The organism is Myroides sp. NP-2 (assembly GCF_014145665.1).
GTDB lineage: Bacteria > Bacteroidota > Bacteroidia > Flavobacteriales > Flavobacteriaceae > Flavobacterium.
The window spans coordinates 1-57,671 of the sequence record NZ_JACHTD010000005.1; the positions used below are offsets into that span (position 1 = coordinate 1).

Genomic DNA, 57,671 nt, shown 5'->3' on the forward strand with positions numbered 1-57,671 from the left:
AGAAAATATTCAATCTATCAACCACAAGAACATTACAGATTTATATCCTCATAACTATAAAACATTAAACTCAAACGTTGTAGAAGAATAATTATATCTCACAAGATGTACTTGCTCGGGTGCATACGCTCCTTTTACAAATCCAGCAATAGGTAAATACATTTCTTCAATTTGATCCGCTTGGAATTCTACTTTTTTACCAGCAGCATCTTTCATTTTAATTGCTGTAATTTGACCTTTTTTTCTGGATACTCCAGTAACTGATCCCACCTTTTGGGTCCCATCTTTAAGAACAAGAGTAGAATTCTTTTTAGAACTAACACCGACGAATACTTCATCAAAAAGCATATCATCCATTATTTTTAACTGTTCTTTTGTGAATTTCACTTTGTCTTGCGCTTGCATTGGCGCATTCATCATTGTTGCAGTTGCTAAAAAGCTAAAAAGTATTAATTTTTTCATAAAATATAAATTTAACCAAAAGTAGCAATAATATAGAATCAATTGCTATTTCTAGTAAATATATATTGCATTAGGTATTGCCTAATCCCGATCGCGCGGATTTGCAATCCGTTCGCTAGATTTTTATTCGGGTCTTGTTCGAGTCATCTTCGAGTCAGCTTCGGTAAATCGAGGTTAAACCCCCGTAAACACGAATGTTTATCGAAGAAGACCCGAACAAAAGCAAAACAAAACCCAACAAACAACTCAATAACAGTTGTTTGCGTTGTTGGCAGAAGGAAAAACAAACCCATTTGTGCCTTTTTATTCCAATTATGGGAAGGGGATATTGTAAGTTAATTTAAAATGATGTAGGAATATAGTTTTAATCATGCAGAACGCGACTAGCAACAAAAGATAAAGAGCGGTTTACAACCTCGATTGCACCATAAGAGACGCCAGTATACGGCACTATTATATAAAAAAAAACTCCTCTAAAAGAGGAGTTTTACATCAATACCTTCGTATTATTTTTTATTTTGATCTTTCAAGCGTTGTTGTTCCTGCGCTTGTTCCATCATTTCTTGCATTTTGCGTTGCCATTTTCCTTGTGGACGCTTCTTGGTTTTGTTCTCTTCGATTGTAGCTAAGATCTTTTCGTCTTTTACAATGTGGTTTTTAATTACATACATAATTCCAATTGTAATCGAGTTAGAGATGAAGTAGTACAACGATAAACCTGATGCGTAGTTATTAAAGAAGAATAACATCATAATCGGAGATATGTAAATCATAATCTTCATGATTTTACTCATATCTGGCATCCCTTCTTGTGTTGGTTGTGCCATTTGTTGATCTCCCGTGGTCATCTTCATATAGAAGAAAATGGCAATTGACGCTAATAATGGGAATAAACTCACGTGATTACCATAGAATGGAATATTAAATGGCAATTGTAACACGGAGTCATAAGACGATAAATCGTCTGCCCATAAGAAGCTCTTTTGTCTCAAATCAAAGGAAGACGGGAAGAATTGAAACAAAGAATAGAAGATAGGAATCTGCAATAAGGCTGGAATACAACCTGCCATTGGATTCACTCCTGCTTTAGAATACAATTTCATTGTCTCTTGTTGCTTCTTCATTGGATCATTCTTGAACTTTTCATTCAATTCATTCACTTCTGGGCGAATCATTTTCATTTTCGCTTGAGAAACATAAGACTTATAAGTCAACGGTGAAGTAAATAAACGAACCAAAATTGTCAATACAATAATACCAATACCGTAAGGTAAGAAACTAGTCAATAAACCAAATACGGGAATAAACAAGAAACGGTTAATCCATCCAAAGATTCCCCATCCAAGAGGTACGATATTGTCTAGGTTACGGTCATATGATTTTAATATTTTGAAATCCGATGGACCAAAATACCAGTTCATATCATAGTTTAACTCTCCATTGCTATAGTTTAATGGAATAACACTAGCAAATTGTTTAGTAAATACGGTATCTACTTTTTCATCAGCCACTAAATTTTTAGTATTTAATGTAGCTGTTTCAAAATTCTTATCGGTCAATAAGGCAGAAGTAAAGAAGTGTTGCTTATAGGCGATATAAGAAACGTCTTTCAACTCTTTTGTATCATCTTTGCTAGACTCACTTAGGTTGTTGTCTTTTCCTTTTTCGTGTTCATAGTATAAACGAACATATCTATTTTCATACGCAATACTTTTTTCATTGCGATACGTTTTCATTTCCCAGTTTAATTCTGGCGTTTTAGATGCGTCAACAATTTTACTCAATCCTTGTGTACGGATAGAGAAATCAAGCATATAATCATTCGGTTTTAATACATAACGATACTCTAAAAACGCTGTTTCAGAAGCTTTTAAACGCATAGATAATACTTGATTATCCCCTTCTTTACTCAAAGTAGGTTCAAAATACAAGTCTTCTGTATTGAAAACACGATTATCATTCGTGTGTAATTGTAAATTAAATTTCGCGTTGTGATCTTTGATTAAAGCAACAATTTCGTTTGAATCTTTGCTAAAACGCTTGAAATCATTTACAACAACTTGAGATAATTTTCCACCTTTATTATCAACTTCAAGAGTAAGTAAATCTGATTTTAAAGTTGTAGTTCCTCCTTTAGCTGCTGGTAACATGGCACTATAAGCGAAAGGACCGAATGTAGCGCGAATTTGCTCTGTTTGTAAAGAATCTCCTACAGGTGCCTCTAGTGCTTTCTCAAACGTAGCGGCTTGTTCTTGTTTTACAATTTCTTTCTCTGCTAATTCAGTATCTTTTTTTATTGACTCTTGCTCTTTATTAATGTTGTTTAACATCAACCAAACAAGCAATCCGGCAATAATGACAAAGCCTATAATACTGTTACGATCTAATTTTTTTCCTTCCATTACTTAATTTGTAAGTGATAAAATTTGTTATATAAAAAGTCTATTGATTAGTTGGATTTGAAATCAATAGCTGCTTTTACAAAATGAACAAAAAGTGGGTGCGGTTTTGCTACCGTACTTTTATACTCTGGGTGGAATTGAACTCCAACGAAGAATGGATGAGTATCCAATTCTACAATTTCGATCAATCCTGTTTCTGGATTCCAACCTGAAGCCGTTAAGCCTGCTTTTTCGAAATCCTCTAAATATTGGTTGTTGAATTCATAGCGATGACGGTGGCGCTCATTGATCATGCTCTCTCCGTAAATATCAAATACTTTAGAACCTTCTTTCAACTTACAATCCCATCCTCCTAAACGCATCGTACCTCCTTTGTCCGTAATGTCTTTTTGGTCTTCCATAAAGGTAATTACAGGGAATTGTGTACTCTCGTTTACTTCGGTTGTATTCGCCATTTGATAGCCCAATACGTTTCTCGCATATTCAATCACCGCCATCTGCATTCCTAAACAAATTCCTAAAAATGGAATTTTGTTTTCTCTTGCAAATCGCACTGTTTCAATTTTCCCTTCAATTCCACGTGATCCAAATCCTGGTGCAACTAATATCGCATCTAAGTTTTTCAACTTATCTCCAACATTTGCAGCCGTAATTAGATCCGATTGTATCGTGATAATATTTACTTTAGCTTGATTTTGTGCTCCTCCGTGAACTAAGGCCTCTAAGATAGATTTATACGAATCTTGCAATTCTACGTACTTCCCTACTAATCCAATGTTAACCACGTGATTCGGGAATTTTAAACGGTGAATAAACTCATTCCATTTTACTAAATCTGGCGTTTGCTTCTCTGGTAAATCTAAGCGTTTTAACGCCACTTTATCTAATCCTTCTTGCAACATCAAGTTTGGCACGTCATAAATCGTTTCCGCATCAATAGATTGGATTACCGCCTCTGGTTTTACATTACAGAATTGCGCTAATTTTTGACGGATTTCTGAACTTAAGTTGTGCTCTGTTCTACAAACTAAGATATCAGCTTTGATTCCGCTTTCCATCAACGTTTTTACTGAATGTTGCGTCGGTTTTGTTTTCAACTCTCCCGCTGCTGCTAGGTAAGGAACTAAAGTTAGGTGAACCACAATTGCGTTATTGTCTCCTAATTCCCATAACAACTGACGTACAGATTCTATATAAGGCAGAGACTCAATATCTCCAACAGTACCTCCAATTTCAGTAATCACAATGTCATAATCACCTGTTTTACCAAGCAACTGCATACGATCCTTAATCTCATTGGTAATATGAGGAACGACTTGAACCGTTTTTCCTAAAAACTCTCCTCTTCGCTCTTTCTCGATAACAGACAAATACACACGTCCTGTTGTTACGTTGTTCGCTTGAGAAGTTGGTACATTCAAAAATCTTTCGTAATGCCCTAAATCCAAATCTGTTTCTGCACCGTCATCCGTTACGAAACACTCTCCATGCTCATACGGATTTAACGTTCCTGGATCCACGTTGATGTAAGGATCAAATTTTTGAATTGTCGTCGAATAACCTCTCGCCTGCAACAATTTTGCTAGCGATGCTGCTATAATTCCTTTTCCTAAGGATGACGTAACGCCCCCTGTCACGAAAATATACTTAGCTTGTCTCATTTATGTGTTTTTGTTGTGTTGTAAAGAATAAAACTTGGCAAAAGTACAACTTTTCAAACGATTCTTCTAATTTTAGAAGTCGTAAAATAACTTTAAAATTTACTCGTTTCTATATAAAGCGGTTAGCGAACAAAAGAGAAGATCTTCTGATAAAAGAAGTACGCAAATTACTTGTGTTCTATATTTTTAGTTTAAACTATTTCTCTTGCCTCCGCTCTATTCTTCATCTTCCTCAAGTTTATATTTGTTTTTGGCCTTGGATGAACCTATACTTCGCTTCGGTTTCCCATGACCGCTTTTACTTGTCTAATCGCTTATCGATAATACGGTTAAAATAGTCTTGAACAAAGGCTTTACACTTCATCTCAATTGCTTCCATCTCTTTGTTTTTCTGCTTGATTAAATTGTGTTCCAATCCCTTATCATCAATGGCATAAAAACCCGTTGCCTCTTTTCCGTTGAATCGAACGATATAGTTCCCCTCTTGATAGGTGTATTCATTTGCTCCATAATTAATTGTAAACGGCTGAACTACTGTATCATTCAACAAACTTCTCCCCCAACTTCTAAATGGTTTATCGTATCCAATCATATCCAATAAGGTGGGGTATATATCAATTTGCTGGGCCAATTCTTTGTTTACTCCTTTGTAGCGTTCATCTGCAGTATAGAACAAAATAGGCACTGCTGTACGATTGACTAGCTTGCGGTATTCATCGTAATCAATTTGATTGGTATGATCTGCAGTAATGACAAAAATAGTGTTCTCAAACCACGGTTCTTTGCTGCTTTCTTCAAAGAAACGCTTGAATGCATAGTCTGTATAACCTACTGTTTGGTGAATTTGCTGATTTCCTTTAGGGAATTTTCCTTCATACTCCGCAGGTACATGAAATGGTTCATGTGAGGAAACCGTGAATAAGGTCGCAAAGAAAGGACCTTTCTTTTCATTTAAGGTTTGACGCATGTATTGGAAAAAAGGTTCATCCCAAATTCCCCAAGTACCATCAAAATCCTCATCGTTATTGTATTCGGTTTTTCCATAATAATGATCGTAACCCAAGATATTTCCAAAGCCCAAGAATCCCATTGAACCATTAGGAGCTCCGTGAAAGAAAGAGGTATCATATCCCTTTGATTTGAGCGTAGAAACCAACGACTCTATTTTTTGTTTCGGAAATGGCGAAGACGTAAAGGCATCTTTAAATGACGGGATTCCCGCAATAACAGAAGACATCCCGTGAATCGACTTATATCCATTGGCAAATGCATTGGGAAAAATCAAACTGTGTTGGGCCAAAGAATCAATAAAAGGCGTATAACTTTGATAATTCGGAATATTCATGTCTTGATTAAAAGCACCAACATATTCTCTTGCATAGCTTTCTGTAATAAACAACACAATATTTGGCGTAGAAGGCGCTGTTGAGGAATACTGTTTACTTCCGCTAACATACTGATTCAACGTTGCTTCATCCATATACTCCACCTTTTTAAAACTCGTTTTACCAATGGTGCGCAAAATGGCAAAAGGCGTATTTAACACAATATCTGCATGTTCTGGCTTCTCTACATGACGATTGGCATCAATAATATTAAGCGGTCGAGTTGTTTTCTTTAAATCTCCGCGCACACCTGCAATAAATCCAACAGCAACGGCAACAAAGATAACAGCACTCGAAAGGAAGTAGTTCTTTTTCGTTGGCAATTCAAGGGGTCGGGTGAATTTTACGCGTTTGTACAGGTAAACCCACAAAACACAAAGACCAATGCACAAAGCAAATACATGCCAATAGTTGATCAAAAAGTTAAAAAACAACTGCCCTTTATTTGATTCGTGTTCTAAGCTATCAAAAACAGCTATCGTCGTACGTGCATAGATAAAGCGATAGTAGATAAAATCGATGAAATTGGTGGCATATGCCAATAAATTAGGGATAATATAGCTCCAAAATACTACTTTTTGATACCTTTTGCTTGTGCTTTTAAAAATAGGCACAATCGACAATAGGATAAATAAACCATTGACATAAAAAATGGCCATGCGATCAAATGTCAATCCGTGATAGGCTAACTTCAAAAACTGTCCGACCGAATCTACGGCAAGTAAATCACTATTGTAAAAATAGAATAAAACGCGTGCGATAAAGTAAAAAAAGAAGGCCAAAAATAGTCGGTACAATAACACCAATATTTCATTTAATCTAAAGCGATTTGAAAGCATGATAGGTTCCTCATTTAAAAATTGATGTACAAATTTAATTATTTCTAGGGCTTTCGCTATGAGATAAGGTAATTCTTTTTGTGTTTTAGCTGAAGATTTGGAAATTACGCCAAACGAAGGCAAGAATTGATTGACAGTGAACGGTTAAAACTAGTAGAAAACGCAGAAAACTAATATAAAAAACCGATTGTAAATACTGCATTTACAATCGGTTCTTTGTTTCATTACCCTGCCAGAAATCAGCCTAAAGTTTTAAATACAGTGTTATTTTCTCTTTATAAGGCTAAGTACAAAAGGGTTTTATTTTACATGCTTTGTAGACATTCTCTTTACTTCTACAAGCAATCGCTACTACTAGTGGCTATGCCCTCCTCCGCCTTCGTTCTTAATCAAATGGCTTTGCAAATAATATGCCCCTTGGGTTACGATGCTGTATGGGTTGGGCAAAGCTTCGAGAATATCAACTTGGGTATACCCCAACTCCTTTACTCCTGTTTTGACCTCCACGCGTTTGTAGTGAAAGTGCTCTTCGTGTTCTCCCGCCTCTTCAGCAATAAAGATAAACTCCCTTCCATCTGCTTTTACAATCGCTTGATTTGGCAGTGCCTTTACGGTATTTGCTCCTACGTCAATCAAAGCATTGACGTACAAACCAGGTATCAAATTATCGTGTACCTGATCGATGGAAGCATGTGCTATTACGGTTTTTGTACCTGGTTCAAACGCTTTTCCAATACTAAAAATCGTTGCAGTAACCTCGGATCGGTTGATATTCGTCAAGTTAAAAGACACTTTTTGTCCTTCGTGTACATAGGGAAGATCTTTTTCGTAAATCTTTAAATCCAAGTGGATTTTGGAATTGTCAACGAGGGTGAATAAGGTTTGACCATTGGTAATATTCGTTCCAATGCGAATGGGAATCGTTGCTACATTGCCCGTAATAGGCGCAACAATCTTTAAAGATCGTGCAGATCCCGTGCCCACCAAGGCCAATTGATTGGTCAGGGATTGGTACCTCGACTTCTCTATGTGTAATTCGGCCTTTGTTTTTTGATAGGTTTTTTCTGAATTGACATTTTCTGCACGAAGGGTTTCCTGCCTTTTGTACTCCAGCTGTAAATACTCCAAATTGTTTTTTGAAATCTGATAATCCTCTTGTAATTTGATGTACGCTGGACTATCTGCAACGGCTAATACTTGTCCTTTGCTTACTCTATCTCCAATATTGACCATAATCTGCGTAATTGTACCACTCAAAAAAGTGGTTACATCAGCTTGATTTTGTGGTGGTAACTCAGTTTGTCCGTTGACTTTAATCACATCGGATAGGTTTTTGTCCTCCAGTTGTCCCATAACAATTCCTGCTGCCTTCTTTTGAGCCGTAGTTAATTCCACCTCTTTACTGGCGTTTTCATCATCTGTATGGGGTTCTTCCTGTGCAACTTCGGAAGCTACCTTTTGATTTTTATCTTGACAGCCTACAAATGACAAGCTACCTAAGGTAAGCAAAGCGATATATATTCTTTTCATGTTTAATTCGAATTATTGGTTCACTAAATAATGAAGTGTATTGTGTCCTAAATTGTATTGCAATACCGCATCTAAATAATTAATCTGAATGTTCAGTGCTGTTTCCATTGACTGTATGTATTCTACATAGGAAATATCACCGTTGTTATAGGATTTATTAGCGTGATCCTGAATGATAGAGGCATTGCGCAATGCACTCTCCTGGTAATAGTCGATGACAGATTCCTGTGCGTTGATAATTTCCAATTGCTGTTGTACTGCTTCGGACAGTTGTTTTTGAAGGTATTCTTTTTCCAAACTCACCTGTTCAATACTGTAGTTCATCGCTTTTATCTTTTTTGATTGACTACCAAAAAAAAGGGGAATTGAGATTCCTAGGGTATAGCTAGGAATGCGCAACTCTCTTCCGTAATTTGTGCCATTGGCGCGCAATCCTGCTTCGGATTCTATCGCATAGCCCAAAGTAATATCGGGCAACAAGAGCGATCGTTCCATACTGCGCATTGCTTCTATGCGTTCAATCTCCTTTTTTGCTACTTGTAAACTGTTGTTTTCTTCTAAATCAAACACTTCCAACGGATTGTGCTTGTCGTATTTTAGCGCCTCCTCCATCAATTCAAAATCGACTTCCAAATTCAAATAGGCCTTAATTTTTGATTTTTCATTTTGTAAAAACGTTGCATTCTGCGTAAGCAATACACTGATTTCCTGTTCTTTCGCTTGTGCGACATTGCTTTCCATCAAAGTTGTTTCTCCTGTTTCATAGCGCAATTTGGCCGATTTTGAAAAGGCTTTTAGCAAGGTAAACTGCTGTTCCAACAACTTCTTTTTAGACTGTGCGTACAGGATATTTTCCCAGGTTTGTCGAATCTCATATTCAATGCCAATCGTTTTTCCTTGCATTTGCAGTTCTGCACTTTCGTAATCTTTATGCAACACTTGCTTCTTTTTGCTATAGGTAAACGGACTAAATGACTGACTCACCGTTAGGTTAACGTCTTTCTGTCCTTTGCCGTTCAAATAGCCAAATCCCATCGATACATCTGTTTTGGGAATGTCATAGGCGGTTTTAACGAGTTGCTCCTGACTTAAAACATGGGCCTTTGCTGCTTTTAGTCCTTGGTTATTTTCACGGGCTAACGTTAAAGCTTGTTCCAGTGAAATTTTCGTTTTCACCGTGTTTTGGGATGGGTTTTGAGCTTGCGCAAATCCAGCAGTCAAACCAAAGAAAAGCGTCAAAACAACACTTGTGTTAGACGTTCCTTTGCTTCGCTTTCCAAAACCTCTTTCTTCGTAATAGTAGATAATTGGCAACACGATTAAAGTCAATAATGTTGCGGTAATTAATCCTCCGATCACCACTGTTGCTAAGGGTTTTTGCACTTCTGCACCGGCACTAGTACTCAAAGCCATAGGTAAGAATCCCAAGGATGCAACAGAAGCGGTCAACAAAACGGGGCGCAAGCGAATTTTAGTCCCCTCTATAATGCGTTCATATAGTCCCATACCTTGTTCTTTTAATTGATTAAATTGACCGATTAGTACAATACCATTTAAAACGGCTACTCCAAATAGGGCGATAAATCCAACCCCAGCGGAGATACTAAACGGCATATCGCGCAACCACAAGGCTGCAACGCCTCCTATTGCGGAGAGCGGAATGGCTGTAAAAATGATTAGGGATTGCTTGACAGACTTAAACGTGAAATACAACAATACAAATATGAGCGCCAAAGCAATTGGGACAGCAATCATCAGGCGATTGGTTGCTTCTACTAAATTTTCAAATTGTCCACCATAGGTAATATAATAACCCTCCGGAAGTTCTAATCGCTCGTCCAAACGCGCCTGAATATCGTGTACTACACTTTTCACATCGCGTTCTTTTACGTTGAATCCCAACACGATGCGTCGTCGTCCGTCTTCACGGCTAATTTGCTGTGGACCATCTTCATAGTCGATCTCTGCAACCTGGCTCAACGGAATTTGCTGACCATCTGCCAAAGGAATAAAGAAGTTTTTTAAATTTTCAATATCCGATCGCGACTCTTGGTCTAAACGCACGACCAATTCAAATCGCTTTTCTCCTTCATACACCAAGCCGGTTGTTTCACCTGCGAATCCCGCGCGAATAATCTGACTGATATCGGCAATTTTCAATCCGTAAAGCGCCAATTTATCTTTGTCGTACTTAATGGAAATTTGTGGCAATCCCGTTACGCGTTCTAATTTTGGACTAGAAACCCCAGGTATGTCAGCAATGATCCCATTGATTTCGTCCCCAATACTCGCCAATCGATCCAAATCTTCTCCAAATACTTTGATCGCTACATCACTGCGAACACCCGTCATCAATTCGTTAAAACGCATTTGAATCGGCTGTGAAAATTCAGTCGTTACACCGGGAATCTCTTCCAAGGCAGCCTCCATTTTATCAATGAGCTCTTGCTTTGTTTTGGCCGAGGTCCACTCTTTTTTGTCTTTCAAGACAATAATCATATCCGCCGCTTCCATAGGCATGGGATCTGTTGGAATTTCAGCGCTTCCGATCTTAGAAATCACCATCTTTACCTCGGGGAATTGCTCCATTAAGATCTGTTCGGCCTTAGTGGTCGTTTCGATTTCTTGTGATAGGGAACTACCCGATGAAATAATAATATGCGTCGCTAAGTCTCCTTCGTCCAAGGTTGGAATAAACTCGCCTCCCATTTTGCTAAACACAACCAAAGCCAGGGCAAATAAACCAAAAGCAACCACTAAAACCAGGCGCTTCACTTGGAAGGCTTTTTCTAAAATAGGTTTGTATCCACTATACAATTTGTCGATTAATTTATCGCTAAAATTCGGCTTTACTTTTCCTGCTTCTTTCTTTAAAAACAAAGCTGAAGCCATAGGAACATAGGTCAACGACAGAATAAAAGCACCTAGAATTGCAAAGGACACCGTCATCGCCATGGGACCAAACATCTTACCTTCAATACCCGTTAGGGCTAAAATTGGCAAATACACAATCAGAATGATGATTTCTCCAAAAGAAGCACTTGTTCGTATTTTGGAAGCTGCAGTATACACTTCCGCATTCATTTCCTGCTGAGAGAGTTTTCTGTTTTTCCCCAAATGCAGTCGATGGACAATAGCCTCAACTATGATAACTGCACCATCGACGATTAAACCGAAATCTATTGCTCCCAAACTCATGAGGTTTCCACTAACGCCAAACAGCTTCATCAAACTAATGGCAAACAACAAAGACAAGGGAATCACCGAAGCCACAATCAACCCAGCACGCCAATTTCCCAAGAGTAAAACCAAAACAAACACAACGATCAACGCCCCTTCTACTAGGTTTGTTTTAATGGTATTTACGGTTTTATCAATGAGTTTGGTACGGTCTATAAACGATTCAATGGCAACGCCTTCAGGCAAAGTTTTTTCAATTTGCGTCATTTTTTCCTTGACTAATTTCACCACTTCCTGTGTGTTCGCGTCTTTTAGCATCATCACCATGCCACTCACATCCTCGCCTTTTCCGTCTTTGGTTACGGCTCCATAGCGAATGCTACTCCCAATTTTCACTTCCGCTACATCACGTATTAAAATTGGCGAACCATTTACCGTTTTAACTACGATTTTCTCAATGTCCTCCATCGACTGAACCATCCCTATACTGCGAATAAAATAAGCATAGGGCTTTTTGTCAATATAAGCACCCCCCGTATTCTCGTTATTTTGTTCTAAAGCGTCGAAAATTTCAAGAATGGAAGTATTCATACTTTTGAGTCGATCAGGCTGTACAGCCACCTCATATTGTTTCAAATGTCCCCCCAAAGTGTTGACTTCTGCGACACCTTTTACCCCAATGAGCTGAGGTTTGATAATCCAATCTTGAATGGTACGCAAATCCATACTGTTGTATTGAGCTTCATACCCCTCTTTGGGATAAACAACATATTGATATATTTCTCCCAAGCCCGTACTAACAGGAGCCAACTCAGGCGTTCCTACATTTTTGGGAATTACTTCCTCTGCGGCTTTCAGATTTTCGTTAATCTGATTTCTCGCCCAATAAATATCGGTATCTTCTGTAAAAACAACGGTAACTACGCTCAAGCCAAAGCGACTGATCGAGCGGAGTTCGGTAATATTAGGGATAGGTTTTACCGCTTGTTCAATGGGATAAGTAATAAACTGCTCTACCTCTTGCGTTGCCAAAGTAGGTGAGCTCGTAATAATTTGCACCTGATTATTCGTAATATCAGGCTGTGTATCCATAGGCAAATGCATCAAAGAATAACTTCCTACTGCGATGATTCCCAGCACAAAGAGTCCTATAATGAATTTGTTTCGGATACTAAATTGAATGATTTTATCTAGCATCTTGGTATAAATATAAAGGGTAATAAAAGTGTTAACCTCTAAGGAGGTTCACGTTCATTAATCGATAAATTTATACGAGCTTAGGCGGTTGCCAGATGTGATAAACGAGGCTTTCTACAAAAGGATAAGGGTGTATTGTTTTCGCTGTACGAATCGTTTGCACAGGAATATCAAGTACGTAAAGCGATAAGCTTATGTTCACTGATACAGCACAACATACACATGCACAAAACGGAGAACATGCATCAAGCGCATCGGAACTGTGATTTACTTCGGTCACATGATCTGCCACATTCTCCACTTGGGGCACAGATGAAACATATCTATCCGCACATGGATAGAACGAAATAACCAAAACGATTATCGCTAAAAGTAAAGATACTATGTAATTGTATTGTTTCATCCCTACAAAAATAGCAAGAGTTTTTTAATTATAATACATATTCCCGCCTCTTTGCAACAGGATTGCAATACAAAGTATGATAAAAATAAATTTGGCATCATCTTTGTACAATGTTAAATATAAAAATTATTTAAAATTACCGTAACACAGTTCAAAAAATAATTTATTTTTGACATTCTGAGGAAAACAATAATACCCAAAATAGCCCGCTAGAAATAGCAAAAACAACAAACAACAAATGAATTAGCCTTTTCTTTCCCAGGAAAAGGCTTTTCTCTTTTTCTCAATCAACTGATTAATCAAAAATATGAGTCAATTTTACATTTTCACCGGTGGTCCTGGCAGCGGGAAGTCGTCTGTGCTTGAAGCTCTTGCCTCAATGGGATACACCACAGTTCCTGAAGTGGGACGTGCTATCATCAAACAGCAAATGCAAGAAGGAGGGGAAGCACTTCCTTGGCTGAATAAACAGCTTTTTTTTGAACAAATGCTCCATCAATCACAGACTGATTACCACAAGCAATCGAAAGATGTGCTTACTTTCTTTGATCGCGGCTTACTCGATAGTATTGGTTATGCCACCCTAGAAGAACTCCTTATCTCTCCCCTCCACCTCGACCTAGCGCAAGCGACAATCTATGCTCCTCTGGTTTTTATTTTTCCTCCTTGGCAGGCAATTTATCAAAACGACACAGAGCGTAAGCAAGACTTTGAACTCGCTGTTCGAACTTATGAAACCATGCAACTTACCTACCAAAGATTTGGGTATCAACTCCTAGAGGTACCCTGCACTTCTGTCGAAAAAAGGGCAGAATTTATTGTAAATTCTCTCCATTTAAACCAATAGATGAACTACCTTTACGCATGAAATAACATAGGTTATTTTGTATTGTATGGAACTTGATATTATCTTCTATCTGTGTATAGTTGCTTTTTGTGCTGGCTTCATTGATGCTATTGCTGGCGGCGGTGGACTAATTCAAACGCCTCTAGGGCTTGCCTTACTGCCTGCACTTCCCGTATCTTCTGTTATTGGTACACTAAAAATACCCGCTTTTTCAGGAACGGCTATTGCTGTACTCCAATACCTCAAGCGAACCAAAATTCAATGGTCGTATTTTTTACTGCTAGCCATCCTATCTTGCGCAAGTGCCTTTTTCGGCTCTTATACGCTAACGATAGTAAACAACGACTTTATGAAGCCCCTACTGCTCATCATTCTCGTTCTACTCTGGGTGTTCACCTATTTTAAAAAAGACTTTACAAAGAAACATTTAACTGAAATAACGGCCAAAAAAAGATATACCTATGGCATCATCATCGCATTGCTTATTGGTTTTTACGATGGATTTATTGGTCCCGCAACGGGAACCTTCTTTATCATGGGATTCGTCTTCTTAATCGGGTTCGACTTTTTTAAAGCTTCTGCATACGCTAAACTCATCAATCTATTTACCAATTTAGGAAGCATTTGCCTATTCTTATTAAAAGGACAGATCATCTGGTCCGTGGCTCTTCCTATGGCCGTTTGCAACGGAATTGGTGGGTATTGCGGCGCCAAATTAGCCATCCTAAAGGGACAACAATGGGTGCGCTATGTGTTCTTATTTATTATGCTAATCGCAATAGGTAGATTTGGCTATGAAGTGATTGTTTGATTTTTTCGGCTTTCGGCTTTTGTTGTTTGCCTTTTGGGTAGATTAATCTTTTACAAAGCAAGATATCTTGTAATTAAAAATATTCTTTTTACTATGCTTTTATATTTTTACCTCATTTTGTAAGCAAATAAATATCTTTAGTTACACTTCTAGCATTTTGCCAAACATCTAATTATTCAAAGTAATAGGTATACATATGGGATATTAAAATAATTATCCTATCATAAAGCAAAACGCATTCTGTTACTTTAGCTACTAAATAGTGAAAAAAGTGGGTATATAATTCTTTCCTGATGAATATACAAAGTAGAGAAGGAAAATGAAAACTTGAATTAATCGATTTTTAATTTGTAAAAAGTATTTCATCGTTTCTCATACAAGTATATTTTTCTTACAAATTGTGGGCTCACCAAAAGCCAAACACCAAAACTACCTACCTAGATCTTCCTCAATCTTTTCTCTATCCTTAGCACTAATCCACAGCTGTCCAATTTTAGACATACGGATTCGCGTTAATACATCTTTTGTACGCCCGTAATGGTGAAACAACGCATAGAGTAAAATACCTATACCCAGTATATTTAAAAAGCCGAAAATAATTTTATTTGATGCGAGAATTGCATTGAGTTGTACGATGCTAAGGTTGAGATTTCCACCAGATTGAATCAGTAAAACATCATCCAAATACAAGGCGAGGTTATTCAAACTCTGCACTTGTAGTTTGTATTGCAACCACGTAAATAGCGAACTAAAAATCCCCAAAGAAATAAACGTACGCCACAACAATACGAAACCTATTAAACTCAACAAGCTAGGGATATCCAATTGATCTAGTGTGTAGTACCAAATCACAATAAACAAAATACTCATTCCCATACCCTTGAAAAACATCGGCAAGAGCCACAGCTCATAATTTAGTTCAGGCACCATAAAGAAATACATCATAACCGTATACAACATAAAGGAAGCAAACCCAACGAAAGTCAACATACGGATGGGAATGAGGCGATTGAACCATTGGTAAGCGATAATAGCACCAACGATTAGCCCGGGAATCATCATCATATTCAACGATGCGTTAGTCAACGCATTATAGCGCAATACCCCCATTGCAAATGTATTTTGTAAGTTGGTGGTTGCTAAATACATCCCCAAAAAGAATAGCATCACAATACCATGTCTCACATTGTTCTTTTTAAATGCCTTTAGAGACAAAAAGGGACGAGTCAACAGCTGTTGTCGAAAGAAAAAAACAAAAGCCAAGAGTACAAAAGACACTGTTGCGTATTGAATATGCAGAGAATTAAACCAATCTTGTTGTTTGCCAAAGGCCAAGATATACCCCAAAATCATAAAGGCACTGACATACAACAATACGCTTATCCAATCGATGTAAAACAAAGGCACTTTTCGCATAAAGCGCTGATTGTGTTGAAAGAGCAAACACAGTAGTGCAGTTAATAAGCACAAAGAGGCGTAAAGCAAATAGGCAAATTGCCAATTAGAATAGTAGGATATTTTGGTTATATAGTATCCTGCGATTTGGGTGACAATCAAAACGGCAGTATAGAAAATGCTGTAAAACCGGCCTCTATTGCCATCTTTTGATAAAATAAACATCAAAGGAAGTACAACTTCCATCATACCGAGCATTTTAAATAGGCCGATTAAAAAGGAAGCGCCAATAATTACTTGTGGCTGATGAGTAGTTCCCATCACCATATACAAAAGTGCAATTCCCGTTAAACTGCCCACTAAAATTTCTTTGGTTCGAAAACGAGCTTTGATGCGGACAATCAAGGGCATAACCGTTCCCATGCCTACTACACTCGCATAATTTGCCCATAAATAATACTCACTCATTGCCCCTGTACTCCCTACCAGAAAGGTAATATTGGGTGTATAAATGGCGCTTACACCAAAGAAAATCAGTGCAATTACCACAAGAAGCAATAACATAACAGGTTTGGGAACCCAGGAGTGAAATAAACCTTGATTATACATAAATTGGTGGTTGTACTACTTATTTTTGAGTTGGACGTTCATATTCATTCCCGCTTTTAAGCGGTTAATTTCTTCTTCTTTATTTGCTGGAGTAAACTCAATACGCACGGGAATGCGCTGTTGTACTTTAACGAAATTACCCGTTGAATTGTCTGTTGGCATGCTAGAATAACGATTGCCTGTTGCAGCTGAAATAGCTGTCACAACCCCTTCAAATTGCACTCCACGTACTGCGTCAGCTGTCATGGTTAAAATTGTTCCGATTTGGATATCGGGCATTTGCGATTCTAAGAAGTTCGCAGTTACCCATTTATCGTTGTCGCGTACGATAGTTGTAATTTGCTGACTTGGGTTGAGCAGTTGGCCGACGCTGATATATCGTCTGCCTATGGTTCCGTCATAAGGGGCGCGAATCACCGTATAAGACAAATTGAGTTGCGCCATATCTAACATCGCCTTGGTGCGTTTGATATCGGCCTCGTTTAACGCCAATCGCGTATCTATTTCTGACACAGACAATCGCGAGGTGGTTTGTTGCTTTTTTAAGGCTTCATAGGCCGCTTTCGCTGCTTCATACTCTGTACTCACCTGATCGTATTGTTGTTGGGTTACGGCCTCCGCATCAACTAAGTGTTGAAAGCGTTTTTTATTTTGCTCCGCATTCCACAAACGCGCTTGTGCTCCTTGTATATTCGAATCAAAAACACCAATCGAATTACTTGCCGTTTGTCTAGCGGATAGCGTAACTTCTTTGGCGGCAAGCGCACTTAAATACGCCGCCTCCGCTTGTTCTACTTGGGTGCGGATCTCACTGTCATCCAAAAGAACCAACGTATCCCCCTGTTTTACGCTTTGGTGTTCAATAAATCGAATTTCTTTAATATAAGCCGAAACACGAGTGTTAATCGGATTAATATACTCCTCTACTTGAGCTGATTCGGTATAATCCTTATCTCCAATGTGAAAGTATTTGGTTAATAGCCAATAAAAAGCAAAGGCAATAACCAAAAAGGTCAAGGTATTTAGCAAAATAATTTTTCGCTTTTTAGTGACTTCTTGCTTGTGATTAATGGTAATCGGACCACTTTTTTTCGGTTGTGTTTCCGTAGGTGCTGTAGTAGTATTGTCTGTTTGTTCCATGTGAATAGTCGTTCGTTTCTTACAACGTTCCCGTTGCTTTTACTAAACTGTAGTATTGATAAAGTACTTGTATCTGAGCGTTAGCATAGTTCAATTCTGCTTCGAGTTTGGCATTTGTAGCGTCTGTCATTTCCGCTTGAATCGCCAATTGGTTGTAGTATTTGGACTCAATAATGCGGTAATTTTCCTGGGCCAACTGCTGGCTTTTTTGTAGTAAACTCGCCTGCTGAATTGATTCTTCGTATTTAGTATAAGCGGCGTGTACGCTCATTTCAACTTGTTGCATCGCCCATACTTTGGTCTCTTCCGCCTTTTGTTTTTGCAAGCGTTCTAACTTGATCTTTTTAGGTGCTTTATACAAATTGTCCAAGCTGTAATTTAACGATACCCCAACCTGCCATGTATTGGTATACATATCTAAAACTGGGGTTGACGTCGTCATCGGTCTACTCATCGAATAGCCTCCCACTGCAGCTAGAGCAGGATATTGATCCGTTTTGGCTAGCTCAATTTTTTTATCGGCAACAACTACCGCTTGATCCGATAGTTTTAAGGTTGGATGTTGCGCATAAGCAACATTCAAATACTCCTCATACATTCCTAGCAGTTCTTTTTCTTCCATCCCTTCGGAAGGTAGAATTTTCGTTTGCGTATCTAATCCCAAGGCAATTGCTAAATTGTAGTTGACAATCGACAGCATATTGTTGACCACCAACAGCGCTTGATCGATGTTTTGCAACGCCAACTCGGCGCGAATGACTTCATTACGCGTCAACATTCCTTGGCTGTAAAACTGCTTGACATTTTCCAATCGAATCTGTCCCAGTTGTTTATTATTCTGATAGACTTGTTGCTGATTGATGAGCTTATAAAGGTCTAAATAGTTGGAAATCACTAAAAACTTAATGCTTTGTTGGTCGTTCATCCAATCCAACTCGGCCAATTGTTCACCAATTTTCGCAAGTTCAATGGATTTTTTAATCGCTCCCCCTTTGTATAGAAGTTCCGATGCCTGAATAGCATAAGAATTGCCAAAATGCGGTATGTCTGTTGTCGTTACTTTAGAGAAGTCTCTATCGAGAATTAAGGCATCCCCCAAATAAGCTGCTGTTGCAGAAACACCAATTGTCGGAAGTTGGGCTAGTTGGGCTATTTGGGTTTGTTGATTGGCAATATTTTTTTGTTGAGCACTGATTTTCAACTGTTGATGATTGGCTAATGCTAGCTCTATAGTTTCTTCTACTGTTAGTTTTTTGGGAAGTTGCTGTCCGTATCCCCAAGTAGTCGAAAGCAATAAACCGGCAAAACCACCAAAAATTGTGCGCCATTTACTTTTCATTCTTTCCTTTGTTTTAGGCTGACAAAGTTAAAAGCTATCGAAAGCAGGCACAATGATTGAAATTATCAATAAGATGTTCAAAAGTACTATTTCACACTATTAAACGAGGCTCTATATTGCGTTGGACTCATGTTTTGATGTTTTTTAAAGAAGTGAGTAAAGGCATATTGATCGCTAAAATGCAAGGTTGTCGCAATTTCTTTGAGCGAATTTGTTGATGTACTCAGCTGTGCTTTAGCCTCATTGAGAATAAATTCGCTAATAATTTGATTGGGCGTGCGCTGTGCTACTTCTTTTACAACGGCACTGAGATAACGGATAGAAATATGCATAGCATCCGCATAAAACTGAACACTTTTCTCTTGCAAATAGTGATCGGAAACCAAATGAAAGAAATCGTAGGCCAATTTTTCTTGCCGATTGAGTTGCTGTACTTGTTCTTCGTGCAAAGGAGTGACGATGCTAACCAAATGATACAACATGACGTTGAAATAGTTCTGGATAATCTGCTCTGCATAGGCAATCTCCTTGTAATGTTGGGTATAATAAGTCAACAATGCAAGGTTGTTCCAAAATACGGCAAACTCCTGTGCTGGAATAGTAAAAATACGTTTCAATTGATTTTTCAGGTCTTTGTAGACTTTTACACGATTGAGCTGAAAAGTACTGTGCTCTACAAAATCGCGATCATATCCCATCAGGCGAAATTGTGTATGAGGTTCAATCTCTAAAATCTCATAGACGTATTTGGTGTTGATTAAGAGAAAGGAAGCACTGCTCACTTCAATTTCTTGAATTTGTTCCTTCATGCGTACCCTTCCCTTGTATACAAATAATATAGAAGATCGCTTAGGACGATAGGGACGCCCTGGATAGGCCGTTTCAAATATGGTTTCCTCCGTATATATGCGAAGTGCCTCATAGTGTTCCGTCTCTTGTTCTTTTGTATCTGCCATCGTATTGCACATTGAGTGCACAAAGTACAAAATGATTCTATAGGTTGTTCGCTTTGTCCACTACAAAAATAAAAAGATCAAATACTTAGGCTTTAAAATCGCGTTTTCCATATGTATTTCAAATAATCATCCCTTTTTTCCCCTAAATAATTCGAAATAGGTACGTTTTTTGAGAAGTATAAAGTAGTGGTTTGCTTGGTCGACATACTCCGGGAAAAGGAAGAAATGTTAAAAAATCGAGATGTTGACCAAATGCAAACTGCTAGAGTTCTTTATACCCGCTTCAAGATCTCATTATTTTTACTACTATTTGTCATCAAAACACAGCTTAAAACCTGTGTTTACTAAATTGTTCTTCTATCTTTTTAGTGACAAATAGTAGTTTATTTTTGTAAGCTAACAGTAGAACTAGCTTGAACTTCTTTTCTGTTTTTTGTATCCATTTATCATGTCTCTTGTTATAGCCTATTTCTTGGGTGTGAAACAGCTTCAACTCTTGTGCTTGCTATTTTATCTAATTCTAAATAGCAAGTTCGAGACTAAGCGAACTAGTATTGCCACCTATTAAAGCACTATATTTGCATGCTTTTTTCTTTTTTGATAAACACAAGGTCAAAAAAGTAAGCGCCTCATCTAGAACATTCAATTATGGAAACAAAGTTAACGGTACCTTTTTCAAGGTATGAAAAGTTTGTCATCTTTATACTCGCTATTACTCAATTTACTGTCGTTTTAGACTTTATGGTCATGGCTCCTTTGGGAGATTTACTGCTAAAGAGTTTGGCTATGGATACGCAAGATTTTGGAATTGCGGTATCGGCATACGCTTTTAGTGCTGGAGCCTCGGGCTTATTAACTGCTGGATTCGCCGATAAATTTGATCGCAAGAAATTATTGATGTTCTTCTATATCGGTTTTATTGTTGGAACACTGTTCTGTGGATTGTCCTACTCTTATGAAACCTTAGTTGCTGCTCGCATCTTTACGGGCTTATTTGGCGGGGTAATAGGTTCCATCTCCATGGCAATTATCACGGATATTTTTAGCCTACAGCAACGTGGACGTGTGATGGGATTCATCCAAATGGGATTCGGAGCTAGCCAAGTATTGGGCATCCCCATCGGTCTTTACATCGCCAATAAATGGGTATGGGAAGCGCCTTTTTTCCTAATTGTCGCACTCTCAATTGGTATCGCTCTGCTTATTTTTCTTTACCTGCGTCCTGTTAATGCACATTTGGCACTACAACAAGAAAACAAACCACTGATTCACTTGTGGAATACCCTCAAAAACAAAGAATATCGCATCGGTTTTGTTGCAACTACTTTTTTATCCGTTGGTGGTTTTATGATGATGCCCTTCGGAACCATATTTGCCGTAAATAACTTAGGCGTACACCCCGATCAATTGCCGCTACTCTTTATGGTTTCCGGTGTTACCTCTCTCGTGTTTATGCCTTTTATTGGTAAACTAAGCGACAAAATGAATAAATACCTCCTTTTTAGCATTGCTTCTTTCTGGTTGATGCTCGTTTGTGTAGTTTATACTAATATGGCGCAAATTCCGCTTTGGTTAGTTATGCTGATCAACATTTTAATGATGTTTGGAATCATGAGTCGAATGGTACCTTCCTCTGCCCTAACAAGTGCGGTACCTGAAGGAAAAGATCGAGGTGCTTTTATGAGTATCAACTCCTCGATTCAGCAAATCTCAGGGGGAATCGCCGCTGCAGTAGCTGGTTTAATCGTTTACCAAGAACACAAAAATAGCCCACTCATGAACTACGACATCGTTGGTTATGTCGTAGTCGGGGTTTCTTGTTTGAGTATTGTGCTCATGTATCGCGTGAATCAATTGATTAAAACGAAGCGATAAACTACTAGCTATCAGCCGTTAACCACTCTTCTGCATCGTGATAACCGAACACACAAATTTCGGGATGGTTTACAACAAACGCTTTTAATCGTTCGAGGGTTAGAAGGCGTTGTGTATTGTCTGCGGCTCTTGCCTTGGTCAATTCGTGTATTGGATGCGCGTCATCTGTTAATTCTGCGCGCAGATAATAAGCATCCCCCACGTAAAAATAGGTTTGATCTTCCACAGTAAAAGCGATACCACAATGCCCCAATGTATGTCCAAATAAGGGAATCAAGGCAAGAGATAAGTCGGGATGTAGTGCTAGATTCCTCGCTTCAAACCCAAACCAAGTCGTCGTTGTAGGCCTATAAGTTTGAATCAGGGGGCGATGTTGCAAAACAAAGTTGAGATACCTCTCTTCTGGCTTGTAAAAACTTTCTAGTTCTTCTACTCCAACGTGAACTTTGGCTTGCGGAAAATCGAGTAATCCACTACTGTGATCACAATCTAAGTGCGACAATACAATATCAGTGACGTTCAAGGGATTTAGTCCGAGATGTTCCATTTGTTCTTTAGCAGATTGGATGGCATCGAACTTGAATCCCACTTGTTGAATCAGCAATTCATCAAAATGAAGATGAGGATGAGCTATATCACAGCTACTAATACCGGCATCTAATAAGATCAATTGGTCCTCAATTTCGATTAGGACGCAATGTCCAATGGCACGGTCTCCTGTTGGAGATAGAATTTCAACGCAATTTAAGTGATGTACTTTCATTTGTTCTCTAGTTAAATGAGCAACAAACTACGCCTATTTGTAGGACAAAAAATAGAACAAAAACGACACGATTTAGTGGGAGATAATTCGCAATCGACTACTGTTTAGTACTTCTCTTTCATTATACATCCACTGTTTATCCATAAATGCTTTAGGCGTATAGCCAGAATAGGATTTAAAAAAGCGTCCAAAATGAGCTTGATCAGCATACCCTAGCGCATAAGCCAGTTCAACAATTTTTATATCTGGTTGTTTTTGCAAGTGATAGGCTGCCTGTTGAAACTTGAGCAACTGTTTATAGGCTTCAAAACTCAAGCCTACATACGCTTTAAAATCACGTTGAAACTTGCGAGTAGAGACGCGGTAGATTTGAGCCACTTGCTGGCTAGAAGAATTGAAATACGCCTCAAAATTAGCGATTATCGGAATGACAGATGGAAGGTGCTCTCGACAGAGAAAAGCGCTGAAATAGGCATTAAAATAAGAAATAAAGGAGGTATAATCGGTAAGCTCTAGCAGGGGATCAATGCTTAAATCGAGAAAGAAGTCTTGCGCGTCCAAACAGCAGTCTGTTAGGGTGGAGGCATCCATTCCTGTCATTTGCTTCAAGGCATAAGGCTGAAATTGAATCCCAAAAAACAAAGTGTCCGCTGCACATGCATTCAAGCAGAATCCCTTAGATTTTTGTCCGTAGAGAAAACACAGCGGCAAAGCCTCAGTTCCTCTAAACAAACCTGAGGTTCCTTGTACATGTTGAAGGATTAAACCGGGATATCCGTCAGAAAAAATACGATAGTTTGGATGTTTGGCACAGGCTGCATCAGCATACCAATAACTTTTAATCAAAAAGCGCAGATGAGGAGGAGGATCAAACAGTTGTATATTCATCGCTACAGGAGTTAAACGATAAATTTAAGAAGATAATACAGCGCTAGAAACGTATTTTTCGAATATTTTTTTTGCTTTTTTCTTCGTCACCTCTTTTTTATAGGTATCGTGTTCAGAAAGATAGACTACAGGGGCCTTTTTACACATGCCTTGACATTTCATTTTACACAAGGCATAATCAGCTTCCATTCCGCTTTCTGCGAGCAGGTCTGCAAAGCAAGCTTTGGCTTCTTCATTGTAGCGGCAACATTTTTTTCCATCGCAAACGAAGATTGTTCGCTCTCCTTTCTTAACTTTACTCATCTGACCAACATTTGTTGCAAATATATGGTTATATTTATCTATTCTAAATAAATTTTTAGTTAAAAATGCGCCCAATAAAAGTAAGATACTACCTTTTCGGATTTGTTATATTCTTGATACTAAAAAACATACTAACAACGAATCCCCAATGGGTTGAGCAATACTATACACAGGGAGTTTATAGGTTTTACTTGCGTATCATCACGGCTTGCACCAACCTCTTCCCTTTTTCCGTAGGTGATGTACTCTACTTTGGTGTAGGGGTATTTCTCTTGTGGAAGATCCGTCAAATATGGAAGAAACACCCTCAGTTCAACAAGCGAATGCTCGCCTATGGGGGGTTAGTTGTCAAAAGTTGTTTGCTCTTTTACATGGCCTTTACCTTGTTATGGGGATTAAACAACTACAGTCTTCCTCTAAGCACACAACTCGACCTACAGCAAGGGTATTCCAAAGAAGAACTTCTGGATTTAACCCAGCAGTTGATAGGAGCGACAAATGATTTACAGCTGACCATTACCCGTGATACCCTCACCCCTGTTGTGATTCCTTTTGATAAAAAACAAATGCTAGCAGATGCCGAGCTTGGCATACAATCCTTGAGTAGATCTACCCAATGGTTTGCGTATGACAACCAAAAAGCCAAAGGATCTTTGTACAGCTTGCCTCTTACTTATATGGGGTTTTCAGGTTATGTCAATCCGTTTACGCTCGAAGCACAGGTCAATACCAAAATTCCCGCATCTACTTTTATCGTCACTTCTTCCCATGAAATTGCGCATCAAGTGGGGTATGCCAAAGAGAGTGAGGCTAATTTTATCGGTTTTCTGGCAGCAAAACAACAGCAAGACCTTCGCTATCAGTATTCGGCTCATATCTTTGCCCTGCGCTATTGCCTCAAAGCGCTTGAATCAGAACAAACAGAAGAAGAATTCAACGCCATATGGCAAAGTATACACCCTGGTGTACATACCAATTTAATGGAGAATACGCTGTTCTGGCAGTCGTACAAATCAACTACCGATGCCGTATTCAAATTCATCTACAGCAACTTTTTGAAAATCAATAATCAAAAAGAAGGCATACGCTCTTACAACAAATTCATTGATCTCTTGATACACTACAATAAAAAAGAGCCTATTTTCTAAACAGGCTCTTTTAATTTATTCATCTTTGCTTCTAAAGCTTTCTTCATTTCTTCTCTTATACGGACGTACGATTAAACGCGCTTGACGATCAAACATCAAATAGTTATACATCCAGTTCCAGAACACCAAGAATTTATTTCTAAATCCGATCAAAGACATCAAATGCACAAACATCCATACAAACCACGCAAAGAATCCACTGAAATGGAAGTTTGGTAAATCCACTACGGCTTTATTTCTACCAATGGTCGCCATAGATCCTTTATCGTTATACGCAAATTTCTTTAGTGGTTTTCCGTCTCTCAACTGAATTAAATTCGTCGCTAATAACTGTCCTTGTTGAATCGCAGGCTGTGCCATCATCGGATGTCCCATTGGCGATTTCTCTGTAATCATCGCTGCTACATCACCGATGGCAAAAATATCTGTAAATCCTTCTACTTGGTTGTATTCATTTACTTTTAATCGATTTCCTCTTTGAATCACATCAGCCTCAAATCCATCGATCACAGCTCCCATTACACCTGCTGTCCAAATCACTGTTTCGGCTTTAAATTCTCTTCCTGATTTGGTTACCACTGTCTTGCCGTCGAAATCTGTTACAATTTCATTGACCCAAACATTCACACCTAGTTTTTCTAAAAATTCTTGTGCTCGACTCGAAGACTTGTCTGACATGGCATCCAGCACTTTAGTCCCCCCTTGGATGACATTAATCTCCATTTGGCGGATATCTAAATCGGGATAGTCTTTGGGCAACACGTGTTTCTTCATCTCAGCTAAAGCACCTGCAAGCTCCACTCCTGTTGGTCCTGCCCCTACAATAACGAAATTCATCAACGCGCGTTTTTCCTTTTCATCATTAGTCAATAGCGCTTCTTCAAAGTTTTCCAACACCAAACTCCTGATATTCAACGATTGTGGAATCGTTTTCATCGCCATACTGTTTTGTTGAATGGCTTTGTTGCCGAAGAAATTGGTTTTAGATCCCGTTGCAATGACTAAATAATCAAAAAATATAGTTCCGATATCGGCAATAACTTTTTTGTTTTCCGTATCAATACGCTGTACTTGGGCAACGCGAAAGAAAATACCTTCATAATTCTGAACCACTTTTCGGATCGGAAACGCAATAGAACCCGACTCCAACCCTCCTGTAGCTACTTGATACAGCAACGGTTGAAACGTGTGATAATTGTGTTTGTCTAATAGTACGACCTGAAAATTTTTGTTCTTCAATTTTTTAGCTAATGCTAATCCACCAAATCCACCTCCAATAATTACTACTCTCGGGCGATTCGATGTAGGAATATTCATCATAACTACGCTATTTTATATGACAAATTTACGACTATTTATCAAGTTTTGCGTTTCCCATTGCCACTTCTTCAACAATCCGAATATTATATTTTATTATCTACACAAAAAATAAGGCTTATTCCTATTTAATCGACAAAAAAAGAGCATTAAATTATCGATTCAGAAAAATTAACGAGAATAAACGCCCTTTTTTACATTTAGGAAAAAAAGTGGTTTAAAGAAAAAATTAACACTCTCAGCCCTTTATTTTCCGCGCTTTTCATCCCATTCACTCCTAAGAATAGCCACAAAAAAAAACTGACCTCAAGGTCAGTTTTACTTCGTTTAAAAGTTGTTTCGAATGTTTCGAATCAACGGTTCAAGTCCATTTAATTTTAACTCGTATACCAAGGCCAATTGTTGCCCTAATTTTCCTTTTGGAAAGCCTTTGTTGTGATACCAAACCACGTAATATTCAGGCAAATCGATCAAGTACTTTCCTTCGTATTTACCAAAGGGCATTTTGGCCTTCGCCAATTCAATCAGCTCTTTTTGATTGTCAAGCATTACTTTTGCGTCCAATTAAAGGTTACCACTTTTTCGATTTCTGGATGTAAACTCAACAATACAGGACAATGCATCGCTACGCGTTCTAAGATAGTGCGTTGCTTGTCATCTGCCGTACTGACCATGGCGATATGCAAGGTAATCTTCTTGATTCGCCTTGGATCTGCTTGCATCTCCTTATGCACTTCAATGGTTGATCCTACAATATCTACGCCCATTTCATTGGCTTTAATCCCCATAATGGTCATGGCACAAGATCCTGCTGCATTGGTAACCATATCCGTCGGAGAAAAAGCTTGCCCCTTTCCGTGGTTGTCCACCGGTGCATCCGTGATGATTTGCTCTCCTGATTGTAGGTGGATGGATACTGTTCGCAAATCGCCTAAATACTCTATTTTTGATAACATTATTCTACTACTTTTACGGTTAAATCATCATTGTATTGTAAGATATATACGCCTTTATTGCGCACTGTTCCCTCTGGGTTTTTGCTGTAAACGAATTTGTTTTCAATTTCTGTAGACTTCATTCCAATAGAACCTGCAAATCCATCGCGTTGGAACATACGCAAAATAACGTCTAAGGTAACGTCATACCCGCGAATAGCAAAGCGATTAGGCATAGTGTTATTCTGTGCTTTGTACGCTCGTGCAAAGGTGGTGTCTAAACTTGTTTCGCTATCTCTAGTAACTGAAGGGAAAGTATAGTGCAAAGCCACTAGGGTTTCTATTTTAATTTCGCTATAGTCGAAGACCTCACTCTTCTCAAAAGAAGCGACCTGAATATCGAATTTATCTGTTTTATTTTTCAACTTATCCGTCAGTAAAAGAGCAGATTCAATACTGTTTGAATCCAGGATAAACGCATTGTTCTTTCCAGCGATTAGCGTTTTGTCAATATCTTTCAACTCTTTTGCGTCAATCACCTTAATATCGGGATAATAGCGCTGCATAAAGCGTTTTGTAGAGGTTTTTTTCTCATCGACAATAACCGTTACTTTGCTGTTATTGTTGATGAGGTGATCCAAAAGTGCCTGTTTCAACACATCGCCATAAGGCATGGTTTGCACCAATTGAGAAGATGGATTCGCTTTTTCATTCGACAAAGGAGAAACCAACACAATATCGCTATTAGGCAATGCTTTTACGGCATCATCTACATTGCTTTGGAAGAATGGACCAATGATTACTTCCGTTTGACTGAAATCCTCTCCTCTCAGGAGGCGTTGAACATCGGAGCTATTTTTGGTTTCATTGGAATCATACACTTTTACAGTAAGCGGTAATCCCATACTCGCTGCTTTGTCAATCGCCAATTTTGCGCCTAGATAAAAATCCATCGTCATATTCAAGAAACCATCAGTCTTCATGCGTTCATTTAGATTATCTCCTAGGCGAGCGGTATTAAAAGGCAATAAAAGCACGAGTTCTTTTGCCGTAGAACGATTCACACTAGCGCTCAAATCGACAAAGGTTCCACTAGGTTCTACATCCCATTTGGTTGTTGATACAGGCGTAGAAGTAGACGTTAATTCCTTGCCTACTTTTAATTCCATGCCAATTTGCAATCCTGTCTTTCTCAATTCAGGATTCATTTCTACCAATTCTTCTACCGATAGGTTGTATTCCTTAGCAATGCTGAAAAGCGTTTGCTTCGGCTCAATGACAATGGTTTGATAGGATACACTCGTTGATGTTTCCGATGTAGTAGGCTTTGTTTCCGCTGTTGTTGTAGTCGTTGTTGAAGCTGTTGCCTTCCCTGTCGTCGGCACTTTTAGGCGCTGTCCGCTTTTTAGCCCATCGCTCAATTCTGGATTTAACTCCATAATTTTTTGCACGCTGGTTTGATATTCTACAGCCAGACTGTACAACGTTTGTCGGGGTTCAATTTCAATTTCTTTATATCCTACTTTGGCTTTATCTAAAGGAGTATCTGCTTTTGTAGCTGGCAACATCACCGTAACATTGGCTGATTGATCAGTTGCTGCAGTGGTTGCAGAAGGAGAAACAAAAAGTTGACTTCCCGCTTTTAATCCATTTCGCTCCAATTCGGCATTCCATTGATACAAGTCTTGTACGCTAACGTTGTACAAACGACTGATGCCAAATACTGTTTCTTTGGGTTGAACGACATGTGTTTTTCTCTTAGAATCGACAACTTGTTGGGTATTCTTTACCGATGTATCTGTATTAGTAGCAGTTTTTGCTTGCGTACTACTAACAGGAACACGAATAAAATCACCTTCTTTGATTCCCGTTTTTGCCTCGGGATTCAACCGCAAAATTTCACTAACCGAAATTTTGTTTTCACGGGCAATTTTGCTAATTGTCTCCCCTTTACTCACGCGATAATTGGTGTAATTTTGCTCTTGAGCGATTGCTATTCCACTGGTAAAAATAAACGCTGTTGCAGCTATAACAAGTTTCTTTTTCATCTTAGTAATTTTATAAAAGCGAATAAGTCGCTATACAAATATACAGCGACTTATTTATTTTTCTAATTTTTATTCCCACTCAATTGTTGCAGGTGGTTTAGAACTGATATCATATACCACTCTATTTACCCCTTTCACTTTGTTGATGATCTTATTTGAAATCTCCATCAAGAACTCATACGGTAAGTGTACCCAGTCTGCGGTCATTCCATCTGTAGAAGCTACTGCGCGCAAAGCCACTACTTTTTCATAGGTTCTTTCATCTCCCATTACTCCTACTGAATTCACAGGCAATAGGATTGCACCTGCTTGCCAAACCGAATTGTATAAGCCGTGTTCTTTTAATCCGTTGATAAAGATTGCGTCTACTTCTTGAAGTAAGCTCACTTTTTCTGGAGTGATATCTCCTAAAATACGGATCGCTAAACCAGGACCTGGGAATGGATGACGTCCTAATAACTCCGGATCAATACCCAAAGAAGCACCTACGCGACGTACTTCATCTTTGAACAACATACGCAAAGGCTCCACGATTTTCAACTTCATAAAATCAGGTAATCCTCCAACGTTGTGGTGTGATTTGATCGTTGCTGAAGGGCCTTTTACTGAAATTGATTCAATTACATCTGGATAGATTGTTCCTTGACCTAAGAAGGTAGCGTCTTTAATTAATTTAGACTCATCGTCAAAAACTTCGATAAACACACGCCCAATGGTTTTGCGCTTTGTTTCTGGATCATCTTGACCAGCCAAAGCATCCATAAAACGTTGAGAAGCATCCACTCCTTTCACGTTTAATCCCATTCCTTCGTATTGCTTTAATACGTTTGCAAATTCGTTTTTACGCAACAACCCATTGTTTACGAAAATACAGTGTAAGTTATCTCCAATTGCTTTGCTCAATAAAACAGCTGCAACGGTAGAATCAACACCACCAGAAAGCGCTAAAACTACTTTTTCACTTCCTACTTTTGCACGTAAATCAGCAATTGTTTCATCTACAAAAGAAGCAGGTGTAAAATCTTGTTTTACGCCAGCGATGTCTACTAAAAAGTTTTTTAATAATTGTGCTCCATCCGTTGAATGGTACACTTCTGGGTGAAATTGGATTGCATAGGTTTGCTCCCCTTCAATTTTATAGGCTGCATTGGTCACATCTGCCGTGCTCGCTAATAAAACAGCATTTGTAGGTAAAGCTTTGATCGTATCACTGTGGCTCATCCATACTTGACTGTTTTGTGGAATATCTTTTAAGAAAGGATCCGCTGCAATAAAAGCAAGATTCGCTCTTCCATATTCACGCGTATCAGACGGCGCTACTTCTCCTCCAAAGAAATGAGCTAGATACTGAGCACCATAACATACCGCTAATAAAGGCAATTTACCTTTGATTTGCGTTAAGTCTGGATGCAGCGCTTCTTCTGAACGAACAGAATAAGGACTTCCTGATAAAATTACTGCGTTATACGCTGATAAATCCTCGGGTATACCGTTATAAGGTAGGATCTCGCAGAATATATTTAATTCTCGAACCCTTCTCGCAATTAACTGTGTGTATTGCGAACCAAAATCTAAAATAAGTACATTGTGTTGCATATGCAAAAATAGATATTTCACACAGACTACAAAAAAGTTTTCTCTCATTTTTTTCACTACAATAAAGCCAATGCATTCTGCGAATAAAATAGGAAAATTTAATATTTTCACAGTTTACCCTATATAATACCTAAAAAACAATAAAAAAGCATTTTAGGCGGTACAAAATCACTTGATCTTTACTTATATTTGCGCTATAGGTATACCCGTTATCCCTTGTAACAGAAAGATAAAAATTAAATTTTTCAATATGGAGTTTGGAATTTACGAGACTTTGATGCTAGCTTGTTTGGTCCTTTTACTAGGACATTTTATTGTATCAAAAGTAAAATGGTTACAAAAATACAATATTCCAGAACCCGTAGTTGGTGGATTCCTTGTCGCACTAATTACTTGGGGTTCGCATTCTTTTTTGCAAATGGATTTTCACTTTAACGAGGCCATTCAGCAAAGCATGATGCTTGTTTTCTTTTCGTCGATTGGATTGAACGCTGATTTTTCAAAATTACTGCAAGGTGGAAAATCCTTGATTATATTCTTAATTATTGCGGCTTTATTCATTGTATGCCAAAACTCTCTAGGTGTTATCCTAGCAAAAATACTCAACCTTGATTTGCGCTTTGGCTTGATTGCTGGATCGATTACTTTAACTGGAGGTCATGGAACAGCAGGTGCTTGGGCAGATGATTTTGCCGTTAGTGGTAATCCGCTGTTAGGGGCTAAAGAAATTGGGATGGCTTGTGCCACATTCGGATTAATTTTCGGAGGTTCTATTGGAGGTCCACTAGCTTATCGCTTGCTCAAAAAAAACAACTACAAAGAGATTGATCCTGAAACAATTGAAAAACAAGAAGAAGAACAAGATATTACTAAATCTAAGAACTTCTCTCCTATCAGCTATACAACTATGATGCACACCGTTACAATGGTTGCCATCTGTTTAGTTATAGGACAATGGTTAGCTGATTGGAATGGGCAATATGCATTTAAACTTCCAACCTTTGTTTGGTGTCTGTTTGTCGGACTCATTATCCGAAATAGTTTGACTCATATCTTCAAGTACAAAGTACACAGCAGAAATATCGATGTTGTAGGAAATACAGGTCTATCCATCTTCCTAGCTTGTGCATTGATGTCGCTAAAGTTGTGGTTAATTGTAGACCTAGCTCTCCCTATTTTACTGATTCTACTGATTCAAGTCGTCTTGATGCTTTTCTTTGCAGCATATGTCACTTATCGCTGGATGGGTAAAGATTACGATGCGATCGTCCTGAGTGCTGGACATTGTGGTTTTGGACTGGGAGCTACCGCAACAGCTGTAGCTAATATTCAGGCTGTAACAAATCGATTCGGCCCGTCCTACAAGGCTTTCTTAATTATTCCGCTAGTAGGTGCTTTCTTTATCGATATCATTAATGCGTTGATTTTAAATGTGTTCTTGACTTTTATATCTTAATTATTGATGTGACGATAAGACGATGAGTGATTGAACAAGACCATTTTGCAAACCGAGCAAACATCAATTGAACAAAAGACATATATAAATTAAGTGCAATAAACCGCTCAAAAAATAAAAAACTATGATACAACGAATCATCGCTATTATCGTTATTCTATTGGGAATCTATATGATTTTCCTAGGGATTAAAGCAGATATGCAACCTCCTCTTATTACGGGAATCGGATTTATTCTTATTGGATTTTTATTATTAACCAAAAAGTAAGAAGAGGGTTAATGAGTTTGGAGTGAAAGCAACCTCAAACAAAGCGCGTGAAAGACATAGGACAAAAAATAACGAACAAAAAAACCAACCTCAAAAAGGTTGGTTTTTTTTAGTTTGTATGTTTGTAAATAAGTTTTGTATTGGAAAGGTTATTGATTACCTTTTGCGTAATCCGCTAAGAATTGAGCTAATCCGTTATCTGTTAAAGGGTGTTTCAACAAACCTAAAATTGCAGATAAAGGTCCAGTCATTACATCAGCGCCGATTTTCGCACAATTAACAATATGCATCGTATGACGAACTGAAGCAGCTAAAATTTGTGTTTCATATCCGTAGTTGTCATAAATTTGGCGAATTTCTTCAATTAGCACTAGCCCATCTGTTGAAATATCATCTAATCTACCAATAAAAGGAGAAACATAAGTAGCACCTGCTTTGGCAGCTAACAACGCTTGTCCAGCAGAAAACACTAAAGTAACATTTGTTCTAATACCTTTTGATGAGAAGTATTTACACGCTTTTACTCCTTCTTTCGTCATTGGTAATTTTACGACGATTTGAGGGTGTAAAGCAGCAAGCTCCTCTCCTTCTTTAATCATTCCCTCGTAGTCAATCGCAATCACCTCAGCGCTCACATCACCTTCTACGATATCGCAAATAGCTTTGTAGTGGTTTAAGATGTTTGCTGCACCTGTAATGCCTTCTTTAGCCATTAGCGAAGGATTCGTAGTCACTCCGTCTAATACTCCTAATGCTTCAGCTTCCTTAATTTGATCTAAGTTAGCCGTGTCAATAAAAAACTTCATAAATTTAAACTTAAAATTCTTGTTATGTTGTGTGTCAAAAATACAATATTAATTTGCGTTTACGGCATTCCGTCTCTTTTTTTTAGCCTTTAATTTTGTAGTGATTCATCAGGAGTTTTTCATATCGCTTTCCTGGGAGAATTTTTTTCAAAAACAGTGAAAATTTCTGCATTGGAGCACCTACGACATAGCGTACTTTGGGTTTAGGGGTTTGAATAATCTTGTAAATTGCTTGTGCCATTTCGATAGGATCCCCTCCCTCGTCAACGTGTTCATTCATCATATCCAAGGACATTTTGTAGATTTCTTCATAGGGTGAATTTTCAATTACAGGGGCGTGATAACGACCCGCAGCAATATTGGTAGCAAAATCTCCTGGCGCAACATTGGTTACCTCAACCCCAAATGGCTTTACTTCCATACGCAAGGATTCGGTTATTAGCTCCAAAGCACCTTTTGAAGAAGAATAGTACCCGCGAAACGGCAAGCCCATATAACCCGCAATTGAAGTAACATTGATGATTAAGCCTTTTCTTTGCTTGCGCATCGTTGGTAAAACAGCTTTTATCACTGCAATTGGGCCAAATACATTGGTTTGAAAGTTATTGACAATTTCTGAAGTAGGCACTTCCTCAATGGCCCCCGTAATTCCCACACCGGCATTGTTGATCAGAATATCAATACGACCTTCTTTAGCCACCACCGTTTGAATTGCTTGGGCAATACTCGCTTCATCCCTCACGTCTAATTGTACCAAGGGAAACACAGAAGCAGCTACTCGCTCTGGATTTCTACTGCTTCCATATACTTTAAATCCTTTTTCATGCAGAAAAGTCCCTACTGATTTTCCTATTCCCGATGATCCTCCTGTAATAAAAACTACTTTAGTCATGTTTTCGCTTTGTTTTCAACAAATATAACACAACTACCAATAAAGACAACCGTCCGCCTAGGTTTAAACCGCTAGTGCATTAAAAAACACTGCTGTCTAACAGAAAATTATTAGTATTTTTGGTCCATCTGTACAACTTTTAGTTCTTAAAATAGACCTCACATGAAAAGAAAGATAATACTATCAACCATCAGTATAGTTGCTTTGGGTTTACTGCAATGCCAATCTCCACAAGCCTTGGTCAATCAAGGCCCATCACCTGAAAAAGCGCTGTATTTCAACCGCATTTCTTCTGATTCTATTCAAAAAAGCATGATGGTTTTGACGGCAGATAGTTTAGAAGGCCGCCGAACGGGAGAGCCGGGTCAAAAGAAAGCAGCCCATTTCCTCGCTCAGTACTATAAACAACTGGGAATTGCCATGCCACCTCAGGCGACGAGTTACTTCCAACCTATTCCGGCTTCTTTCATGAGAAATTGGCAAATGCGCTTAAAAGATAGCGAAAATGTATGGGCCTATATCGAAGGCAGCGAAAAACCAGAAGAAGTATTGGTCATTTCTGCCCATTTTGATCATATGGGAATACTGTTAAACAAAATATACTACGGGGCTGATGATAACGGTTCTGGGACTTCTGCGGTCATGGAGATCGCTCGTGTGTTTCAGTCTTTAGTGCAAGAGGGAATTAGACCAAAACGCTCTGTGTTGTTTTTACATTTAACCGGTGAGGAATTTGGACTATTTGGTTCTAAATATTACACAGCGAACCCCATACTTCCTCTGAATCAAACGATTGCCAATTTAAATATTGACATGATTGGCAGACGAAGTGAAGAACATCCCACTACAGCAGACTATATCTTTTTAGTGGGCTCGGACAAGTTGAGTCAGGACCTACACGATATAACAGAAGAGGCGAATAGCGAATCAGTTAACCTTGTTTTAGACTACACCTTTAACGATGATAATGATCCTCAACGCATCTATTACCGTTCGGATCACTATAGTTTTGCTCAGCACAATATTCCTGCTGTATTCTTCTATAACGGGACACATGACGACTATCATTTGCCTTCGGATACATACGACAAAATAGATTTCCCTATTTTGACTAAGAGAACACAATTTATTTTTGAAACCGCTTGGAAATTAGTCAATGCAGAACAGCGACCACAACTCAAAAAATAGCAGTAGAATAAAATGGGCAAAGACGATAGATATTACCCTCTTTGCCCTATGTTTTATCAATTTATTCTTGTGGATCATGCGAGCGTCTTATGTCACCGGTTCCTATACAGGAGTATGGACCACATGGGTTTACCATCACTTGTACACCCCTATGTACTATGGACTTTACATCCTACCCATTGCTTTGGGAATCAGTCAGATCAACCGCAAACTAGCGGTAGATTCATTCGCTTTTTTATCGCTTAAGTCACTGGTTATTACGTATTTTATTATTTTTATTCTGATTTAAAACGCTCAAGCTTAAACAGTACTACTTCGAGATATATCGAGGATCAATATACTCGGTCAACCAAACGCCATTTGCTGAACAATAGAAGAGCAATCCATCCGCTTGCATTTTTCCTGCAAGTATAGTTAGAACCACTACTTTGCCATGACGAGAGCCAACGGCAATCGCTGGTTCTTTATCTGCACTAAGGTGTACATGTTGACGATTCATTTTCTTAATTCCTTCTCCTTTGATGGCAGGCAAAAATCGATCTGCTGTTCCATGATACAAATACATGGGGGGAACTTGGGGTGTAAATTCGAGATCTACCGCAATCGAATGACCTTGATTGGCTCGTATTTTAGTACCATCCTCACTTAGGGTATATCTTTTTTTGTTGTTAGTTTCTACAATTTCATCCAATTCATCCCTTGTAAATACAAGGCGATGTTTGGCACATTTTTGTATCAATTCACCTACATCTGCCCATCCATTCGCATCCAATTGAATACCAATTTTACTAGGTTCGTGTCTTAGTATAAGCGATAAGAACTTTCCAATGCTCTTTTTTCTTTCTTCTTTCATTTAGTTTACTAGATCTGCTATTGTAAGATTTTTTTCTTTTAAGCGATGATTTAAATTTATCATAATGTAATTATCCTCATCTCTGTCTTTGTACTGGTGATATACCGTTTGATAGGCCTGTGTCAATCGGTCATCTTCTACCCCGCTTAAGGCTTGCAAAGCATACAGAACAACCTGATCTTCTTCATCCTGAAGGGCTGCAATAAAAGCAGTTGCGTATTGTTGTTTGTCTGTTGCTTTTCCTAGCGAATAAACCGCCTGACTGCGGATGCCACTCAATGGTGAATAAAGCCCAGGTAAAAGTAAAGTTGGAAAATCGGCTGTTGCTTTTTGGGCGATATAAGTAAAGAAGCGATACGTTTCTTCTTCATCTATCTTATTTTTATAGGCTTCTAAAACGGGTAACCAAGCGGCTTCGTCCGCACCATACCAATGAATGCGTTGCAAGACAAACAAGAGATTTATTTCCACCTCCCTTTCCAAAAACGGAATTGACTCTGGATAGTCAGCTTTGGATAAAACGGAAATCAATTGGTGACGTACAGCCGTTGTCTTCGCCTGAGGTATTGCCTCTTTAAGGGCTTGAACAAGCTGCTTGTCTATGTTTTTCTTGTTGATTAACCCCTCCAAATACGTTAGCTGCTCCTCTTCTTCTGTGCATGTTTGATACGCATTCCATAAAAATTCGGCTGTACCTCCTCTATTGTAAGCAAACCAACCGGCGTTTTCGGCAAGTAAATCACCCGAAATAATTTCATCTAACCAGCGTTCGTACCAATCTAAGAAGTGAGTTTCGAAGGCAAATTGAGGTTTATAATCCTCATTGATATACAGCAGCCTTCCGCGGTGTTCACCATTCAAAACTAAACATGTTGTGATAGCACAACCTTGCGTACCGAGGGGGAGCAATCCACCAAACAAAGGTCCTACAATGGCGTCATAGGCTTCGTCTGATAAGTTATCCTCGTACATTTCACTGGTTCGTGATTTCCATTCCTCATCTGTCATCCTAGGATGCAACAAACAAGGATAAGAGAGGTATCGCTTTCCATCACCAATAGGCAAGTCTTCTACCCCCTCTCCAAAAGGATAGATCCCATAGTAAGGTCCTGCAGCACTGCCCATATAGGCTTCTTCTTGTGTATTGCCATTGCCAATTTGAGTAAGGAAGGCAACATAAGCTTCTGGCAATTCAACGCCATACTGCTTTTCAAAAGCTGTTATCTCTTGATGGCTGATACACCCTCCTATTTGATATTCATGTGAATCTGCACCAAACACCTCCCGTTCCTTGTCATAGGATTCAATTGTGGCTAATTTTTCTTTTATTCTATTTACTTGTATATCCAATGGTGTGTATTGTTTTATTGTTTCTCTTTTTTTCTTTCCTCCATAGACCAATATCCTACAATTAATTGTTGGTGAAATTCAATGTCTATAGTCTTTTTGTTTGGGTTATTCAACAGTAAACAATCCCAAGGATGTAGCTGAAAGGATTGGCTATTCACGACCACTTCAGCTTCTTGGAGTGCAAATAGAAACACAAAGGGTTGTTCCGTTTGAAAAGGTTGATATCGAACTTCGACTACCTCATCGACAATCCGTTCATTCAACATGAGATTGAAATCTGTTCCTTGTGTAAAGGAAGTTATAGATGCTGTGGATGGAAAAGTAAAGAGCTGGTGTTTTGTATAGGTTTGATCTTTTCCCTCTTGTGTTAGCTGGAGATTGCCATCTAGCATTGCCAAATAGCGACGATAGCCTTTAAATTGGGTAAACACAGACGGAATAGCTTCGATGGTTGCACTGCTAATGCGAAAATCAAACGCTCGATCGGCATATACTGCCCCTGGGGGATATATAGCGTATTCACGGGTTTCTCCCCCAGACCAACGACTTACGGCTACATTTTCTTTTCGGATTACATCAATTTTCATAGGTAAAATGTCCTTAGCATTAAATGCTAAAATTACTACCTTTTTTTGGCTTAGGAACTCCCTAATTCTAGTTGATTTTTAATTAGGTTGTAATACGCTCCTCTTTTTGTCACTAGGGTTTGATGATTCCCCTCTTCGATACATTGCCCCTGTTTTAGTACGATGATATGATCGGCTTGTTTAACAGTGGACAAACGATGGGCTATGATTAATACAGTTTTTCCTTTAAAAAAAGCTTGTAAATTGTCGTGAATTACCTTCTCATTTTCAGCGTCTAAAGCGGAAGTTGCTTCATCAAAAAAGAGATAGGGTGGATTTTTATAGACCGCACGTGCAATTAGAATCCGTTGTTTTTGTCCACCTGAAATACCATTCCCTGCTGCTCCAATTTTGGTATTGTATCCCAGGGGCAAAGTATTAATAAATGATTCAATATTAGCTATTTGAGCAGCATAAGACAACTTCACCTCGTTTATCACTGTATCACTTGTAGCTATATTTCGCGCAATGGTATCTGAAAAAATATAACCGTCTTGCATGACCACACCACAATTTTCTCTGATACTTTTTGGTGATAAGGCTGTACTCACCTCATTATTGTAATAGAGGGAGCCCTCACATGGGTCATAAAATCGCAAGAGGAGTTTCATTAGGGTTGTTTTACCACTTCCACTTGCCCCTACGATGGCAGTTACTTTTCCTTGAGGAAAAAATAACGTAATATCCTTCAATATATATGGAGATTGAGGTCCTTCATACTGAAAAGAAAGGTTTTTTAAAAATATGCCATGTTTCTCTTCCTTTCTCTCTTTTGCTTTTGGTATACTTAGTGGTTTTAATCCTTCTTGTTCTTCTATCGGATGTTGCTGCACTTCATTTAGTCGCGTTAAACTCAATTTCGCATCTTGAAGGGATCGAAAAAAGGAAATCAGTTGATTGATGGGGCTATTCAGTTGACCGATGATATAAGAAACGCTGAGTAAAGATCCTAAAGACATTGTCTGATGAACCACTAAATATGCAGCAAGAAAAGTTACAACAATATTCTTTAACTGATTGATAAATTCAAAACCAGATAGTTGTACTTGATCTACTTTTAAAATTCGTTTATTGATAACAAAAAGTTTTTGTTGTATTTCTTCCCATTCGATTCGCTTACTTTCCTCTAATTGGTTTAATTTCATTTCTGAAACTCCATTAATAATTTCATAAATTGCTTCTTGATTCTCGCTGCGTTGTTCAAAACGAAAATAATCGAGTATTTTTCTCTTTCGCATCCAATACAAAGACCAACCAATCGAGACTGCAGTAAACGCAATATATAGGATTACTATTTGAACATCGTAATACCATAATACTCCAAAGAAAACAGAAAAGGTAAACATGGAAAAAACAGTCAATAAACTATCTGACGTCAGAAATTGTTCAATTCTCTCATGATCTTGAATGCGATGATTAAAATCCCCCATCAATTTGGTATCAAAAAACTTAATAGGCAATTGCAATAATTTCTTTAAAAAATTGGAAATAATTTGGATGTTTATTTTGGTTCCCATGATCAACATAATCCAATTTCTTCCTATACTAAATACAATATTGCCCAAAAAAAAGGCTAGCTGAGCCATCAACACATACGTGATTACGGATAAGTTCGCTTTGTTGACTCCTTCATCAATAAGTTTTTGGGTCAGTATGGGAAAAACTAAGGTAGTTAATGTACCTAAAAAAAGTAAGGTAAATAACTGTAGTACTTGCTTGCGATAAGGGTTCAAATACTGCCAAACATAGGCAAGTGTTTGTTTCTCTTGTTTTGAAACTTTTTGTTCCTGAAATCTTTCCGTTGGATGAATAAACAAAGCAATTCCCTTTTCACCTTCTGCCAACCAAGCTTGTTTAAATTTGTCAACTGACAGGGAAATCAACCCATAACCTGGATCTGCAATTTTATATTTTTTCTGGTTGGAGAATAAAGTAGTTGAAATTTTATAAAGAACAACAAAGTGATTTTGATTCCAATGTAAAATACAAGGTAAAAGGGCTTGCTCCAAGTGATTTATATCGATTTTCACCGCCTTGGTTTCCAACCCTATTTTATCCGCTGCCATGCTAATACCCAATAAAGAAACACCTTCTCTGCTAATAAAACACTGTTCTCGTATATATTGAATATTCACTTTCTTTCCATAATGCCCAGCAATCATGGCTAAACAGGCTGGACCGCAATCCATTTGATCGTGTTGAGGGGTGAAGTTCATGGGTTATATTTTGTTAACGCTATTTTCATTTTATAGTAATCAGCTAACAATCCATAAAGAACCAATTCATGCATTCTTTGATTTGCACTAATTATTCTATTAATATGCATATGGATAAAACTAAAAATTAGCTTTTTTCGCTCACTCATATTTAAATCCTTAATATCTTGTTTATGGTTTGACAGAAAAGTATTATTATTTTCATCTATAATGTTGAAATAATTACTATAATCACTAAATACAATTTCGTCATTCAAAAAATCTACAATTTGTATCTTGTATTTACGATATTTCATATCTATTTGTCTTTTTGTTGTTTTCTTTAATTTAAATTCCTTTTGAAATACTTTGTCAAATAACACATAATTCCTTGTTTTTCTAGAAGTGAGAATTCAAATAGGTCTAAATATCTGTCAATACATCTTAATGAAAACAACCATAATAAATTTCCTATATTATCTTCTTTAGTCTTAGATATTAACTGCAGTATTAATCTACTATCGTAGTAAAAAAAACTTTCAGCCAAATCAATTGATTCCCAATTATATCGTTCCAATTCTCTCTCATAAGTTGACAAGTCAATTTTCCATATTTGGTTACTATCTAAAAAATTTTTTATGAAAAAATTAAACCTATCTATGACTTGTTGAATATTATTACTAAACTTTTCATTTAACTCAAATCGAATTCTAATATGAAAATCAGTATCTCTATATTTTAAAAAAAACCATTTTTTGATTATTTTTTTTTGACACAAATCATCAACTAAAGGAGAAATACTTTTAACTAACACTTCTTCTGCAATTCGCACACTGACATAAATTTTATAATATAACCAAGACGAGCCAGGAACGAAACCTGATACTCTACTAACTTTATCAATTTTACGCTTAAGATGATACATAGTTTCTTTGTAATCTAAATTAACAAATGGAATAACAAGTTCATTATCATATTGCTCATTATCTAGATCATATAGACACTCAACTAATGTAATTACTGAAGTCTTCTTTAAATCTTCTAATATTAGATTTAAAAGGTTACTATTTTCAATATCAATTAATAATTTATTATCCCCTTTTTGCAAATATACATATCTAGGTATTTTCTTTTGTTTCAAATAATTATAGACTAATTTTAAATGATTAGACTTTTCATTTTTTAAAAATAAATCATCCTTATAAATATACCATGTTGCCAAAGACAACACGATTTCTTTACCAAAAATAATTCTTGGTCTATAATCAAAAAATTTAGTATTTAACTTTCCTAAATTCAAAGACAAACCTTTAGAATTATTTTGGTATTGTAAATCACATAAAAACTGATAAACAGGCAATGAATTATAATGATAATTATGTACAGAAGTATGAAATACATTTATTTCCTTGTTCAAAGTTTTACTTCTTAATACAATTTGATTGTCTCTAACTGATATGTATATGTCGTCCAATGATATTTTTTTTATATTCTTGGTTGATTTAGTCAAGAGAGTTAACTCATGTAACCGATTGACCTTTCGCATAATAATGTTAGCACTATCTTCCCCTGGTACATGCAATAATTCTACTTGAATTACATTTTCACTCTCGTTTTCAATGTCTACAACTTTAGCAACATGTTTAGCAATCTCAAGATCTGTATGAGAAAATCTCGAAAGCAAGTTTAGACAACTAGCCCCTCCAACACTATCTATAATGATATGCTTAGAAGTTTTATTAATCATTACTGAAAAAGTCTTAGAAAGTAAAGTGTCTTTTGGGTCTAGAAAAGATAAATCCTCTTCATTAAGATCTATTTCATTTATTGTTGATTTCTGAAATTTTCTCATCCAAAATAAATGAACTTTTTTATCGAAATAAATTTTTTCAATTTTATCTTCTTCTTTATTCCAGTCCAAATCATCTATTAATTCCGAATAATAATTATTCTCAACTCTATCTTGTAAATACCCGATTCCCAATTCATTATCTAAAGCCACCAATAGCGGAATTTCTTTATCTTCATATCGACGCAAAAAAGAAGCTTTAAATTCTCCTAGTAGACTAATTTCATTATCTTCTTCCTCTAAATTTCGAGAAAAAAGATTTAAAATCTCTATTGCTTTTTTAATTTTACAAATGTCACTATCTGTTAAAATTTCAATTTTATTTGTTTTCTTGGTAACTACATTTACTAATCTAGTAAACTTATACGGAACATTTATTTCGTTTAGTAAATAACAAATTTTCTTATATTCATCAGTGCTATTGCCTACTTTTTTATCAATATTTGATAACAATACATTTATTTTTTTCAGTTGGTTAAAATATATATTCAACTCATTACAACTCTCAAATTGATTCAAATTACTATCATAAAAATAAATTATTTGACTCAATGCATCCTCACCATTATTTAAACAAATTTCCAAGTTACTTACTAAAATCTGAGCATCAATTAAACTATTAATATAAGACAAAGCCTCGTTTTCACTAATTCCTTCTACATACCTATAAAGAATATAAGTAATTTCTTCAATAGATAATTCTTGTTTAATATACTCAAATAATTTATCCAAAATTTCAGAATACTCTACAGAAACTAGTACATAACTTCTATCTTCTTTATCAGATAGAATCTCAATATATCTATAAGATTGCCCTACTTTATAAATTGTATCATTAAGAGAGTACTTACAATTCCTTCTAATAACAGTATTAGCATTGAGGTATCGAATAATAGCAAATACACTATACAACCCCAATGAAGTATAACGCTGAATATCAATTAATTCATTTTCATTTTTTGAACTATTATTAGCTATTTGTGTTGTTGAATAATTCGAAAATAGACCAAAAGGAGTACTTCTCGTAGAAATTCTAATATAATTTTCAGAATAGAAATATTAATCTTCCTTCTTTTGACATTTCCAATAGGATACTTTTCAATTGACGTTTCCCATTCAGAATATAATTCCATTGAAGCAATAAATAATGCTTCTTTAAATATTTGATCATTCCATAAAGTACTAATAAACTCGTCCAAGTTATTTTCATTATTCGGAATCATCTTAAACTTATCAAAAGAGTACAAAGGAGATCTTACAAAAAAGAAATTTATGTATTTCAATTTATTCATAATTCGTTTCTTTTAATAGATTAAAAACTTTACTTATCTTTTTAATATTATTAACTTTTTCTTCATTACTAGGTGCAGTATCGTAAATAATAAACTCGCTAATTTCGAACTCATTCAAATAGTTAACCAATCTACTGTAAAGTGAATCAGGAGTACATGGTATCACAATAAAACTTTGACTTCCATCGTTCTTACTAAAATCATCCATGATTTCATGCCATTCACTTAGAGCCTCTTCCATAGTATTTTTTAAGATTATCGCTAAGGAAATTGCTATTTCTGGATAATAATTATGTCTTTTAAAAAAAGCAGATCTAAAATTTATAATATCTTCCTTATTAAAAGGCAAATTATCAATGTCTTGATTGAAATTATGAAAAATAGAAATGCAATAATTAGTCTTATATTGCACTGCATCCACATAATTTTTGAAAGATGTAGTTAAATACCACAATTCAGGTTTCAAGCCAGCATATGGAGGAATTAGAATATTAAAATTATTCAGATTAAACTCTTCATTTTCAATCAAATCAGATATTCGAGCTAAATTTTCTCTAAAAAATAGAATACTATTATTAGTGTTTAAATTTCTATTTATCATATAATTTGTTTCCATACTTTCTGCAACTCCCTTAGATAATCCTAAGCTAATTCGTCCATTAAACAAATTATTTAATAATTTATAATTTGTAACAACTACATAAGGTGAGTGTAAACTAATTGCAGTTCCCGCAGAACCAATTCTAATATCATCAGTCATTCCTGCTAATAATCCAATCAAAACATCTGGTACCGTAAAAGGATGACTTTTAAAATGATAATAATGATGCTCTGCTAACCAAAATCTATAAAACCCAAGTTTTTCGGCTATGACTACATATTCAATTATTTCCTCTATACTAGTCAATGCATCAACATTTTCTCTGTAGCCTAAGTCTATAAGTCCAAGTCTAATTCTCTTCATTTTCTATAATATTTTATTTAAGGACATCTCAAAGTTCATAATTCAAAAAACTTAAATAATCTTCTGTTTCATGGTTACACATAAGAGCTATCCCCACCCCTATAAGGCCTTGTGAAAAACTTAATTGTACGTAGTTATCCTTAAAATAATATGAATTAAATCCCAACCATGTTTTTTCGCTATGATAAAATTTTAAAGTTTCTTCAAACCAGTAGTTACGCGCAATTAAAAACTTTGGTAGTTTAACCTCATTATAAATAAGAGAGAAAAAGGAATACAGACCAGAGGTACCATATAAAAGACTTGCATCAACAATTTTATTCCTATTTTTAATGTTATACCTCAGTAAATTTTCCAAAACCTGCATCCCATGTGTTTTAAAACCATTATCATTGAAAATATTTCCTGCTTTAATTAAAACATATGCTATTCCTGCATCCCCATAATTTAAATTATTATATCCTAAGTCTCCCTCTTCATGAGCATTAATAGGAAATAAGTTTATCGATTTATTATTTCTTTGTGACATTAGAAATAATAAACTCCTATCTATGATCTTTTTACATTGTTTTCTATTAATTCCAATTAAGTATAAATTGATTAAAAATGAAATAACTCCTGTTACACCATGCACCAATCCCAATTCTACAGTTGGTCTTTCAGCATCTCTGAAACAAAACTCCCAATAGGTAAATTTTCCTTTATAAATTGCCTGATTCCTAATTTCATTTAAAATCATAAATAAAATTGAGTTACGTCTTTTACTAAATTTTCTATTTATAAAATAATTCCCTGCTTTTAATAAGCCTACTACATTATCCAGATTGTTTTCTTTTATTTTATCTCTAACAAAGCACATAATGTAATCATCTAAAATGGATAAATTATTTTCTAAATCATGATTATTAATAATACCTTTTTTATTTAGAAATATTAAGTATAGCCCAAATTCAATTATTTCAATATGTGAAGCATAACTAATATAGTTTCCCTCTATTTGTACGATAGCTTTTTCTAAATAAAGTATAATCCTATCAAAAGAGTTTGAATCCTTAGCATACTTATAGTGATAATAATAAAACAGTGACAATCCTAATAATCCCAGAGAGACACCTATATATTTAATATCTAAAACATGATCTAAAATCTCTCGTTCTATTTCACTTACTATACGGTCAACTATATCCTTTTGCAACATACTAATACATGGAGTGGTTAACACATTGTGTTGGTTAACCACTCCTTTTTTTAAAAAATTAATTTCCTGGTTTCTGTGTTTTGTTACACGAATTCGTAGCCGTGTCCTTACACGATGCAAATGCTGCTGCTCTACCACCTTTTATACCACTCATCTGCTCTTCCTGCAACTTGCTAATCATTTCTTTCTTAATTAGAAGTACCTTTGTTAACTTAATTGTTTTCATATCTTGTATTTTTTAAATTATTAAGTTATCTTTTAAAGTCATAAAACTTTTTATTGGACTCTACTTGCAAGTATTTTTCTAGATTCTATTTTGTTCTGCTTCATTTCCAAAATCTCGTTTGGTTGTTTTGAGTAAACTATTCCCAAATTTGTAGTTTAGAGAAAATCGAAAACTTCTTGAATCTTCATAGTTTCTATTTGTTGTTTTCACTTGATTAAAATATCCTGTTGCCAACACTCGTTCACCGCTAAAAATATCATTGCCTTGAATACTGATTGTCATATTTTTATCCAATAACAAAAATTTGATTCCCACACTTAAACTTGAACTAGAAGAGATGGAATACAAATCAGAAATTCCCGGAAAAGAAAACCAATAGTTCAAACTAAAAAGGATTGTATTTGACTTATTTAATACAAAATTATTCACAGTAGAAAAAGTTGTATTAAACCCTGTTTTGCTTTCCTCCGCATTGTCAACCAATGACTTTGCCTTACTATAATTGCTGTCTAAAGTCAAAATACTATTCCACCAATTCCATTTATTAAAAGAATAAGACTCCGAAATTCCAACAGAAAACAGATCATAATAATTCATTGGCCGATAGTGTTCACTTGTTGAAGCAACATCAATAATCTTTAGTTGTCCAAAACCATTCGTTGTCTTTGTTACATAAAATGTATGAATCCAACTTTGATTTTGAGAATAAGACAGTTCTATATTATCTGAATAGGAAGGATTTAAAAAAGGATTTCCTTCGCCATAGGAATAAGGATTACTGAAAATTTTAAAAGGATTCAGCTCTTCGTAATTTGGGCGATTAATCCGCTTACTATAATTTAATGATAGTGCACCACTTTCTTTAAGTTTATAAATAAGATACACCGTTGGAAAGAATCTCACATATTGATCTCTATTCAGATGATTGGATTCCCTTGATTTTCCAATAGTTTGTGTTACTTCCATTCTCAAACCTGCTTGTAGTTGCCATTGATCATTTAATTTTGTATTTCCAGAGAAATAAAGAGCCTGATTATTTTCTATAAGGGAAAAAAAATTCGTTTCCAAAGAATCATAAATGAGTGTCTCTTTATTCTCATTACTCAATTTAATTTGATTATCTGTCGCAGTTTGATATATTTTACCACCAAAACTTAAATGGGTCCAAGAAAAAGGTAGTTCAATGTCAAATTTTAAACTATAATTTTTAATACCTATAGTATTCGTATTAAAACCTGAGAATTTAGTTCCACATGTGAACGGCATGGTCTCCTTACCTTTGTATACTCTTAATTCATTGCTTTCATAATTGAAATAGTCTAAATCAATAGACATTTTAGTTCCGCTTGCATCGAACTGATATAGGTTATGCCAATTCAAAGAATTAATACTTGGTTTACTCTTCCAATCAGAATCTGACTGAATTTGTCCTTGTACAATATCGCTATCCATGTATTCTATGTTAGTCAATGATCTTTGATTAATCCTTATATTATCAATGACCCCCATGTATTGAATTCCACTAGACCATCGTGTATTAATAGCATAATCAATTGCCATACGGATATTGAGGTATTCATTATCAATGTCTCTAGGAGCTTTCTTATTCCACATTTCAGTCGGATATGAAAAAGAACTCATATCTAACATCCGTTTTCGAAGTTTACCACTATTTACAGACGATTGTAATGACCATTTATTTTTATTATAATTGAATCCTCCTAAAATAGATATACTTGTATGTGTATTCTGTAGGTAAGAGGATCCCATCAGTGCATTCCAACTATCTCTTTTAGTCTTTTTTAACTGAATATTTATCAATCCACTATTACCTTGAGAAGCGTATTTAGCTGGCGGCGTTCCTATCACTTCAATACTCTTAATATTATCTGCAGGTATAGTTCGTAAATAATTAATCAAATCATCTTCTGAAAGTTCAATCATTTTGTCATCTATCATAATAGCCATAGCGCTTTTTCCAATCATTGTCACCTTGTCGTTCTGAATTCGCACACTCGGCGTTATTCTCAAAGCATCTAAAGCATCACCCCCACTTGCTGAAACTGAATTTTCAACGTTAAACACCAAGCGATCCACCTTGCGTTCTATCAGCTTCTTCTTGGCTTGAATCAAAATACTATCCAACAGAACCGTTTGATCTATTGTAATCTTTCCCATATCTACATCCTGAGTAAGTTGAATATCACGACTGTACTTTTGTACACCAAATTCAGCTAAGCCTAAAACATAAGAACCCTTAGCGGCTTCTAAAGTAAAATATCCCAGACTATCTGTATACGTATGAGGCATTGTAGATTGCCAATCATTGTGGAGATAAACATCCATAAATTCAACGGGTTGACTTTGGGCATTAACCACTTGTCCCTGCACTCGAAACGACTGTCCATAACTCCCATGACAACAAAACACCAAGCACAGAAGAAGATAAGAAGATATGTTATACATAATAGAAATATTTTTGTTCTTCATAGATAATAATCAAACAACAATTAACTGATTACCAATCACTTAATTAATACATCTAAAATACATAAGAGGTTTTATTCAGTCGCTACCCTCACGGGTAGTTTTTTGAAAGAGACGAAAAAATTACACCTAGGGTTAGTTTTGAACTTGTTTTAGTATCATTTAGCGCAAAAGTATTTGCGCTAGAATATGAAAATGTGTACACTTTAAGTCCAACAGCTTCTTTACTAATTGGTTTAGTTTCATCATTATAGAAAAAAAATAGTTAGATCCTCTTTCAACATTTGCACTTAATTCGCTCTACTCCTTTCCTCTTCATTACTTATTTGTTGTTGGTTTAACTTTATATTTTTGTTCCCAAACGAATAAGACACTGAGAATCGGACATACTGTGTGTCATAATATTGTTTGAAAGTTTGAAATACATTTTGAGTAGTATTCGAAAGTAACATGCGATCTGTACCCAAAATATTATTGGCATTTACTACACACTGTAGTTTTTTATCGAATAGCAAAAGCTTAATCCCTGCTGATACATTAGCATTAGCACTCATTCGATTTCCCGCATATTTGGAGGCAAAATCTTGTTCATAACTAATTTCAGCGGTTAGTGTTTTGGCAGCATTGAGGGTCAAACTACTCGTACTCATAAAATAAGCACCCCAACCGCTATACTTCGGTTTTAGGTATATGGTATGTATATTTGTTTCCGTGTAAAAAGTATTGAACTCCAATGTAGTGGTCCACCAGGGGAATACATCTATACTGGTATAAAGGTTTAGGTTGGCAATATGAGCGGAATAGTAATTTAGGCGAACGAATTTCTGAAAATTGTGCTCCTCATTGTGAATGGTTAATTGACCAAATCCATTGGTTGTATGGGTATAAGACAAAGTCGTAGAGAGTTTTTTGTTATAAGAATGAGACAATTCGACATTCGTATTGAACGCTGGCTGTAAAAAAGGATTTCCTTCTTCATAAGACGTCGTATTGAGATACCATCGAGCGGGATTCAAATTTCCATAAGGAGGACGTGTTATTCGCTTGCTATATTTCAACGTAACATCATGATTACTGCTTAGTTGATAGAAAACATACACGGTGGGGAATAATTTGCTATATTTATTCCTATGGGTCTGATTCATACTAAACGAATCGCCTTTATTTTGAGTCGCCTCAGCGCGTAACCCTACCTTTACTTGCCATTTTTCTCCCCATGATTTAGTACCCGAAAAATAGAGTGCTTGTGTATTTTCTCGATACATAAATTGATCTTCTTGCTGATTGAGAGGCTGTAGATCCTCAGCCAGGCTAATAGCAAGAGTGCTATTCGTTTTAGTCAAACTCAGTTTTGCGCCAAATTCTAAGGTTGCCCAAGTATAGGGAAGTTCAAAATCAAGTTGCGTCGCCCAATTTTCAATCCGTTGTGTACTGTTATTGTTTAACAAAGTTGTACTAACTAACTCATCATCCCCCTTTCGTTTTTCAGCTGTTTGTTTGCTCTCTTTATCAAAAGAATACACGAAATAATCGGCATCTAAGGTATACTTTTTACCCAACGTATCTATTTGAGTAACCAAAGATGCCGAAAAAGCATGATTGTTATTCTTATTTGATGTTTGACTAACGGAGGGCAATCTGTTTAGTAAACTCCCATTTTCTTGTTGGTAAATCAACGTATTTCCCTCTTCATCGACTTCTGGTGTTGCGCTATTCCCCATATATTGCACACTTATTTTTCGCTTATCACTGATGGCATATCCCATATTAACTATACTTGACAAACCATTGTAGTGTACTCGATTATAAACTGTATTCTTCCAATAAGCCGTTGGATAGTAATACTGTATGTCATTGGTGTAAATTGTCTTATTTTGTAGCTTGGAAACATCGACTAAAAAGCTCCATTTTCCTTTTTGATAGTTGAAATTATTTCCAAAAGAAAACAAAGGATAGGTTCCTTGGGTATACGACGTTCTACTTGTGTTACTCCAGCTGTCCAACGTTGATTTTTTCAACTTTATATTAATCAATCCTCCTTCCCCTTCTGCACTATATTTGGCAGGAGGAACTGTTAGTACTTCAATACTTTTAATATTATCACTAGCAATTCCTTTTAAAAATTGGATTAACTCCTCGCCAGAAAGAGCAATAGTCTTGTCATCCACCAATATCGTTACATTTGATTTACCAGCTAAAGCTATATTATCGTTCTGAATTCGCACACTCGGCGTTATTCTCAAAGCATCTAAAGCATCCCCACCACTTGCTGAAACCGAATTTTCAACGTTAAACACCAAGTGATCCACCTTGCGTTCTATCAGCTTTTTCTTGGCTTGAATCAAAATACTATCCAACAGAACCGTTTGATCTATTGTAATCTTTCCCATATCTACATCCTGAGTAAGTTGAATATCACGACTGTACTTTTGTACACCAAATTCAGCTAAGCCTAAAACATAAGAACCCTTAGCTGCTTCTAAAGTAAAATATCCCAGACTATCTGTATACGTATGAGGCATTGTAGATTGCCAATCATTGTGGAGATAAACATCCATAAATTCAACAGGTTGACTTTGGGCATTAACCACTTGTCCCTGCACTCGAAACGACTGTCCATAACTCCCGTGACAACAAAACACCAAGCACAGAAGAAGATAAGAAGATATGTTATACATAATAGAAATATTTTTGTTCTTCACAGATAATAATCAAACAACAATTAGCTGATTACCAATCATTTAATTAACACATCTAAAATACATAAGAGGTTTTATTCAGTCGCTACCCTCACGGGTAGTTTTTTGAAAGAGACAAAAAAATACGCATAGGGTTAGTTTTCGCCTTTCAATATTCGAATAGTGATTACCCATTGCTTATAACAATGAAACAACCTGTTTATAGAATCCCACATTACTATTATTTTTAAACCCAAAATCCTTTTTATGAGCAATCAACATGACCACACAGAGAAGCGACAAGAAGGTCTAGACCTCCCTTCTATTGAGATTATACAAGCGTTAACTAGCATGACCTATAAAAGCATCTACATTTTAAATCACGAGAAAAGAAAATTTGAGTATATATCCGACAACCCTATTTTTTTAGCCGGGCATAGTGTTCAAGAAGTACACGCCATGGGGTTTGATTTTTACACACGATGTGTGCCTGAAAAAGAACAGGAGTTGTTAGGTCAAGTATGCAAAGTGGGTTTTGCCTTTTTTAATACACTGTCGGCTGAATACAAAAAAGACTATACGTTGTCGTGTGACTTTCACCTTATACATCAACACATTCCAAACCTATTGATCAGACAGGAAATTACTCCTTTGCAGCTAAGCTCGACAGGAAGATTGTCTAAGTCCATTTGTATGGCCTCGCTTTCTACGGCACAAGAAGCAGGAAATATAGCCGTTTATACGAAAACGCGTACACATTGTTGGAAGTTTAATGCACAACAACAGTGTTGGGAACTTGAGAAAAGCCCCTGCTTTACTCCTAAGGAGCTAAGTGTATTATATGCTTCTATTCAAGGGTTTACGGTTCAAGAAATAGCTGATTTGCTCTATCTTGCTCCAGATACAATTAAATTTCACCGCAGAAAGATTATGGAGAAATGTCAAGTCAATACCCTAGCACAGGCTATTCGCTATGTGATTGTAAACAAACTGCTGTAGTCCTCCTTCCTTCCACTATTAACAAAGGATTGCTTTGGGTCTTGCCACCTACAAAACACAAACGGCGTTCGCGTTTTGTACGACAGCAGACTGCGCTTAAAAAAAGCGTTTGATTACGTGGAAAATTTGGAGGACTTCTTCGAGGGGATATTCCATAACCCCATAGTTGACATTGCGACTTGACAATTGCAACAACCCTGTATTCTCACTGTAATTCGTAATATCTTTATGTAAAATATGATCCTTTGTCACTAGGATAAATCCATACTTCGTTGGCTTAAATCCCCCTTGCCACAAATCTTTATTGATCTCTCTAGCGAGTACTTCTGCTCCATCTGGAGTGTCTTCAATATTACCTCCATTCATGGTATCTCCACTAATCTCAAAGGCTTGATAGTAGCCCAACTCAAAATAATCAATGCTAAAATCTACACTAGCAAAGTGTGATCGCAACGCAGTGGCATCCGAAAAACTGCTGATATAGGTGTTATGAGAGGAAAACGGGACTTTAAAAACTTCAATGTTCATTTTACCTCCTTGGTAAAACACAAAAGTATTGCCGCGTTTGTTGTATAAAAATTCGGGAATTTCACTTTTTGAACAATAGGTGGCATCGTTTTCCATCAGTAAATTAATCCCTCTGAAATGCCCCTTGAGCACCTCTTCCTGCACAATTTTTGGCTGAGATAGAAACAAACTCCCTTCCCCGTTGAGCAACCACTTACGATTTAATATGGGAGCAAAAGTCACAAGCCTATTGATAAAACTTGTGCTAATATTTACTCTTCCGTTGATGATCTGAGAAAATGAAGACTTTTTATACCCTAATTTATGAGCTAAATCGGTATGGTTTTTAGCCAATCCTTCAAAAACCAACCATTTGATTGCTTCATTGATACGCTGAATTTTATCCATATATAAAGAATTTAATAAAAATATACGAACTGTATATGTAATAATTTAGGAAAACCAAAAACATTGTTCGTAACTTTGTTTTTATATCTAAAAGACAAAAATAAATAAAAAACAACAAAGAATACACATTATAAGTACCAATTACGCAATAAAATCAAAATTTACTTATAAATATTAAAATTTCAAATATTTTAAAATTCGTTATTATGAAGTCAAATCTACATTTTCAATCAGCCCTCGTATTTTCCTCCGATTTACTACAAAAAGTGAACAATTGCATCAGTGAAAATCACTGTTACACGATTTGGTTTGGTCCTATTTGGGATTCGAAACAGCTACATGCCCTTTGGATGTATGTTCCCAATAAAACAAAAGCAGGCATTCACTTTCCGCCCGCTTATGTCAATACGCTTTACAAAGCGCACAACGTTTTGATTGTTCTACTCGATGAACAAGATCTAAACGTCCATCGCACTATGGGGAATACCCTATTCAAAACAAGTCTATCTCAAGATCGCCTACTTTATCAGTGTCAAGACCGCCCTTTTCCGCCTCTGTTATTTCATCCTATGGATTCGTTTATTGGGCTTTATCGCGAAAAACAAGCCTTGTTAACGTCCTACTGTCAGGATTTTGTGGCTTCTAAAATAAATGGGAGCACACTCGCTTATTTCAAAGCACTAGAGTACAACTTTGAAGTATTAGAACTCCTGCTAATTGGGGTGAAAAATACAGCGGATACCTTTACTAAACGCCTGCTACTCCTCGAGCGAATCCTCCCCCAAATGCAAACGCTTTTTGTAAAGCGCCACAGTCAAACCTATTATCTCTTAGAGGATTTGACCTTACTCAGTCAGGCTACTCAGGACATGACCTGGGGTTCTGCTCTAAAAAAAGTACAGAAAAAACTACAGCAAATTGTAGAAGAGGTTCTCGCTGAAATCGATCGAAAAACAGCCTTGGTCACTCCCAAAAAAAGCAGTAAAAAGAAACAGAACGACTCCTTTAAATACAAAGAAAAGCTACTGCCTCTTCTCGATACTCATGAAGTTGAAGAGATTTATCAGTTCCACCAAACGCTATACATTCATCAGAATAAACAAGTGAAGCACTATTACTTGCTTGCTATAACGCATAAAAAACCTTCCAAAGCGCTGTATCAGTGCATCAAAGAAGTGGCAAGGAAAGATGAAGGGGTTCACTTTACGATTCTTGCTCATACGCGTTGCTATATACAGGATAACGTTGATTTTTTCGCCTCTTTTTTTAAAGGAATACTAAAATCCAAAAACCGCGTGTATTCCAACGGATATTACCCTCAAATTCACTGGCATAAAAGTACCGTAATCGGCAATAAATTAGCTGCTTTTAAGCAAAAGATCCTCACAGATAAAACCTATGCCCTCCTATCACCGGATTGGGCAAGCTCAACGAGTGAAACCTTTATCAGCACCTCTCAGTTACACAAATACTTCGTGCTAAAGTTTCAGCTGTATATCTTACATCACCTGCGTTATTTACCAAAAACCAAACACCTAACTACGTTGTTGCACTTGGCACTTTATGCACAAAACAAAGAAGCCGCCACCCTACACCTACAGTTCAAGCAGCTGTATCCATTGCTATTTGATTATACAGCGGATCACAAGGAAGAAAAAAAATACAATTTGGTACTCGATCAAAACACCGCAAAACAACTACAACAATTCTTTACCACCCTCGAAGTGCATTGACTAGAAATAGTGCAAAATTCTACGCTTATCCCCATCCATTTCGTCTGTCTTCTAAAAGGAGCCTATAAGCTCCTTTTCTTTATGCTCGATTTTTTCTTTTCGCTTTACCGTAGGAAACAGAAAGGAAATATAACGATGTTCTTCCCCTTGAGCGGTTGAACGCCCTATAGGGGGATGTATATTTTTTGCATTATTTCTGCATATTCTTTTTGGGCCTCACTGCCAAAAGTAATTCCTCCACCGCTCTTGTAGTACAACTGCTGTCCTTGTTGTTCAATAAAGCGGATCATAACAGCTGTATCCAGAGCATCTCCCGTGAACAATCCACAAACACCCGTATAATAATTACGGGCATATCCTTCTACCTCCTCGATAATTTGAACTGTTTTCTCTTTGGGAGATCCCGTGATAGATCCTGCAGGCAACAACTCGCTGAGTATATGACCCAGCCTGTCCTGCCACCCTTGTTGAAGATCCCCGCTAATTTGTGAGCTCATTTGCCACAACTCTCCTTTAGATGTCTTTAATTTATCGAGGTAGCGAAAGCGATCAACCTGTACCTTTTTAGCTACTCGGTTTAAATCGTTGCGAATGAGATCGACAATAGTATAGTGCTCTGCCGTTTCCTTTTCGTCTTGTAGCAGCTGCTCTTCAGCTTGAGGAAGTGAAGCGTCAATCGTGCCCTTCATCGGGAAGGAATATATTCGATTTTCTTTAATTTGAACGAATGTTTCGGGTGAAAAACAAACCAATTGATCTTTTATCCACAATTTGTATTTTGCTTTACTCGCGTGAAAAACATCGCTTAATGTTCCTTCAAGTGTAATTGGCGTTGACACAGTTAGGTTAAGTAAATACGTATTTCCCTTTTGTATTTGATGCATCACACGGTCAAATTTTTGCTGATAGGTAGCAAATGCAAGGGGTTGGGAGTGCAACAAAGGCTGAACTGACTCAGCAGGCTTATCGCTATTGGTTTGATTGTTAAATTGATAACGTATTTCTTCGGCATCCAATTCATCGAGGGGAATTACTTGACCGTGTTCTCCTTTGTAATCGACAAAAAATAAAAAGGGTTTTCTTGCCTTGCCCAATTCATTCATACTCGAGATAATTGTATCTTTGATGCCCATGTTTAATGCTAAAGTGAAGGCCAAAAATACAAATTGTTTATGAGCCAAAAGAAGGAAATTATAATTATCGACAATCGGGATTCATTTACCTACAATTTGTATCAACTATTTGATGAACACCCACTTTGTTCGGTTACTGTGGTTTATAGTGATCAGGTCAAGCTCGACGATTTAGCGCGCTACGATCAATTGGTGCTATCTCCTGGTCCCGATGTGCCACGAGCCTATCCAATTTTATTCGATATTTTGGCGCGTTATGAAGATCATAAACCCATTTTAGGGGTGTGTTTGGGACATCAGGCTATTGGCGAATATTACGGGGCAACCCTCTACAATGTGGAACAAGTATTTCACGGTCAGGCACGTTCATTAGAGCTGGTTACCCCTGATCTACTCTTTCAAAACATAGCTGACAAAACCCAAGTCGGATTATACCACTCCTGGGCACTAGCACAGTGCGATTTTCCGAAAGAACTTTTGATTACCGCAGTAAGTAGCGATAATGTGCTGATGGCATTCAGACATCAAACCAAAAATATCAGGGGAATTCAATTTCACCCTGAGTCTTATATCACCACAGCAGGAAGGCAAATGATCGCCAACTGGATTGAACAATAAACTAACTACTTCCCTTATTTAAACGTTCGAAAACGCAATACAATGCACTTCATTTTGGCTCACAATCATAAATGTTATGCCAAAATATTGTGAAGCTAAATGTAAAATGGTACATTCATTTTTTAAATAGAAACGCAATTTTTACATGGAAGCAGGAATAATACAAGACCCAAAAGTCCAAAAATATCTCCCCTATCTCGGTGCTTTAGCCATATTTATGCAGGCATTAGATGGGACAATCCTCAATACAGGTCTTCCTTCAATTGCCAAAAGCTTAGGTGAATCTCCCTTGGAGATGCAGAGTATCATTGTATCTTATACCTTGACGGTTGCATTGCTAATTCCGTTGAGTGGTTGGTTAGCCGATCGCTATGGTACCAAGCGCATTTTTATTCTTGCCGTGGCACTATTTTCTTTAGGTTCTCTCTTTTGCGCCTTATCTAATACTTTAAATGAATTGATTTTTGCCCGTATATTTCAAGCAATTGGAGGTTCAATGATGGTGCCTGTTGCGCGTTTAACCTTGCTTTACGCCTACCCCAAAGATCAACTGCTCAAGATTATCAATTTCATTACGATCCCCGCCTTAATCGGTCCTATGTTAGGTCCTACTGCTGGAGGTTTTCTCGTGGAAAAATTGTCTTGGCACTGGATCTTCCTCATCAATTTACCCGTTGGTATTATTGCTATTTTGATGGCTCGAAGGATTATCCCCAATTTTACCAATAAGGTGGAGCGCTTCGACCTCATTGGTTGGATCTTATTTAGCGGTGGCCTAACTATGCTTACCTTGGTTATTGAACGATGGAATTCTCCTCGCCTTGGGCCAATTCAACTGATCGTCCTCTTTGTGCTCGCCCTGCTGCTAATCGTTGCCTATATCTGGTATGCCAAAAAGTGTACGCATCCTTTAATC

General features: G+C 36.9%; 43 protein-coding genes and 1 pseudogene (1 of these 44 running past the window's edge). 12 read left to right on the top strand and 32 right to left on the bottom strand.

Features of this window, described 5'->3' with window-relative positions:
* Positions 1-54: 54 nt before the first annotated feature.
* The 6 genes from H4K35_RS06365 to H4K35_RS06390 form a co-directional block, all read right to left on the bottom strand.
* The gene (locus tag H4K35_RS06365; protein ID WP_255492382.1) at positions 55-462 is read right to left on the bottom strand and encodes a hypothetical protein; all 408 of its coding nucleotides are present in this window, start codon (positions 460-462) and stop codon (positions 55-57) included.
* Between the two features lie 506 nt (positions 463-968).
* Positions 969-2,864 (bottom strand): membrane protein insertase YidC, encoded by a 1,896-nt coding sequence (yidC, locus tag H4K35_RS06370; RefSeq protein WP_182626554.1) that lies wholly within the window; start codon positions 2,862-2,864, stop codon positions 969-971.
* A 47-nt stretch (positions 2,865-2,911) separates the two neighbouring features.
* A complete protein-coding gene (locus H4K35_RS06375) occupies positions 2,912-4,525 on the bottom strand; it encodes a CTP synthase (protein ID WP_182626555.1) in 1,614 nt (537 codons plus the stop codon).
* Positions 4,526-4,823: 298 nt separating this feature from the next.
* Complete coding sequence (locus tag H4K35_RS06380) at positions 4,824-6,749, bottom strand: LTA synthase family protein (RefSeq protein WP_182626556.1); 1,926 nt, start codon at positions 6,747-6,749, stop codon at positions 4,824-4,826.
* A 354-nt stretch (positions 6,750-7,103) separates the two neighbouring features.
* Entirely contained in the window at positions 7,104-8,279 is a 1,176-nt protein-coding gene (locus H4K35_RS06385; protein ID WP_182626557.1) for an efflux RND transporter periplasmic adaptor subunit, read from the bottom strand.
* A gap of 12 nt (positions 8,280-8,291) precedes the next feature.
* Complete coding sequence (locus tag H4K35_RS06390) at positions 8,292-12,656, bottom strand: CusA/CzcA family heavy metal efflux RND transporter (RefSeq protein WP_182626558.1); 4,365 nt, start codon at positions 12,654-12,656, stop codon at positions 8,292-8,294.
* Between the two features lie 710 nt (positions 12,657-13,366).
* On the opposite strand from H4K35_RS06390, the gene H4K35_RS06395 reads away from it, so the two are divergent.
* Both H4K35_RS06395 and H4K35_RS06400 read left to right on the top strand, forming a co-directional pair.
* A complete protein-coding gene (locus tag H4K35_RS06395) occupies positions 13,367-13,906 on the top strand; it encodes an AAA family ATPase (RefSeq protein WP_182626559.1) in 540 nt (179 codons plus the stop codon).
* A gap of 46 nt (positions 13,907-13,952) precedes the next feature.
* Positions 13,953-14,717 (top strand): TSUP family transporter, encoded by a 765-nt coding sequence (locus tag H4K35_RS06400; RefSeq protein ID WP_182626560.1) that lies wholly within the window; start codon positions 13,953-13,955, stop codon positions 14,715-14,717.
* Positions 14,718-15,146: 429 nt separating this feature from the next.
* On the opposite strand, the gene H4K35_RS06405 is transcribed toward H4K35_RS06400, so the two are convergent.
* From H4K35_RS06405 to H4K35_RS06420, 4 genes are all read right to left on the bottom strand, one after another.
* Entirely contained in the window at positions 15,147-16,721 is a 1,575-nt protein-coding gene (locus H4K35_RS06405) for an MFS transporter (protein ID WP_182626561.1), read from the bottom strand.
* A gap of 15 nt (positions 16,722-16,736) precedes the next feature.
* A complete protein-coding gene (locus H4K35_RS06410; RefSeq protein WP_182626562.1) occupies positions 16,737-17,861 on the bottom strand; it encodes an HlyD family secretion protein in 1,125 nt (374 codons plus the stop codon).
* Between the two features lie 19 nt (positions 17,862-17,880).
* Positions 17,881-19,200: a TolC family protein gene (locus H4K35_RS06415; protein ID WP_182626563.1), complete on the bottom strand. Its 1,320-nt coding sequence runs from the start codon at positions 19,198-19,200 to the stop codon at positions 17,881-17,883.
* 86 nt (positions 19,201-19,286) lie between these two features.
* Positions 19,287-20,156 carry an AraC family transcriptional regulator gene (locus H4K35_RS06420; RefSeq protein ID WP_182626564.1) on the bottom strand — a complete coding sequence of 290 codons (870 nt, stop codon included), beginning with the start codon at positions 20,154-20,156 and terminating at the stop codon, positions 19,287-19,289.
* Between the two features lie 648 nt (positions 20,157-20,804).
* Between H4K35_RS06420 and H4K35_RS06425 the strand changes: the two genes are divergently transcribed.
* Complete coding sequence (locus H4K35_RS06425; RefSeq protein WP_182626565.1) at positions 20,805-22,031, top strand: MFS transporter; 1,227 nt, start codon at positions 20,805-20,807, stop codon at positions 22,029-22,031.
* Positions 22,032-22,035: 4 nt separating this feature from the next.
* Here H4K35_RS06425 and H4K35_RS06430 read toward each other — a convergent pair whose 3' ends face one another.
* The 3 genes from H4K35_RS06430 to H4K35_RS06440 form a co-directional block, all read right to left on the bottom strand.
* Positions 22,036-22,794, bottom strand: coding sequence for an MBL fold metallo-hydrolase (locus tag H4K35_RS06430; protein ID WP_182626566.1), 759 nt, complete (start codon positions 22,792-22,794; stop codon positions 22,036-22,038).
* Positions 22,795-22,866: 72 nt separating this feature from the next.
* Positions 22,867-23,682 carry a helix-turn-helix domain-containing protein gene (locus H4K35_RS06435; RefSeq protein ID WP_182626567.1) on the bottom strand — a complete coding sequence of 272 codons (816 nt, stop codon included), beginning with the start codon at positions 23,680-23,682 and terminating at the stop codon, positions 22,867-22,869.
* 24 nt (positions 23,683-23,706) lie between these two features.
* Positions 23,707-23,985, bottom strand: coding sequence for a (2Fe-2S) ferredoxin domain-containing protein (locus H4K35_RS06440; RefSeq protein WP_182626568.1), 279 nt, complete (start codon positions 23,983-23,985; stop codon positions 23,707-23,709).
* Positions 23,986-24,050: 65 nt separating this feature from the next.
* Between H4K35_RS06440 and H4K35_RS06445 the strand changes: the two genes are divergently transcribed.
* Positions 24,051-25,133 (top strand): DUF3810 domain-containing protein, encoded by a 1,083-nt coding sequence (locus tag H4K35_RS06445; protein WP_182626569.1) that lies wholly within the window; start codon positions 24,051-24,053, stop codon positions 25,131-25,133.
* A 15-nt stretch (positions 25,134-25,148) separates the two neighbouring features.
* On the opposite strand, the gene H4K35_RS06450 is transcribed toward H4K35_RS06445, so the two are convergent.
* From H4K35_RS06450 to guaA, 5 genes are all read right to left on the bottom strand, one after another.
* The gene (locus tag H4K35_RS06450; protein WP_182626570.1) at positions 25,149-26,453 is read right to left on the bottom strand and encodes an NAD(P)/FAD-dependent oxidoreductase; all 1,305 of its coding nucleotides are present in this window, start codon (positions 26,451-26,453) and stop codon (positions 25,149-25,151) included.
* 324 nt (positions 26,454-26,777) lie between these two features.
* Positions 26,778-26,999 carry a DUF3820 family protein gene (locus tag H4K35_RS06455; RefSeq protein WP_002985168.1) on the bottom strand — a complete coding sequence of 74 codons (222 nt, stop codon included), beginning with the start codon at positions 26,997-26,999 and terminating at the stop codon, positions 26,778-26,780.
* Positions 26,999-27,406, bottom strand: a complete 408-nt coding sequence (locus H4K35_RS06460) for an OsmC family protein (protein WP_182626571.1) — start codon at positions 27,404-27,406, stop codon at positions 26,999-27,001. The genes H4K35_RS06455 and H4K35_RS06460 overlap by 1 nt, the downstream gene beginning before the upstream one ends.
* Positions 27,406-29,433 carry a LysM peptidoglycan-binding domain-containing protein gene (locus tag H4K35_RS06465; RefSeq protein ID WP_182626572.1) on the bottom strand — a complete coding sequence of 676 codons (2,028 nt, stop codon included), beginning with the start codon at positions 29,431-29,433 and terminating at the stop codon, positions 27,406-27,408. Before H4K35_RS06465 ends, H4K35_RS06460 begins: the two co-directional genes overlap by 1 nt.
* A 69-nt stretch (positions 29,434-29,502) precedes the next feature.
* A complete protein-coding gene (gene guaA, locus H4K35_RS06470) occupies positions 29,503-31,029 on the bottom strand; it encodes a glutamine-hydrolyzing GMP synthase (RefSeq protein WP_182626573.1) in 1,527 nt (508 codons plus the stop codon).
* Positions 31,030-31,279: 250 nt separating this feature from the next.
* On the opposite strand from guaA, the gene gltS reads away from it, so the two are divergent.
* Positions 31,280-32,485 carry a sodium/glutamate symporter gene (gene gltS, locus H4K35_RS06475; protein ID WP_182626574.1) on the top strand — a complete coding sequence of 402 codons (1,206 nt, stop codon included), beginning with the start codon at positions 31,280-31,282 and terminating at the stop codon, positions 32,483-32,485.
* Positions 32,486-32,609: 124 nt separating this feature from the next.
* Positions 32,610-32,753, top strand: coding sequence for a hypothetical protein (locus H4K35_RS06480; protein ID WP_182626718.1), 144 nt, complete (start codon positions 32,610-32,612; stop codon positions 32,751-32,753).
* Positions 32,754-32,902: 149 nt separating this feature from the next.
* Here the strand turns inward: H4K35_RS06480 and fsa are convergent, their stop codons facing one another.
* Positions 32,903-33,559 carry a fructose-6-phosphate aldolase gene (gene fsa, locus H4K35_RS06485; protein WP_182626575.1) on the bottom strand — a complete coding sequence of 219 codons (657 nt, stop codon included), beginning with the start codon at positions 33,557-33,559 and terminating at the stop codon, positions 32,903-32,905.
* Positions 33,560-33,641: 82 nt separating this feature from the next.
* A complete protein-coding gene (locus tag H4K35_RS06490) occupies positions 33,642-34,451 on the bottom strand; it encodes an SDR family oxidoreductase (RefSeq protein ID WP_182626576.1) in 810 nt (269 codons plus the stop codon).
* 162 nt (positions 34,452-34,613) lie between these two features.
* On the opposite strand from H4K35_RS06490, the gene H4K35_RS06495 reads away from it, so the two are divergent.
* The gene (locus H4K35_RS06495) at positions 34,614-35,639 is read left to right on the top strand and encodes a M28 family metallopeptidase (protein WP_182626577.1); all 1,026 of its coding nucleotides are present in this window, start codon (positions 34,614-34,616) and stop codon (positions 35,637-35,639) included.
* Positions 35,608-35,928, top strand: a complete 321-nt coding sequence (locus H4K35_RS06500; protein ID WP_182626578.1) for a hypothetical protein — start codon at positions 35,608-35,610, stop codon at positions 35,926-35,928. Before H4K35_RS06495 ends, H4K35_RS06500 begins: the two co-directional genes overlap by 32 nt.
* A 21-nt stretch (positions 35,929-35,949) precedes the next feature.
* On the opposite strand, the gene H4K35_RS06505 is transcribed toward H4K35_RS06500, so the two are convergent.
* From H4K35_RS06505 to H4K35_RS06555, 10 genes and pseudogenes are all read right to left on the bottom strand, one after another.
* The gene (locus H4K35_RS06505) at positions 35,950-36,492 is read right to left on the bottom strand and encodes an RNA 2'-phosphotransferase (RefSeq protein WP_182626579.1); all 543 of its coding nucleotides are present in this window, start codon (positions 36,490-36,492) and stop codon (positions 35,950-35,952) included.
* Positions 36,493-37,842, bottom strand: coding sequence for an SMI1/KNR4 family protein (locus H4K35_RS06510; protein WP_182626580.1), 1,350 nt, complete (start codon positions 37,840-37,842; stop codon positions 36,493-36,495).
* Between the two features lie 14 nt (positions 37,843-37,856).
* Positions 37,857-38,429, bottom strand: a complete 573-nt coding sequence (locus H4K35_RS06515; protein WP_182626581.1) for a HutD family protein — start codon at positions 38,427-38,429, stop codon at positions 37,857-37,859.
* 50 nt (positions 38,430-38,479) lie between these two features.
* On the bottom strand, positions 38,480-40,684 hold the full coding sequence (locus tag H4K35_RS06520) for a peptidase domain-containing ABC transporter (protein ID WP_182626582.1): 2,205 nt from the start codon (positions 40,682-40,684) through the stop codon (positions 38,480-38,482).
* Positions 40,681-43,550, bottom strand: a pseudogene (locus tag H4K35_RS15895) (lantibiotic dehydratase). Before H4K35_RS15895 ends, H4K35_RS06520 begins: the two are co-directional and overlap by 4 nt.
* 246 nt (positions 43,551-43,796) lie before the next feature.
* A complete protein-coding gene (locus H4K35_RS06535; RefSeq protein WP_182626585.1) occupies positions 43,797-44,768 on the bottom strand; it encodes an LLM class flavin-dependent oxidoreductase in 972 nt (323 codons plus the stop codon).
* A 28-nt stretch (positions 44,769-44,796) separates the two neighbouring features.
* The gene (locus tag H4K35_RS06540; RefSeq protein WP_182626586.1) at positions 44,797-45,966 is read right to left on the bottom strand and encodes a lanthionine synthetase LanC family protein; all 1,170 of its coding nucleotides are present in this window, start codon (positions 45,964-45,966) and stop codon (positions 44,797-44,799) included.
* A 58-nt stretch (positions 45,967-46,024) separates the two neighbouring features.
* Positions 46,025-46,192 (bottom strand): class I lanthipeptide, encoded by a 168-nt coding sequence (locus tag H4K35_RS06545; RefSeq protein WP_182626587.1) that lies wholly within the window; start codon positions 46,190-46,192, stop codon positions 46,025-46,027.
* A 78-nt stretch (positions 46,193-46,270) separates the two neighbouring features.
* Positions 46,271-48,622, bottom strand: a complete 2,352-nt coding sequence (locus H4K35_RS15900) for a TonB-dependent receptor (RefSeq protein ID WP_182626588.1) — start codon at positions 48,620-48,622, stop codon at positions 46,271-46,273.
* A gap of 347 nt (positions 48,623-48,969) precedes the next feature.
* Positions 48,970-51,357 carry a TonB-dependent receptor gene (locus H4K35_RS06555; protein WP_182626589.1) on the bottom strand — a complete coding sequence of 796 codons (2,388 nt, stop codon included), beginning with the start codon at positions 51,355-51,357 and terminating at the stop codon, positions 48,970-48,972.
* Between the two features lie 267 nt (positions 51,358-51,624).
* Between H4K35_RS06555 and H4K35_RS06560 the strand changes: the two genes are divergently transcribed.
* Complete coding sequence (locus H4K35_RS06560) at positions 51,625-52,356, top strand: helix-turn-helix transcriptional regulator (RefSeq protein WP_182626590.1); 732 nt, start codon at positions 51,625-51,627, stop codon at positions 52,354-52,356.
* A gap of 96 nt (positions 52,357-52,452) precedes the next feature.
* Here H4K35_RS06560 and H4K35_RS06565 read toward each other — a convergent pair whose 3' ends face one another.
* The gene (locus H4K35_RS06565; protein WP_182626591.1) at positions 52,453-53,271 is read right to left on the bottom strand and encodes a helix-turn-helix transcriptional regulator; all 819 of its coding nucleotides are present in this window, start codon (positions 53,269-53,271) and stop codon (positions 52,453-52,455) included.
* Positions 53,272-53,477: 206 nt separating this feature from the next.
* Here H4K35_RS06565 and H4K35_RS06570 point away from each other — a divergent pair, with 206 nt between their 5' ends.
* Positions 53,478-55,004 (top strand): hypothetical protein, encoded by a 1,527-nt coding sequence (locus tag H4K35_RS06570; RefSeq protein WP_182626592.1) that lies wholly within the window; start codon positions 53,478-53,480, stop codon positions 55,002-55,004.
* A 164-nt stretch (positions 55,005-55,168) separates the two neighbouring features.
* On the opposite strand, the gene H4K35_RS06575 is transcribed toward H4K35_RS06570, so the two are convergent.
* Positions 55,169-56,137 (bottom strand): aminodeoxychorismate synthase component I, encoded by a 969-nt coding sequence (locus H4K35_RS06575; protein ID WP_182626708.1) that lies wholly within the window; start codon positions 56,135-56,137, stop codon positions 55,169-55,171.
* A gap of 39 nt (positions 56,138-56,176) precedes the next feature.
* Here H4K35_RS06575 and H4K35_RS06580 point away from each other — a divergent pair, with 39 nt between their 5' ends.
* Entirely contained in the window at positions 56,177-56,755 is a 579-nt protein-coding gene (locus tag H4K35_RS06580) for an aminodeoxychorismate/anthranilate synthase component II (protein WP_182626593.1), read from the top strand.
* A gap of 145 nt (positions 56,756-56,900) precedes the next feature.
* Positions 56,901-57,671 carry the 5' portion of a multidrug transporter subunit MdtD gene (mdtD, locus tag H4K35_RS06585; protein WP_182626594.1) on the top strand. 639 nt of this gene lie beyond the right edge of the window, so only the first 771 of its 1,410 coding nucleotides appear in the window; its start codon is at positions 56,901-56,903; its stop codon lies beyond the right edge, outside the window.

Coding starts and splice junctions, on each gene's coding strand:
- H4K35_RS06365 (WP_255492382.1), bottom strand. CDS start 462: ATGAAAAAATTAATACTTTTTAGCTTTTTAGCAACTGCAACAATGATG.
- yidC (WP_182626554.1), bottom strand. CDS start 2,864: ATGGAAGGAAAAAAATTAGATCGTAACAGTATTATAGGCTTTGTCATT.
- H4K35_RS06375 (WP_182626555.1), bottom strand. CDS start 4,525: ATGAGACAAGCTAAGTATATTTTCGTGACAGGGGGCGTTACGTCATCC.
- H4K35_RS06380 (WP_182626556.1), bottom strand. CDS start 6,749: ATGCTTTCAAATCGCTTTAGATTAAATGAAATATTGGTGTTATTGTAC.
- H4K35_RS06385 (WP_182626557.1), bottom strand. CDS start 8,279: ATGAAAAGAATATATATCGCTTTGCTTACCTTAGGTAGCTTGTCATTT.
- H4K35_RS06390 (WP_182626558.1), bottom strand. CDS start 12,656: ATGCTAGATAAAATCATTCAATTTAGTATCCGAAACAAATTCATTATA.
- H4K35_RS06395 (WP_182626559.1), top strand. CDS start 13,367: ATGAGTCAATTTTACATTTTCACCGGTGGTCCTGGCAGCGGGAAGTCG.
- H4K35_RS06400 (WP_182626560.1), top strand. CDS start 13,953: ATGGAACTTGATATTATCTTCTATCTGTGTATAGTTGCTTTTTGTGCT.
- H4K35_RS06405 (WP_182626561.1), bottom strand. CDS start 16,721: ATGTATAATCAAGGTTTATTTCACTCCTGGGTTCCCAAACCTGTTATG.
- H4K35_RS06410 (WP_182626562.1), bottom strand. CDS start 17,861: ATGGAACAAACAGACAATACTACTACAGCACCTACGGAAACACAACCG.
- H4K35_RS06415 (WP_182626563.1), bottom strand. CDS start 19,200: ATGAAAAGTAAATGGCGCACAATTTTTGGTGGTTTTGCCGGTTTATTG.
- H4K35_RS06420 (WP_182626564.1), bottom strand. CDS start 20,156: ATGGCAGATACAAAAGAACAAGAGACGGAACACTATGAGGCACTTCGC.
- H4K35_RS06425 (WP_182626565.1), top strand. CDS start 20,805: ATGGAAACAAAGTTAACGGTACCTTTTTCAAGGTATGAAAAGTTTGTC.
- H4K35_RS06430 (WP_182626566.1), bottom strand. CDS start 22,794: ATGAAAGTACATCACTTAAATTGCGTTGAAATTCTATCTCCAACAGGA.
- H4K35_RS06435 (WP_182626567.1), bottom strand. CDS start 23,682: ATGAATATACAACTGTTTGATCCTCCTCCTCATCTGCGCTTTTTGATT.
- H4K35_RS06440 (WP_182626568.1), bottom strand. CDS start 23,985: ATGAGTAAAGTTAAGAAAGGAGAGCGAACAATCTTCGTTTGCGATGGA.
- H4K35_RS06445 (WP_182626569.1), top strand. CDS start 24,051: ATGCGCCCAATAAAAGTAAGATACTACCTTTTCGGATTTGTTATATTC.
- H4K35_RS06450 (WP_182626570.1), bottom strand. CDS start 26,453: ATGATGAATATTCCTACATCGAATCGCCCGAGAGTAGTAATTATTGGA.
- H4K35_RS06455 (WP_002985168.1), bottom strand. CDS start 26,999: ATGCTTGACAATCAAAAAGAGCTGATTGAATTGGCGAAGGCCAAAATG.
- H4K35_RS06460 (WP_182626571.1), bottom strand. CDS start 27,406: ATGTTATCAAAAATAGAGTATTTAGGCGATTTGCGAACAGTATCCATC.
- H4K35_RS06465 (WP_182626572.1), bottom strand. CDS start 29,433: ATGAAAAAGAAACTTGTTATAGCTGCAACAGCGTTTATTTTTACCAGT.
- guaA (WP_182626573.1), bottom strand. CDS start 31,029: ATGCAACACAATGTACTTATTTTAGATTTTGGTTCGCAATACACACAG.
- gltS (WP_182626574.1), top strand. CDS start 31,280: ATGGAGTTTGGAATTTACGAGACTTTGATGCTAGCTTGTTTGGTCCTT.
- H4K35_RS06480 (WP_182626718.1), top strand. CDS start 32,610: ATGATACAACGAATCATCGCTATTATCGTTATTCTATTGGGAATCTAT.
- fsa (WP_182626575.1), bottom strand. CDS start 33,559: ATGAAGTTTTTTATTGACACGGCTAACTTAGATCAAATTAAGGAAGCT.
- H4K35_RS06490 (WP_182626576.1), bottom strand. CDS start 34,451: ATGACTAAAGTAGTTTTTATTACAGGAGGATCATCGGGAATAGGAAAA.
- H4K35_RS06495 (WP_182626577.1), top strand. CDS start 34,614: ATGAAAAGAAAGATAATACTATCAACCATCAGTATAGTTGCTTTGGGT.
- H4K35_RS06500 (WP_182626578.1), top strand. CDS start 35,608: ATGCAGAACAGCGACCACAACTCAAAAAATAGCAGTAGAATAAAATGG.
- H4K35_RS06505 (WP_182626579.1), bottom strand. CDS start 36,492: ATGAAAGAAGAAAGAAAAAAGAGCATTGGAAAGTTCTTATCGCTTATA.
- H4K35_RS06515 (WP_182626581.1), bottom strand. CDS start 38,429: ATGAAAATTGATGTAATCCGAAAAGAAAATGTAGCCGTAAGTCGTTGG.
- H4K35_RS06520 (WP_182626582.1), bottom strand. CDS start 40,684: ATGAACTTCACCCCTCAACACGATCAAATGGATTGCGGTCCAGCCTGT.
- H4K35_RS06535 (WP_182626585.1), bottom strand. CDS start 44,768: ATGAAGAGAATTAGACTTGGACTTATAGACTTAGGCTACAGAGAAAAT.
- H4K35_RS06540 (WP_182626586.1), bottom strand. CDS start 45,966: ATGTTGCAAAAGGATATAGTTGACCGTATAGTAAGTGAAATAGAACGA.
- H4K35_RS06545 (WP_182626587.1), bottom strand. CDS start 46,192: ATGAAAACAATTAAGTTAACAAAGGTACTTCTAATTAAGAAAGAAATG.
- H4K35_RS06555 (WP_182626589.1), bottom strand. CDS start 51,357: ATGTATAACATATCTTCTTATCTTCTTCTGTGCTTGGTGTTTTGTTGT.
- H4K35_RS06560 (WP_182626590.1), top strand. CDS start 51,625: ATGAGCAATCAACATGACCACACAGAGAAGCGACAAGAAGGTCTAGAC.
- H4K35_RS06565 (WP_182626591.1), bottom strand. CDS start 53,271: ATGGATAAAATTCAGCGTATCAATGAAGCAATCAAATGGTTGGTTTTT.
- H4K35_RS06570 (WP_182626592.1), top strand. CDS start 53,478: ATGAAGTCAAATCTACATTTTCAATCAGCCCTCGTATTTTCCTCCGAT.
- H4K35_RS06575 (WP_182626708.1), bottom strand. CDS start 56,137: ATGGGCATCAAAGATACAATTATCTCGAGTATGAATGAATTGGGCAAG.
- H4K35_RS06580 (WP_182626593.1), top strand. CDS start 56,177: ATGAGCCAAAAGAAGGAAATTATAATTATCGACAATCGGGATTCATTT.